Below are 53,387 nucleotides of genomic sequence, written 5' to 3'. Positions count from 1 at the left end.
CGCGCGATCGTACAGGCCAACCTCGTGATGCCGATCACCCCGCTGCCCGTCGCCGTCGAACCCGCGCGGGGCCAGGTCTTGCTGCCCAGCCAGGTGATCGCGTTGTCGGAACAGTGCGGCAACTGGCTGGTGATCTCCGAGGAGGCCGCGCGGCGTAAGCTCGGCCTGGTCTACGTCAAGGGCCGCGTGGCCCGCGACATCCGCCGCCCCGAGAACTTCTACCTGATGCAGGCGCAGGGCGACCGGATCGGCGAGCAGTTCATCCACCTGAAGTTCAACGCCGAATCCTGGCTGGGCAAGGACGTGGTGCTGCGCGGCGTCGTCACGTCGTTGAGTCGCCTGTCGATGGATCTCGCCGACGCCGCGCTCGTCAACGACGCGTCGGGGCTGACGCCGTCGCCCCTGGCGCAGACGCCGCTGGCGCGCAAGGAGGTGGCGCTGCGGCGCGTGTCGACCGCGCCCGGCAAGGGCTTGGGCGACAAGGACCTGGCGGCCGTCGTGATCCACGGTTACGCCAACAACCTCAACGGCACCCGCTGGGAGGAGGACGTGCGCTTCCTGCTGCGGGACGGCACGGTCTACCGTCGCACCGAGATGCCGCCGGACCAGCTCGACGTCGCCGCGTCGCGCCAGCTCGAGCCGCAACAGTGGGGCCGCTGGCGCAGCGCCGGCAAGAGCTACGCGATGCAGGCCCAGGACGACGACGGCCGTCCGTCCGGCGACTGGAAGCCCGAGGAGCATCAGGCCGTGCGGCCATGGCCGAAGGAGGCGCGGCTGGAAGGCAGCTTCAGCCGGCGCAGCTTCACCGGCAGCATGATCACCGGCGGCACTTCGGCCACGCACGGCATTCGGTTCACGAAGGACGGCCGCTTCGAGCGCAGCTTCAGCGCCCTGTCCAGCACCGGCAGCCTGCAGGCCATCACGGGCACGGTGATCGCGGGGTCGTCGCAGGGCGACGGCAAGGGCAGCAGCAGCACCGGCAGCAGCACCGTCGGCACGGGGCTCGGGACGGTCGGGGTCAGCAGCGGCACCCGCACGAAGGACGACGGCGCGAGTCGCCGCGGCAGATATCAACTGGATGGTTTCGTGATCACGCTCGAGTACGACGACGGCCACCAGGAGCGGCTGCTCAGCTTCCCCGTCGATGGCGACAACCGGTCCGTCTACATCGGTACCGGCAGCTACGATCGCGACAAATGAAGCAGCATCCATCCCGGCGACCGCAGCGAGGCCCCGCGCTGCCCCATGTGATCGTGGCCCTGACCGTCGCGCTGGGCGGCGTCGCGCACGCGCAGACGGCCTCCGGCTGCCAGGGCGTCTACGTCGATCCCCAGAAGCGCTTCCTCCACAACGAGGCACCGGCCGCCGCCGTCCCGCAAGCCTTGCCCGCGGGGACGCCGCTGGGCGCGGTGAGCTACAAGCCGCGGGGCTCGGCGACGGCCGTGCCGCTCGAGGACTACTTCGGCAGGTTCTGCACCACCGGCTTCCTCGTGATGCACGAGGGCCAGGTCGTGTTCGAGCGCTACCTGCAGCAGGCGCGGCCGTCGTCGGCGCTGCTGTCGGCGTCGATGTCCAAGACCGTCCTCGCGCTGCTGATCGGCGTCGCGATCGGCGAGGGCAGGCTGTCCCTCGACGAGCGCGTCGCGACGGTGCTGCCGGACTTCCGCGACAGTGCCTTCGCCGACGACAGCGTCGAGGACCTGTTGCGCATGAGCTCGGGCGTGGCGCTGAAGAACTCGTTCCGGCCCGGCGAGGCCTCGGACAACCAGAGCACGAATCCGATGATCGAGCCCTTCACCGATGTGCGCGCCTATCTGGCGGGCAAGAAGGAGAAGGATCCCGCCGGCAAGGTCTTCAACTACAACGGCGCGGTGACGGCCGTGCTCGGCCTGATGCTGAGCGCGCGCACCGGCGTGAGCAACACCGACTACCTGTCCACGCGCCTGTGGGGCCCGATGGGCGCCGAGGCGCCCGCCTACTGGATCAAGAACCGGGCAGGGCAGGAGGGCGTGCAGGGCCAGTTCGTCGCGAGCTTGCGGGACTACGCCCGGCTGGGGCAACTGATCATGAACCTCGGCCGCGTGGGCGAGCGCCAGGTCGTGCCTCAGACGTGGATCGAGCAGATGACCCAGCTGCGCAAGGACAAGCCCCAGCCCGCGGCCGTGCCGTATTACGGTCTGCACGTCTGGATTCCGCAGGCGGCGGGCGGGCGCTCCTTCGCCTGGGGCACCAACGGGCAGAACATCTTCGTGGACCCGATTGCGAAGGTCGTCATCGTGCATACCGGCAACAGTCCGGATGCGGAGTTCAACGGCAACGACCACCTGTTCCCAATCCGGGACGCGATCACGGCGGCGCTCCGGGCCGCCAAGCCCTGAACTGACGCCGACGGCTCACTGCATCCGCAGGCGCCGGGCGGCTTCCTCGTCGACCGCGTCGTCGATCTCGCGGATCACTTCGCCCAGATCGACCGGGCCGGTCGCGTGCTTGAAGCGGCCGGTCAGCGGCGTGTCCGGCGTCAGGTTGCCGCTTTCATACAAGGCCCAGATCTCGTGGCCGTAGTCGGTGCTCAGCAGGTCCGGGGCGAAACCGCCGAAGAAGTCGCGCAGGTTGTTGACGTCGCGCAGCAGCATGCGCTTGGCGTGGTTGTTGCCGGCGGCGTCCACCGCCTGCGGCAGGTCGATGATCACCGGGCCGTCGCTGGCCAGCAGGATGTTGAACTCGGACAGGTCGCCGTGCACCACGCCGGCGCCTAGCATGCGCACGACTTCGCCCAGCAGGCTCTGGTGGTGGGTGCGGGCCTCCTCGGCCGTGAACATCGAGTCGTTCAGGCGCGGCGCCGCGTCGCCGTTCTCGTCCACGACCAGCTCCATCAGCAGCACGCCGTCCATGAAGTTGTAGGGCCGCGGCACGCGCACGCCGGCGCCGGCCAGGCGATACAGCGCGTCGACCTCGGCGTTTTGCCAGGCGGCCTCCTGGGCCTGGCGGCCGAATTTCGTGCCCTTGGCCATCGCCCGGGCCTGCCGGCTGTTCTTGGTCTTGCGGTTCTCGGTGTAGTCGACGGCCTGACGGAAGCTGCGCTGCGTGGCCTCCTTGTAGACCTTGGCGCAACGGGTCTCGTCGCCGCAGCGCACCACGTAGACCAGCGCTTCCTTGCCGCTCATCAGCTGCCGCACGACGGTGTCGATCAGGCCTTCCTCGATCAGGGATTGGAGACGCGGGGGTGCTTTCATCGGGACCTTGAGGGCGCGTATCGGACGCCGGGGCAGATGGCGCGCGCGTTCGTGGGGATGCCATCTGGCGGATTGGCATCTTCTCATGACAGGACCGCGGGTTCACCGGCGCCGAGTCCGTCCGGCGCGCCGATTGCCCTTGCGGACGGCGGCTTGTGCTGCGCCGGACCCCAGGGAGCGCCGGGGTGAATCGTTCGACGAATGGTCTGTGAATCGTTCGATGAATAGTTCGATGAATAGTTCAGGAGTGCCTTGGACAGACGGACTTTCGCTGGGCGAGAAGCTTGCGGTTTGGCGCCGCTCCCTCTGAAAGCTTGCTCCGAAGCGGATGAAACAGGGGCGTTCCCAGGGCACGCCAGAACGGACGAAATGAATGCCTCATGAATAGTTCGGCGAATACCTCACGCATCGAAAGATGGATGCCCGCATGTCCTGGATGCGCAGATTCCGCGACCGGCCGCGTCTGAGCGGACTGCTGCGTTGGGCCCGCCTAGCGGCCATACGCACGCCCGTCCTCGGCGTGCTGCTGCTCGCGATCCGCAACTACGTGCAGCACCAGAGCGCCAACCAGGCGGGCAGCATGGCGTTCTCGATGGTGCTGTCGATGTTCCCGCTCCTGTTGCTGGTGTCGGCGGGCGCCGCCTACATCGGCTCGCCGGGCGACGCGGCCGCGCTGGCGGGCCGGGTCGTGGAGTACGCGCCGCCGCTCGTGCGCAGCGCGCTGCAGCCGGTGGTCAACCAGGTGCTGGCCCAGCGCAGCCAGGCGCTGCTGGCCATCGGCCTCTTCGTCACCTTGTGGACGGCATCGTCCGGCATGCAGGCCGTGCGCACGGCGCTGAACCGCGCCTACGCCATCGAGCGCGGCCTGCCGTTCTGGCGCGCGCGCCTCAAGGTCACGCTGTTCACGCTGATCGTCGGTGGCGCCATCCTCGCCATCTTCAGCTCCGTGATCGTCATGCCCTACGTCTGGGAGGCGCTGGAGAACAGCGTGGGCAAGGGCCGCGAGACGCTGTGGGTGCGCAACAGCGTGCGCTATGGCGTCGCGTTCCCGGTCCTGGTCGTGCTGTATGCGCTGCTCTACGGCTGGTTGCCGGACGTCCGCCTGCGACTGCGCACGGTGCTGCCCGGCGCGCTCGTCGGCGCAGCGCTCTGGGTGGCGGCGGCAGCGACGCTCTCGTACACGCTGCGCAGCGCGGGCAAGCTGGCGCTGCTCTACGGCAGCTTCGCCGGCGTGGTCGCCACGCTGGTGTTCCTCTACATCAGCGCGACGACGCTGATCTATGGGGCGGAGGTGAATGCCGTCATCCGTGGACGGTTGAAGGCCGCTTCAGACGCGGAGTCGGAGTCCACGGGCGAGGTCAGGTTCGACGCACGATAGAGTCGCGCGAACAACAACGGGAGGGAACAGTGGGCTCACAGCATCTGAGTGAAGACGAGCAGATGGATGCCATCCACTCGCTTCGGGAATTCATGACCGCCGTCGGCGCGACGGAGCGGCCACCGGTCGTGACGCCGTGGATTCCGGTGAAGGTTCGCGTGTCGACACGCAAGAAGTGGGGCGTCTCCACGCACGCAGGTTTTGAGTCGCGTGGAGGCGGGCGCGCGCCGTTGCTCATCCTGGCGGACACCGCCAGGGGCTTCGGGATCACCGAGACGCGGTTCGCTCCTGAATTTGTGAAGATGGCGTGGGAGGAATCCGAGCGCCAATTGACGGTCCACGGCGGGGTGACGTTCACGCTGACGTTCTGACATGCCGTCCCGCATGCGGGTCATGCCCCCCAGATCGCTACCACCTGCACCAGCACGATCTTCACGATCGTCATCGACGGGAAGATCATCGCGTAGCCGATGTCAGGCTGGTCGGTGGGCGCGATGCGGTTGGAGAACGCCAGGATCGCCGGGTTGCCGGTGGCTCCCGCGACGATGCCGGCCGCGGCGTCGAACGGCAGTCTGAACACCACCGTCGCCATCAGCAGGGTCACCACGACCAGCACCGAGACGATCGCGCTGCCGAGCGCCAGGTAGAGCCAGCCGCTCTCCGCGATCGTGGCGGCGAAGGTGGATCCGGACGAGATCCCCACCACCGCCAGGAACACCGTCAGCCCGAAGTTGCGCAGCACCAGGTTGGCCGAGATCGGCATCACCCACGTGAGCGGCCCGGTGCGGCGGCGCCAGCCCAGCAGCAGCGCGACCAGCAGCAGTCCCGCGAAACCCAGCGAGAGGTGGCCCAGCAGCGGCAGCGGCAGGCTGATCGCGCCGACGGCCAGTCCCAGCGTTACGCCGACGCCCAGGCCGATGTAACTCACCTCGCCGGTGGCGCGGACCGAGTCGCCGAAGTAGCGGCTCAGCGTCGGGAAGCTCTCGCGCGGCGCGAGCACGCCGACGCGGTCGCCGAACTCGAGGACCCGGTCCGCGTGCGGTGCGAGGTCCACGTCGCTGCGCCGCAGATGCAGGATGCGCGCGCGGCACTCGGGCGGGAGTTGCAGTTCCGACAGCCGCTTGCCGGCCAGCAGCGGGCTGGAGACGAAGAAGCGCTCGTAGTCGAACTCGCTGCGGTCGCGCAGGATGCGCCCCGGTTCCGCAGGGCCGAAGCGCAGCGCGGCGTTCTTCAGCGCGGCGGGATCGGTACCGCTGAGCAGCAGCACGTCGCCGCGCTGCAGTTCGGCGTCAAGCGCCGCGCCCATGTTGTGATGACCGCGCCGGATCGCGGAGATCGCCACCCCGTGCGGCAGCGTCTGCGACACCGCGGCGACCGTGCGGCCGAGGACGGCGACATCGTCGACGTGGACTTCCTCGACGTGGAGCGAGGGCGGGGCGGGGTGCTCCAGCCGGGGCTTCCGCCAAGCGTTGTAGAGGCCGAGCAGCAGGATCGGGATCGCCACGCCCACCGGATACGCGACCGAGTAGCCCGTCGCCGGCGACGGCCCGAACACCGCCAGCGCCGCCTGCAGCGCCGCGGTGCTGGTGCCCGCGCCGGAGAAGGCGCCCAACGCCCTGGGCAGCTCCACGCCGGGCCAGAACCGCGTCGCCGCGATCATCAGGCCGAGCGAGGCCAGAACCCCCAGCAGCGCCGCCGCATTGGCCCTGGCCCCGCGCGCGCTGGTCAGGCCGCGCAGGAACTGCGCGCCGTAGGCGATGCCGACGCCGTAGAGGAAGAGCATCAGCCCCAGGTTGCCGATGAGCGCGGGCAGCTTCAGCTGCGGCGCGGCCGCGCCGATCGCCAGCCCGACGAAGAGCACCGCGCCCGATCCGAGCGCGAAACCCTGGATGCTGCGGGCGCCCAGCCAGTAACCCACCGCGATCGTGAGGAACAGCGCCAGCAGCGGCTGAGCCGCCAGGAAGAGTCCGAACCGGTCGATGACATCCATGGATGGCCACCCCAGGAATTGATCGTGTCGAGTGTAGGGGCCAGTCCTTGCCACGTGCACGAAGCTTGACGCAACACCAGTGTTGATCGACGCTGCGGCCGTTCCTTCGTGATTCAATCGACTGGAGACCCCAGGGAGGACGCTGCGCATGACAGCCCGGTTGATCGCGCTCTATCGCTATTTCAAGCAGGCGGTGCCATTCCGCCTGATCCCCGCGTTCATCACGACCGGGGTGCTCATCGGCCTGCTCCTGGTGCCGGTGCCGGACGGCCTCAGGCCCGAGGCCTGGCACCTGGTCGCCATCTTCCTCACCACCATCGTGGCCATCATCCTGAAGGTGATGCCGATCGGCGTGATGGCGATGATGGCCATCGTCATCCTGTCGCTGGCCCAGGTGACGTCGCCGACGTCCAAGGGCGCGATCACCGATGCGCTCAGCAGCTTCTCCAACCCGCTGATCTGGCTGATCGTCGTGGCGGTGCTGATCTCCCGCGGACTCAAGAAGACCGGGCTGGGCAACCGCATCGGGCTGATGTTCATCGCCTTGATGGGCAGACGCACCGTGGGCATCGGCTACGGCCTGGCGATCTGCGAGCTGGTGCTCGCGCCGTTCACGCCCAGCAACACGGCCCGCGGCGGCGGCATCGTGCATCCGATCATGAAGTCGATCGCCAGCGCCTTCGACTCCGATCCGGCCAAGAACACGCAGGGCAAGGTCGGGACCTATCTCGCGCTGGTCAACTACCACGCCAATCCGATCACCTCGGCGATGTTCCTCACCGCGACGGCGCCCAACCCGCTGGTGGTCGACTACGTCGCCAAGGCCACCGGGCAGTCGCTGCACCTCACCTGGACCACCTGGGCGCTGTGCATGCTGCTGCCGGGGCTGGTGGCGCTGCTGACGATGCCGCTGGTGGTGTTCCTGCTCGCGCCGCCCGAGCTCAAGGCCACGCCGAACGCCGTCGAGTACGCGCGCGGCGAGCTGACCCGCATGGGGCCGCTGTCGGGCAAGGAGCGCGTGATGCTGGGCGTCTTCGGCCTGATGCTGCTGCTGTGGGCGAACGTGCCGGCGATGATCTTCGGCCCGGGCTGGACGCTGGATCCGACGGTGGTCGCCTTCCTGGGCCTGTTCGCGCTCATCATCACCGGCACCATCGATTGGGACGATGTGCTGTCGGAGAAGAGCGCCTGGGACACGCTGATCTGGTTCGGCGCGCTGGTCATGCTCGCCGAGCAGTTGAACAAGCTCGGTGTGATCAGCTGGTTCTCCATCGGCATGCGCGACGCGATCGTCGCGAGCGGGATGGGCTGGTTCTGGGTCGCCGCGGTCCTGGTGGCGGCGTTCGTGTTCTCGCACTACCTGTTCGCGAGTACGACGGCCCACATCAGCGCGATGATGCTGGCATTCCTGACGGTCGGCGCGCAGCTGGTGCCGGGCGACTACCTGGTGCCGTTCATGCTGATGATGACGGCGGGCTCGGCGATCATGATGACGCTGACCCACTATGCGACCGGCACGTCGCCGATCATCTTCGGCAGCGGCTACGTGACGATGGGGCAGTGGTGGCGCGTCGGCGCGGTGATGTGCGTGCTGGAGCTGCTGATCTTCGCGACCGTGGGCATCGCGTGGTGGCGCGTGCTGGGGATGTGGTGAGGTCGCCAGGGGCCACCGTACTTCAACCGCCGCTGGCCCTCACCCCCGCCCTCTCCCGCAAGCCGGAGAGGGAGTAAGAGGAATGGAGCAGGAATCATGAAAACCGCCGTCTTCAGTACGCGTCGATATGACCAGACCCTGTTGCAGCAGGCCAACCAGGGGATCGGTCACGAGCTGGTGTTCGTCCAGGACCGGCTCACCGTCGACACGGTCGCGCTGGCCGCCGGATGCAAGGCAGTGTGCGTCTTCGTCAACGATGCCGTGGACGCCGAGGTGCTCACGCGCCTGGCGGCGCAGGGCACGCAGCTGGTGGCGACGCGTTCGACCGGCTTCAACCACATCGACGCGGCCGCCGCCCGCCGGCTGGGCATCGAGGTCGTGCGGGTCACCGACTACTCGCCGTACTCGGTCGCCGAGTTCGCGGTGGGGCTGCTGCTCGCGGTCAACCGCAAGATCGTCCGCGCCAGCGTGCGCACGCGGGACGGCAACTTCGAGCTCGACGGCCTGATGGGCGTTGACCTCCATGGCAAGACGGTGGGCGTGATCGGCACCGGCAAGATCGGGACGATCTTCGCGCGCATCATGGCGGGTTTCGGCTGCACGGTGCTCGGCTACGACGCGTATCCAAGGGCCGAGTTCGAGGAACTCGGCGGCCGCTACGTGCCGCTGCCCGAGCTGATGTCGCAGTCGGACGTGATCTCGCTGCACTGCCCGCTGACGGAGCAGACGCAGCACATCGTCGACGCGGATTCGCTGGCGCAACTCAAGCGCGGCGCGATCCTGGTGAACACCAGCCGCGGCGGCCTCGTCGACACCGAGGCGGCGACGCAGGCGCTGAAGACGGGGCAGCTCGGCGGCCTGGCGATCGACGTCTACGAGCAGGAGGCCAGCCTGTTCTTCCAGGACCTGTCCTCCACGGTGATCCACGACGACGTGATCCAGCGGCTGGTGTCCTTCCCGAACGTGATCGTCACGGGGCACCAGGCCTTCTTCACCGTCGAGGCCATCGGCCAGATCATGGCCACGACGCTGGAGAGCCTCAGCGCGTTCGAGCGCGGGGAGCCGCTGGTGAACCGGATCCCGGATTGCTGAAACGCCCGGGGTTCTAGCCGGCGACCGTGAACTCGAACACCACGTTCGGCGCCTCGTACCGGTAGCCCAGCGTGCCGCCGTGTTCCTCGACGATGCGCCGCGTGATGTAGAGCCCCAGGCCCAGGCCGCTGCGGTTGGGCGCGCCGCGCTCCAGGCCGCGCTTGAACGGCTCGAAGAGCTCGGCCGCCACGGCGGACGGAATCTCCTCGGCGTCGTTGGCCACGCTGAAACGCTGACCGCCATCGCCGGTCGGCGCCAGCGCCACCGTCACCGGGCGACCTGGCGCACCGTAGTGCCGCGCGTTCGAGATGAGGTTGGACATCGCCTGTGCCAGCCGCACCGGATCGCCGGTGACCATGGCCGGACCCGCCGTGCGGGCGACGATCTCGAAGCCGGGATGGCCCATCCGCACTTCCTCGACCAGGTCCAGCAGCAGGGCCTCCAGATCCAGCGCGCGCAGTTCCGCATGCAGCTGCATGCCGACCTCCGCCCGGCTGAAGTCCAGCACCTGCGTGATCAGCCGGTGCATCCGTCCGCTCGACGCGTCCAGCCGCGCGCCCAGTCGCCCGGTCTGTGCCGGATCCGGTTCGCGCTTGAGCACGCCCGCCACCATCTGGATGGCCTGCAGCGGATCGCGCAGGTCGTGGCCGAGCATCGCCAGCAGGTTGCGCCGCGCCGCCTCGACTTCCGCATGCCGGGCGGCTGCCGTGCGCTGCAGTTCCAGCATCAGCTGCTTGCCGAAGCGCACGTCCGTCTCGGTCCACGGTTCGGCGCAGTCCTTGACCTGCTCGCGCCACTCCGCGAAGGAGCCGCGCGGCGTCAGCCGCGGACCGTTGGGGCCGCGCGCCACGACCTTGTCGGGCTGGCCGGCCCAGCGGACCGTCTCGCGCTGCTCCTTGCGCAGCGCGATCAGCCGGCCACCGTTGCTGGCGTCGAAGGGCAGGCACATGGAGCCGACCCATTGACCGATCAGCGGCCGCAGCGCCTCCGGCCAGTCGTCGCTGCAGGTCCGCAGCGCGGGCATGTCGCCCGTCCAGGGCACCGTCGCGATGGCCACGGCCAGCTCCTGCGGCAGGTCGCCGTCCGAGACCACCTTGCTCTGCTGCGCCAGCACCAGCGCGTCGGCGCGCAAGACGTCGCGCAGGCGCGCCGCTTGGCCGAGCAGGGCCGTGATCGCGTCATCCGCGATGCCCATGTCGGCCGCCAGTTCGGCCACCAGCGAGGCTGTGTCGGCCTGGCGGCGCGCGAACTCGCGCGCCTCGATCGTCGCGATCGCCGAGGACAGGATGTTGGCCAGCACGTCGCAGTCGGAGCGCACCGGGTAGGGCACCTGCAGCGAACTCATGTGGTGGCAGGCGATCAGGCCCCAGAGCTTGTCGTTGACGACGATGGAGACGCTCATCGACGCGCCCACGCCCATGTTGTGCAGGTACTCGACGTGGATCGGCGAGACGCTGCGCAGCACCGAGTGCGTCAGGTCCAGCGGCGGCGCCTCGGGGTGTCCGACCAGCGCGACCGCGCGGTAGCTGACGTGCGGGATCAGCCGCAGCGTGTTGAGCAGGTAGAGCCGGCGCGCCTGCGCCGGGATGTCGCTGGCCGGATAACGCAGGCCGCGGTAGGAGGAGAGGGCGTCCGACTTGGCTTCCGCCTCGACCTCGCCGCTGTCGTCGTGGCGGAAGCGGTAGGCCATCACCCGGTCGAAGCCGGTCCAGGCGCGGATGGCATCGACGGCCACCTGCAGCACCGCCTCCATCGAGCCGGCACGGCGGATCCGGTCGTAGACCCGCGCCTGGGAGCTCAGCGGCGCCAGCGGCTGGGTGCGGGGCTCGATCTCGATCAGCGTGTGGTGGTCGTGGACGTGGACGACGGCATCGTGCGGCCGGCCGCCGATCTCGACCTCGCAGAAGGCCGGCATGCCGGGCGTCAGCGCGGCTTCGTCGGCCAGGAGGCTCAGCTCGCCGTGGACCGTGCCGGGCAGGGCCAGGTCCTGCCACGGCAGTCCCAGCGTGGGCTGCAGGCCGAGCAGGGCGGGCACGTTGTCGCTCCAGGCGGCGACGCGGCCCTCGCGCAGCGCGATCAGCAGGCCGTGCGGCTGGATCGAGCCCGGGATGTGGATGGGCTCGTCGGCGCAGGATTGCAGCGTCGGAAACGAAGGCTCGAGACGTTCCATGGTGGCAATGGGGAGGGGGCCCTGGACTGTACCTGCCGGCCCGGTGCGCCAGCCCTCTCGCGGACCCTGGGACGGGGGAGTGACCGGTGGCGCGGCCAGCGGTCCTGGCGCCCGGCTGCCCGGCTGCCCGGCTGCCCGGCTGCCCGCAAGGCCGGGTGCGGGGTGCCGGGCGCGCTTCCCGCGTCCGGGAGTGCGGATTGCCCCGAAGCCTATCCGGCGCCGATATTCCGCGCCGCCTCGGAACTTCGTTCCCTTGGAGGACCGGCGATGAAGCAATTCAGCATCTTCCTGACCGCGTTCTGCGTGACCCTGGTCGCGGCCGCCGCCATCGCGCAGACGACCGAACCGCCGGTCAGTACCAATGCCAGCCGGCGCCAGTCCGGCACCGTGGGGCCACCGCTGGACGCGGCGTCGATGAACCAGCCCGCCGCATCGACGGCGCGGTCGGCGCCGCCGACGGGGGTTGCGGTGACGCCAGCGCCGGCTGCTGCGCCCACCCAGTCGCCGAGTCCTGGCGCGGTCCCGGCTCCGGAGGCCGAGCCCGCGGACGTCACGCCGCCCGCCACGACCGCGCCCGCCGAAGCCGCCAAGCCCGCCACTGGAAGCCGGGCGAGCCGCCGTGCGAGCGGCCGGGTGACCGAGGCGGACGGATCCTCCGGCGGGCTGCCGGTCCGGCCTGACCGGAATTGAGGGTTCGGCCGGACCGGAGCTGAAACGACGGAGGCTGCGGGTTTCCCGGCCCGGCGACGCCCGGAATCAATATCCGGGCCCCCTCCGTGGCGTGAACCGCGCCCGGCTCACGCAAGACCCGGCCCCGGCGTGACGCGCCGATGACGGCAATCCCCCCAGAGGGTGTGGCGGATCCCGTTCAGGTCGGTGATGCCCCCATCGACCACCCCCTGAAGCGCTGACACAATGCCCTCCAAAATTCTGAGAGGGAGTGAAAGCATGTCAGTTTCCAGCGAAGACCGTTTCGCGCCGCCCCAGGCGATGGTGGCCGATGTGCCGGCCGCCGAATCCGGCGACGTCCTGGCCAGCCGCGGCGTCCGCTTCGTCGCGGCGATCATCGATGCCGCCATCCTCTGGCTCATCCTGATGGTCGTGTCCTTCGTGGTGCCCGCCATCAAGGAGGTGCTGGCCCAGCGCGGGGCGAACTTCTCGATGACGTCCCTGAACCTGTCCTCGCTGTTCCTCGGCTTCACCGTTTTCCTGCTCGTCCAGGCCTGGCCCCTGCTGAAGCGCGGGCAGACCGTGGCCAAGATGCTCTTCAAGATCCGCATCGTCCGCACCGACGGCAGCAAGCCGGATGCGTGGCGGCTGCTCGGTCTGCGCTACGGGATCGGTTTCCTGCTGAACGTCAACGTCATCACCTCGATGATCTACGCGCTGCTCGACTGCCTGCTGATCTTCCGCGAGTCGCGCCAGTGCCTGCATGACACGATCGCCGACACCAAGGTGATCAAGCTCTGAGCGCCCATCCCGCCGCGCCCGCGCCCCGCATCGACACGCTGGCGCTGGCCGAGACCCCCGAAGGCATCGTCCTGTCCCTGCGGCCCGCGGGCCTCGTGTCGCGGACCATGGCCTTCCTGCTCGACCTGTTCATCCGGCTGATCCTCGACGTCGTCCTCGTGATGGCGCTCGGGGCCACGGGCCTGGGCGGGCTGGGCTACGGCCTGATGCTGATCGGGATGTTCCTTGTGGAATGGCTGTACCCGATCGCCTTCGAGCTGGGCCGCTCCGGCGCCACCCCCGGCAAGCAGGCGGCGGGCCTGCGCGTGGTCATGGACACCGGCCTGCCGGTCACCCCGGCGGCCTCCGTCACCCGCAACCTGCTGCGCGTCGCCGACTTCCTGCCGCTGGCCTATGCCTTCGGCATCGTGACGATGCTGCTGCACCGCGATTGCAAGCGCCTGGGCGACCTGGCCGCCGGCACGCTGGTGGTGTATGCGCAGCCGGTGGTCCTGCACGACGCCCCGCCCGCCGCGACCCCGCTGGCGCCGGCACGGCCGCTGAACCAGGGCGAGCAGGCCGCCATCCGGTCCTGGGCCGGCCGCGCGAAGCGGCTGACGCCGGAGCGCCTCGAGGAACTCGCGAAGCTGGCGGTCCCCGTGCTGCCGGCGGAGGAGCCGGGGGCCCGGCCACGCATCGCGACCGAGCGCCTGCTCGGCGTCGCGCAATGGTTGATGGGGAAGCGGTGATGGCTGAGCCACGAAGCCCGGGTGAGGACGTCCGCATGAGGAAGCGCGCATGAGGAAGTCCACATGAGGAAGTCCCGATGAGGAAGTCCCGATGAGGAAGTCCCGATGAGCCCGATGCATTTCGAGGCGACCTACGGCCCGCTGTGGGACGCCTTCGCCTCCGAACTCGCGCTCGCCAGACAAGGCAAGAGCGCGGATGGCGCGCTGCTCGCGTCGCAGTACCGCCGCGTCTGCGAGCACCTGGCGCTGGCGCAGTCGCGCGCTTATCCGATCCACCTGGTGGCGCGGCTCGAGACGCTGACGCAGGACGCGCACCAGCTGATCTACCGCCGCCAGGACTACGGGCTGCGCCAGCTGTCGCAGCTGCTGCGCGTGGACCTGCCGCGCGCCGTCCGTGCGCAGGGACGCTTCGTGCTGGCGGCGCTGGCGCTGTTCGTCGTGCCGCTGGTCGCGGCCTTCCTGCTGGCGTGGTCGGGTCCCGACTTCGCGCTCCGGATGCTGGACGCCGCCCAGTTGCGCAACTACGAGGCGATGTACGGCGACGGCAAGCAGGTGCTGGGCCGTCTGCGCGAGGCCGGCGACGACTGGCAGATGTTCGGCATCTACATCTTCCACAACGTGGGCATCGGCTTCCGCTGCTTCGGCGCCGGCATCCTGGCGGGCGTCGGCAGCGCCTTCGTGCTGCTCTACAACGGGCTGGTGATCGGCGCGGTCGCGGGCCACCTGCAACGCGTCGGCCTGGGGCACAACTTCTGGCCTTTCGTCGCCACGCATTCGGCCTTCGAGCTGACCGGCATCGTGCTGTCCGGCGCGGCCGGACTGCGCATGGGCCTGGGCTGGCTGGCGCCCGGACGGCAGGGCCGGCTCGAGGCGCTGGGCGCCTCCGCGCGCGCGTCCGTGCCGGTCGTGTACGCGGCCTTCTTCCTGCTGCTGGTGGCCGCGGCCTTCGAGGCCTTCTGGTCCTCCGCGGCCTGGATCGCGCCGGGCGTCAAGTACGGCGTGGCGGCCGTGTGCTGGATCCTGGTGGTCCTGTGGCTGGGCCTGATGGGCCGGGAGCGTCGCCATGCGGGTTGACGGCCTGGCCCTCGTCCTGCGTCCGCGCAGCCAGGCCGAGGCCTGCGACCTCGGGCTGGCGCTGGTGCGGTCGCAGGCGGCGTCGATCTGGCGCTGCTTCACGCCGCTGCTGCTGGCCGTCGCGGTGCTGGCGATGTGCACCGTGGAGCTGGGCGGCGGCGTGCCCGTCCTGATCCTCTTCTGCCTCAAGCCGTGGCTGGACCGCAGCCTGCTGTTCGTGATGTCGCGCGCCGTCTTCGGCGAGGCGACGCGCTGGAGCGACCTGTGGCGCGCGCGCCGCCAGGTCTTCGGCGGGCAGTTCCTGCGCACGGTGCTGTGGCGGCGGTTCTCGCCGTGGCGCGCCTACACGCAGCCGATCGAGCAGCTCGAAGGCCAGCGCGGCGCCGCACGCCGCCAGCGCGCCAAGCTGATGCTCAACGACAACCGCGGTGCCGCCACGGCGCTGCAGACCGCGTTCGCGCATGCGGAAGGGGTGCTCAGCTACGCGCTGATCGCGCTCGTCTGGTGGTTCGCGCCGGAGAACCGCAACGCCGACGTGCTGGACTGGTTCTTCCGCCCCGAGGCGCACGCGGCCGGCCAGCTGGGGCTGGACCTCGCGGTCGCGTCGGCCTATGCGCTGGTGGTGCTGTTCCTGGAGCCGTTCTACGTCGCGGCGGGATTCGCCATGTACCTGAACCGGCGCGTGGTCCTCGAGGCCTGGGACATCGAGCAGGAGTTCCGCCGTGCGTTCGCGTGAGGGGCTGTTCGTGGCCATGATCCTGGCGTGCGGCAACGCCGCCGCCGACGACGCCGCCGGGCGCCAGCCGGCGCCCGGGCCGGCGAAGGCCGCCGCCTCGGCGATCGATGCCGAGGCCGTGTGGCAGGCCGAGCGCGAGGTCCGCGCCGATCCGCTGTGGGCCGGCGACGAGAAGAAGAAGGTCCTGCGCCTCAAGAAGAAGACGGACGAGGAGAAGAAGCCGGACGAGGACAAGGCGGACAAGAATTCGCGCTGGTGGATCGACCTGTTCAAGAACCTGTCGTCCGGCCTGCGCGTGGCCCTGTGGCTGATCGGCGCCGCGGCGCTGATCTGGGTGCTGCTGCGCCTGCGGGACTGGCTCCAGGGCCAGGAGGGCGGGCGCGCGCTGAAGGCCGCGCTGCCGACCCATGTCGGGACGCTGGACATCCGCCCGGAGAGCCTGCCGGACGACATCGGCGCCGCCGCGCGCGCGCTCTGGCGGGGCGGCGAGCAGCGGGCCGCGCTGTCGCTGCTGTACCGCGGCGCGCTGTCGCGGCTCGTGCACGGGCACGGCGTGCCGATCCGCTCGGCCAGCACCGAGCGCGAATGCCTGGTCCTGGCGGCGGCGCGCGTGTCGCCGTCCGCGCTGGACTACCTGTCGCGCCTGGTCTCGGGCTGGCAGTCGGTGGCCTATGCGCAGCGTGAGTTGCCGGCGGACCGCTTCGAGGCCCTGTGCGCCGACTTCGAGTCGCGCATGGCGGCCGGCCCGGCCGCGGGCCCCGCGACAACGAACGCGCCAGGGAGCGCGACATGACGCGCGAACGCCTGTTCCTCGTGCTGGCCGCGCTGGTGCTGATCGCCGCCGGCTGGTGGCTCTCGAACAACACCGAGTGGGTGGAAGAGGACGTCCCCCGCCCGGCCACCGGCGAGGCCCGGGACAACCCGGTCTACGCGTTCGAACAGATCCTGCGCAAGCTCGGCATGCACGCCGAACACCACGAGCAGCTCGACCGGATGCCGCCGGAAGGCGCGCGGCTGGTGCTGCTGTCGCCGGACTGGGCCCTGGTGCCGGAACGCGCCGAGCAGATGCGCGCATGGGTCGAGCGCGGCGGTCATCTGGTGCTGCTGCAGGAGACGGGCTGGGACGACACGCGCCTGGAGGCCTGGGTGCCCGTGTTCGCCGCCGATGTCTCCGAGAAGGTCAAGCGTGCGCGGGCGGCGGCGGATGCCGCCGCGAAGGCGAAGCCGCCAGCCACACGCGGACGCGCCGCGTCGGCTGCCCACGAGGACGCCGGGAACGAGGGCGACCACATCGACCACGATCACGATGAGGACGAGGACGACGATGAGCAGGGCGACGCCGCCTTCTCCGAGCCGCCGGTCTTCGGAGAGGTCGAGTCGCTCGACCTCTGCAGCCAGTTCGGCTGGAGCAAGCGCCTGAAGGCCAAGCCCGGGCGCCAGGCGGACTGGACGCTCACGCAGGACTTCGGTCAGCAACTGATCCGCGTGGGTCAGGGGCGAGGCAGCGTGACGGTGCTCAACGCCGGCCCCGCGCTCTTCCAGGGCCGCATGCCTTTCGGCTGCGACCTCTCGCTGCTGCTGGCCGCCACGGTGCAGGCCGATCGCGGCGCCACGGTCTGGATCTACCTGAACGAGAAGCGCGAGCCGCTGACGCCGTGGTTGTGGCACACCGGCTGGATCGCCATCGTGCTGGGCGGGATGGCGCTGGCCGCCGCGTTGTGGCGGTCGGCGGTGCGCTTCGGCCCGCGCCTGGCCGCGCCGCCGCGGCTGCGCCGCTCGATCTCGGAGCAGGTGCGCGGCATGGGGGCCTACCTGCATCGCCACGGCCGCGACGCCTTGCTCGGCGCACAGCAGCGCGCGCTCGAGGACGCGGCGACCCGCCTCGTGCGCGGCTATGCCCGCCTGCCGCTGGCCGATCGCGTGCACGCGATCGCGGCGGCGACCGGTGTCGCGCAGGACGACCTGTACACGGCGATGGCCTCGAAGTTCTGCACCCGGGCGGAGCTGCCCGCGCGCCTGCAGCTGCTCGAGACCGCGCGCCGGCTGCTGCTCCGCCGCCCGTGATCCACGCCCGGACCGCCCCTGAATCGCATCCGCATCGCCTCCACGACGAAAGACCTTCGCAATGATCAAGCCCGAGGAACTCAAACTCGCCACGCACTGGCTGCAGGTGCTGCGCAACGAAGTCGGCAAGGCCGTGGTCGGCCAGCCGGAGGCGGTCGAGCAGATGCTCGTCGCCGTGGTGGCCTCCGGCCACGTGCTGGTCGAGGGCGTGCCGGGGCTGGGCAAGACGCTGCTGGCGCGCGCGCTGGCGCAGGCGCTGCAGCTGAAGTACGCGCGGGTGCAGTTCACGCCCGACCTGATGCCGGCGGACGTCATCGGCCACAGCGTGCTGGACGACACGGGCGCCGGCCTGGGCCAGCTGCGCGTGCGCAAGGGCCCGGTGTTCACGAACCTGCTGCTGGCCGACGAGATCAACCGCGCGCCCGCCAAGACGCAGAGCGCCCTGCTCGAGGTGATGCAGGAGTACCAGGCCACGCTGGAAGGCGAGAGCCTGGGCCTGCCGCGGCCCTTCATCGTGATGGCCACCCAGAACCCGGTGGACACCGAGGGCACCTACCCGCTGCCCGAGGCGCAGCTCGACCGCTTCCTGCTGCAGATCCGCATCGGCTACCCGACGCATGACGAGGAGACGGCCATCGTGCAGCTGGTGACGGCGCACCGCGCGGGGCACGAGCTGCCGCTGGAGGTCGTGCAGCCGGTGCTGGACGACGTGCAGGTGCTGGAGTTGCAGCGCCTGGCCAGCCTCGTGCATGTGGACGCCAAGGTCATCGACTACGCGGTGCGCGTGGTCCGGGTGACGCGCAACTGGCCGGGCCTGGAGTTCGGCGCGGGACCGCGCGCGAGCGTGGCGCTGATCCGCGCGGCACGGGCCGTCGCGCTGATCGAGGGCCGCGACTTCGTGACGCCGGACGACGTCGCCAAGCAGGCGCTGGCGGTGCTGCGCCACCGCGTGACGATGGCGCCGGACGCCCAGATCGAAGGGCGCGACCTCGACGAGATCCTGGCTGCCGCGCTGGAGAGCGTGGAGGCGCCGCGGCTCTGATGGACACCGTGCGTCGCGTCGTCCTGCCCACCCGGGCCAGCATCGCGGTGCTGGCCGGCCTGGCCGTGGCCGCGGCCATCGCGTTGATGGCCGGTGCGCCGCTCGCGGTCGTGGCGCCCACGGGCGGCGCGCTGCTCGGCCTGTTCCTGCTCGCGGCCGGCGTCGACCTGTGGCGCAGCCTGCGACTGTGGCGGCGCAGCGGCGTGCGCATCGAGCGCCGCCTGCCCGCGGCCTTCGCCATCGGCGCGTCGACCGAGCTGAAGCTCGACCTCGTCAACGCCGGCGAGCTGGTCTGGCGGACGAAGGTCTTCGACGAGCTCGATCCGATCTTCGATTTCGAGGGCCTGCCGCGCACGCTCACGCTCGCCGCGCAGAGCCGCAGCCGCGTGAGCTTCCGCGTCACGGCGCGACAGCGCGGCGTCGCGCGGCTGGGTCGCACCCAACTGCTGTGGCGCACCCGGGCGGGCTGCTTCGAGGTGCGTGAGCTTGTCGGCGAAGCGAGCGATCTGCGCGTCTATCCGAATTTCGCCGCGCTGGCGCGTTACGCCTGGCTGTCCGGCGACCGGCGCCTGGCGCAGATCGGCATCAAGACCTTCATCCAGCGCGGGCAGGGCACCGACTTCCGCCAGCTCGCGGAATACAAGCGCGGCGATCCGCTGCGGCATCTCGACGTGAAGGCCTCGCTGCGGCATCGCAAGCCAGTGGTGCGCGAGTTCCAGGACGAGCGCGACCAGTGCGTGATGTTCCTGCTCGACTGCGGCCGGCGCATGCGCGCGGACGAGCAGTCGGCCGGCATCGGCGAGACCAGCCACTTCGACGACGCGCTGGACGCGCTGATGCTGCTGGCCTACGTCGCGCTGTCGGAGGGCGACGAGGTCGGCGCGATGACCTTCGGCAACGAGGAAGGCCAGGGCCGGGACTGCGCGCCGCGCAAGGGCATGGGCACGCTCAACGTGCTGATGAACAAGATGCACGACCTACAGCCGGGCGGGCACCATTCCGACTACCTGGCCGCGGCGGAGGCCTTGTCGCACCGCCTGCGCCGGCGCTCGCTGGTGATCGTGCTGACCAACTTCCGCGACGAGGACTCGCCCGAGCTGCAGCCCGCGCTGCGCCTGCTGCGCCGCCGTCACCTGGTGCTGCTGGCGAGCCTGCGCGAGACCGCGCTGGGCCGCATCGCCGGGCAGCCGATCGCGGGGGCGGAGGACGCGGTCGCGGTCGCGAGCGCGCACCTGCTGTCGCAGGCCCGCCATGACGCCTTCGCCCGCGTGGTCGACCACGACCGCCTGTCCATCGACGTCGAGCCGCGCCAGCTGGCGTCGACCCTGGTCAACCGGTACCACCAGGTCAAGCGGGCCGGACTGCTGTGAGCGGCCGCGTCGACGTGGACAACGCATTCAATTCAACGAAGGAGGGAAACCATGACTGAACAGACCTTGAATCAATACGCCGCGCCGAGGGCGCATGTGGCCGACGTGGCCTCGTCCGAAGGCCCTGGGGAACTCAAGCTCTTCTCGTCCGAAGGCCGCATCGGACGTCTGCGCTACCTGGCCTACGCGATGGGCGCTTCGCTCGTGCACACGGCCGTGGCCCTGGGCCTGACGCTCGTGCTGGGCACATCGACGGCCGCCATGATCGTCAGCCTCGCGTTGATCGGCGTGGTGATGTGGTTCAGCGTCATCATCGGCATCAAGCGCTGCCACGACATGGACATCAGCGGCTGGTGGACGGTGACGGTCATCATCCCGCTGATCGCGCTGCTGTGGATCTTCATCCCGGGCACCAAGGGCGCGAACCGCTTCGGCGCGCCGCCCCCGCCCAACACCTGGGGCGTGCGCATCCTGGCCCTGCTGCTGCCGTTCTTCTTCGTGCTGGGCATCGTCGCGGCAGTCGCGCTGCCGGCCTACAAGGGCTACACCGACAAGGCCCGCGCCGCCAAGGCCGCGCAGCAGGCCCAGCAGGTGCAGCCCGTCCAGCAGCCCTGAGCGACGCCGGCTCCGGGCGGATCTCGCGCATCGGCCGTGACGCCGGTGCGCGCTCCGCGGAGCGGGATTGCCCGCGGCCGGTCAACGGGAGGGAGGGCGCGTCCGTTGCCCCTCCCAGGTTGACCTGTCCCGAGACCGGGACCGCTGCGGGAGCAAGACATGACAAGAGGCGATCAACGCCGCCGGGCCTCTCGCCGCCTGGCATGGGGCGCAGCATTGCTGGCGGCCGGGACGGCCGTCCAGGCGCAGTCGCTGCGTTGCAGCGAGGGCGGCGTGCGCGAGGGTGACTCCCGGGTCTTCCTGCTGCGCGCCTGCGGCCAGCCGGCCATCGCCGACTCCTACTGCGCGCGGGTGCTGGTGCCGCCCGCACCGGTCGTCCAGTACTACCCGGGTCAGGTCCAGCCGGTGCAACCGGTGCAGCCGGTCCCGCAGGTGGCCTGCGTGATGACGGACGAGTGGCTCTACGAGCGCGGCGACGGCTACCTGCCGGCGGTGATCCGGATCCGCGAGGGGCGGATCATCTCGATCCGCTTCGGCGAGCAGGGAAAGTCGGAGCCGCGCTGAAGGCGTGATCAGCCGGGCGCCCGGTCCCGACGCGTCCTTCGCCAGCGCGAGACGCCGGCGAGCAGCGCGACGCCGGCCAGCATCGACGCATAGGTGGCGGGTTCAGGCACGACGACGGACATCGCCCAGATGCCTGGGGAGTTCATCAGTCCGCCGGTCTCGGCATAGGCGGTTTCATAGCCGCCGTCGAGCAGGTCGCGACCCCGCGACGTCGACAGCGTGAGCCAGCCCATGCGTCCGGTCGGATAGAAGGTCTGGGTGCTGATCGACAGGTCCCAGTTGCTGGGCTGGTTCAGGAAGTTGAAGTCGGACATCGAGAGGCTGCCCGAAAAGCCCGGCTGGGGGCAGCCGCCGCAATCGAACGGCGGTGGGAAGGGATAGCTCAGCGTGGCGGTGGGGCCGAAGGGATCCGGGCTTGTCATCGAAATGCTGAAGCTGAGCACGTCCCCCAGCCCGATGCGGCTGCCGAGCGGCGCGTTCGTGGTGACCACGGCGTTGATGGACACCAGGCTGAACGAGCGCCCGCCGGTCGGATCGCCGACCGGCGCCCAGGGGTCCTCGTAGGTCCTCGTGAAGAGGTTGCCGGTGTAGGTGTACTGGTAGTACTCGGCGGCTGCCGGGGCCGAGGCCAGCGCGAGCAGCGCGGCGATTCCCAGGGCAGCGGCGAGCGGGACCTTCGCCATCGGGGGGAGCGCATGGGGGTTCTCCTTGAATGTCGTATCGGTCTCGAGGACCGATGCAACACTAATCCTGCGCGCGGTCGCGGATCGGCCGCGGCGACCCTGGATTCATGGACGCCGGAGCCGGCGGTAGGCCGGCGGCGTCATCCAAAAGCGGGGCAGGGCGGGCATGCCGCATGCCAGCGGCCGCGACCGGCGGCGGTCCGGCGGCGGTCCGGCGGCGGTGGTGCGGTTCCGGCGCCTCTGGCGCGAGGTGCCTGTCCCGGACGGGGCATGCGCGGCGTCTCGCATGCGGCTACCCTGGCGGCTCCACGGATTCCATTCACGCCATGACGACCGACGCCTGCCACCAACTCCGCCGAAGCCTCCTCGACCTCCACCGCGCGCTGGTCGAGCTGGAGCGCGGCGATTACCAGAAGACCCACGGTCCGCAGAGCGCGGGCGAGTTCCTCCAGGTCATGGCCTTCGGCGAGGAGATGAAGTGGCTGGAGCCGCTCAGCCGCCTGATCACGATGCTGGACGAGGCCATCGACGGCACGGCGGATGCGAAGGAGACGCCGCTGCCGGTGGCCCAGCGCCTGCGCGGACTGCTCAGCCTTGACCGCGACAGCGCGGATCCGTTCATGAAGCGGTACGCGGAACGCTTCGACCAATCGCCGGAACTCGTGAATGCGCATGCGGGCGCGATCGCGGCGTTGAAGGCGGTGGGGACGGTGTCGCCGGGGTGAGCGGCGGCATTGCACTCGGGAGCGCCGACCAATCGGGATCGTGCCGCTGTCGGAGAGTCTCAGTCCGCATTCAGAGTCGGGTGCTACGGCCGCAGCATCGCATCGCTCGCGCTCTATGATTCTGCGGATCTTTGCCTGGCACGATTTGATCGTCCCCCCAAGTCCATGCGCATCGTCCTTCGACTTCTCCTGGCAGTGCTCTGCACGGCGGTCCTGCTCGTCGTGTCGTCGCCCTTGTGGCTGTATGCCTTGGGACTGTCCTTGATCGAAGGACGCCCTGAGCGGCCGGCTGCGATGGCGAGCGCCGAAGATCAGGCGCGTGCCTGGCAGCTGGCTGGCGGGCATGGCGCCCCAGTCATCGAATCAACGAATCCCTATCAGCTCGTGCTGGATCTCTGGCGAGAGACGGACACCCGGCCCGAAGAGCGCGTCGCGATGTGGGTCTCCGGCGACTACGTCATTGATCATCGGAAAGGAAAAAATGGGATGTTGGGGTGGCACCTCTCGAGTGCGGCGCTCTCGATCTGGCTGGCCCGGAACTGGTCTACCGAGGAACTGCTGACCGCCGCGTCACGATCGCCCCGCGTCCAGCGGGGTTGGAATACAAGGCGCGTCGAGCCCGCGAGCGGGCGAGCAACGACTGACCCCTTGATGATCGAGCTCCAGTCCGGAGATGTGCTCTGGATCGATGCGGCCGGATGGTCGTCTGTCAAGGAACGCCGCCTGCCGTGACCCGGCATGACGGCTGCCCATCCCCTCTCATCAAGAAGCGCGACTTCCCCGTCGAGCACGTCCGCCGCTACTTGGAGCCCGGCCCGATCGTCCTCGTAAGTTCGCACTGGCGCGGCCGGGACAACGTGATGACGATGGGCTGGCACCTCGTCATGGAGTTCTCGCCGTCGCTCATCGGCTGCGTGATCTCGTCGGCGAACCACAGTCACGACATGATCCGGCGCAGCCGCGAATGCGTGATCAACCTGCCGACCACCGCGCTGACCGACACCGTCGTGCGCATCGGCAACTGCACCGGTGCCGAGGTCGACAAGTTCGAGACCTTCGGCTTGACGAGGCAGCCCGCCTCGCAGGTCCAGGCGCCGCTGATCGGCGAGTGCCACGCGAGCTTCGAATGCCGGCTGCATGACACCCGGATGATCAAGCGTTACGACCTCTTCGTCTTCGAAGTCGTGCAGGCCCACGTGGCCGCACGGCCGAAGCATCCCGAGACGCTGCACTACACCGGCGACGGGACCTTCGTCGTCGCGGGCGAGGTGATCAGCCGTCGCGCCCTGTTCAGGCCGGGCATGCTGTGAGGCGAGACGCCATCGGCGCCATCGCGGCCACTTCATGCTGACCTCACCGACGCCACGCAGACTCCGCGTCCTCCGTCGCATCGGTGAATTCAATGAGGGTTCTGCGTGTCATCGTTGGTTGTGTGTTCGTCGCCCTGTTGCTGCATCGTGGCTGCGCGTTCGTCGAGGCGTCCTGGTTCCGAAGCCTGATGCCCGAGTCCCTGGAAGCCGGCGAGGCCGTGGTGGTTCGTGACGTGGGTGCCATTCGCGAGGGATGCGGCGTGGCGATCTTCAAGCTGGGCGACGGGGCCTTGGCACGGATCGAATCGGAGGGCCTGGCGTACCTCGGCGACCAGTGGACGGAGACGCCGTATGTCGATGGCGGACCTGGATCGGGGAGCTGGATGACGGGCATGAACGAGGGCTGCGGTGATCTGCCGGACGAGATGCGCTCGCAGGTGTCGGACGCGCTGGCGTCGCCGGGTGCCTATTACCGGGTGGGCCACGAGAAGGGCTACATCGTCATCCCCCGCCTGGGCTGGGCGATCCTGTCCTTCTTCGGGTAAGTCTCCAGAAAGACCACCGCGCCGACCATGCTCGCGGCTCCATTTCCGGAGCGGGAGCATCTCATGTCGTCCATCCCTGGCCCCTTCGGCGCTTTCCGCAGCGCTTCCCTTGGCGTTTCCCTTCGCAATCCCCGCCGCCTGCCGGTGCTGCTCGTCGTGTCGGGCGTGCTGCTGGCGGGTTGCGCCACGCCGCAGAACCCCGATCCCATCGAGTCCGTGAACCGCAAGACCTTCGCCCTCAACGAGGGGCTCGACAAGGTCGTGCTCAAGCCGGTGGCCACCGCCTACAAGGCAGTCGTGCCCACGCCGGTGCGCAGCGGCGTCACCAACTTCTTCTCCAACCTGGGCGATCCCTGGTCCGGCGCCAACCTGCTGCTGCAGGGGCGCTTCAAGGACGGGATGTCCGACTTCGCCCGCTTCGGCACCAACACGACCGTCGGCCTGCTGGGCTTCATGGACGTGGCCACCGGCTGGGGCATGCCGCGCCACGGTGACGGCTTCAGCGACACGCTGGGCGTCTGGGGCGTCGGCGGCGGTGCCTACGTCGTGCTGCCGCTGTTCGGACCCTCCGACCTGCGAAGCACCGCATCCATTCCGGTCAACAGCTACGGCAGCCTGACCGGACAGCTGGAAGACGCGGGCGCGCGCAACGCGTTCACCATCGTCGGCATGGTCGACAAGCGCGCCAACCTGCTCGACGTGACGAAGATGGTCGACGAGGTGGCGCTCGACAAGTACCTGTTCGTGCGCGATGCCTATCTGCAGCGGCGCGCGCAGCGGGAGGCAGATCGTTCGGGCGCGCCGCGTGTCGAGGGCGACGAACCGAAATCCGAGACCGTGGAGCGTGAGAAGACCAAGCTCTGATTCCAGGCCGAGGTGCCGTCGCGACCCTCACTCCTCGCCTTCTCCCGCAAGCGGGAGAGGGAATAGGACGATCGGCGGCGCGCCGCCCCTTGCCGCTTGCTGGCGAGGGCAGTGGTGACGCTCGTCGAGCGGCTCAAGCCGTGATCGCCTCCAGCATCTGCAACACCGCGAAGATCATCCCCATCAGCGCGCTCAGCAGGCTGGAGTTCAGGACGAACTTCAGGGTCTTGTAGGTGCGGCGGCGCTCGGCCTTCATCTTCATCGAGCGCTCGCGCAGCGGCGACAGGCGCGCGAAGAGCGCGCTGTACAGCCCCCGGCGGTCCTCGGCCGTGTTGGGCACCACCGTGCCGCTCGCGATGACGCGATAGGCCGCATGGATGAGCCGGCCCAGCGCGTTCATCGGACGGTCCACGTCGCACATCAGGATCAGCCGCGGCCGGTCGGTCCCGTTGTGCGCGCTGTGGGGATAGGTCTCGTCGAAGATGAAGTCCCGGCCGTCGGTCCAGGCGCAGTCCACGACGTCCACCTGGATGCGGCACGCCGGATCGTTCGGCGTCTGCAGTCCCAAGTGGTACCGCAGCGAGCAGGCCATCGGGTCGGCGTGCAGCGACAGCTCGGCGCCCGCGGGCAGGATCGAGAACATCGCCCCGCGGATCTGCGGCACCTGCGCCAGCAGGGCCGTCGTGCGCGGGCACAGCCGCTGCGCCGAGCGATGCGTCGTGCCGTACCACTTCAGGTAGAACTTGCTCCAGCCGCGCTTGTAGAAGGTGCGGAATCCGACGTCGTAGTAACCCGCGGAGCCTTCCGCCTTCGCCGCCTCGAAGGCGCCGGCCGCCTCCAGCGCTAGCGCCTCGTCGCGCATCACCTGCCAGTGGTCGCGCAGCAGCTGGATGTTGCGGAGGTAGTCGGCGTCGAGGACCGGCTGGCGGGCGTGGGCCCGCGTCGTCATGTACATCAGGCAGTTGAGCGGCGCGAACACGGGCCAGCTCTTGCGCAGGTACTGGGTGAAGCTGTCGTAGCGGCGCTGGCCGCGCCAGCGGTAGACGTAGGCGATGCAGGCGGCGAAGTACGCCGTCACGGCCAGCAGGCCGAGGATGCTGAAGTTCATGGAGGTCTTTATCGGGGTCGCTGGACCCAGGTGAGCGCATCGTCGACGGCCTTGTACACCACCGGGATGACGAGCAGGCTGAGGACGGTGGAGGTGATCAGCCCGCCGATGACGACGATGGCCATCGGCACGCGGAAGCTGGGATCGCCGACGTAACCCATCGCCACCGGCAGCATGCCGGCGCCCATCGCGATCGTGGTCATGACGATGGGCCGGGCGCGCTTGCGGCACGCGTCGAGGATGGCCTCGTGGCGGTCCATGCCGTGATCGCGCCGCGCGATCACGATGTAGTCGACCAGCAGGATCGAGTTCTTGGTCGCCACGCCCATCAGCATGATCAGCCCGATCATCGAGGGCATCGACAGCGTCGAGCCGGCCAGGAACAGCGCCAGCATCGCTCCCGGCACCGACAGCACCAGCGCGACCAGGATGGTCAGCGGCTGGACGAAGTTGTTGAGCAGCAGCGCCAGCACCATGTAGATGCAGAGCACCCCCGTCAGCATCGCCATGCCGAAGCCGGAGGCCATCTCTTCCATGTCCTCGGCCTCGCCGAGCGCGCCCAGCGTGACGCCGCGCGGCAGCTGCTGGAGCGCCGGCAGCGCCAGCACCTCGCGCTCGATGTCGCCGAGCGGGCGTCCGTTGGCCTCGACGTCGAGGGTCACCGTGCGCTGGCGGTCCTGGCGCCGGATCTCCGACGGCCCGCTGCCGAAGTCCAGCGCGGCCACGTGCTCGAGCGGCACCGGTCCTCGCGCGCCGGGCACCGGCAGGCGCCGGATCGTGTCCAGGTCCTCGCGCGCGGCATCGCTCAATCGCACCATCACGGGCACCTGGCGCTCGCTCAGGTTGAGCTTGGCGAGCGACTGCGCGTAGTCGCCCATCGTCGCGACCCGCAAGGTCTCGGCGATGGCGGCTGAGGTCACGCCGAGGTCGCCCGCCCGCGCGAAGTCCGGCCGCACCCGCAGCTCCGGCCGCGCGACGCTGGCGGTGGAACTCACCGCGCCCAGGCCGGGCAGGGTGCGCAGCTCGCGCTCGACCTGCGCGGCATGGCGCTCGAGCGTCTCGGCGTCGTCGCCGGCCAGCGTCAGCTGGTAGCTCGCGCCGGACCCGCCTCGGCCGACCTTCACGCGCACGCCCGGCAGCACCGACAGGCGCTCGCGCAGCTGTGCCTCGATCTGCTGCTGGTCGAGGCCGTCCTCGCGGTCTGCGCGGGGCGTCAGCTGCAGCGTCAGCACCGCGGTGCGGACGTTGGCCGCGCCGCCTTCGTCGTCGCCCGGCCCGCTGCCGCCCGAGCCCGCGACGCCGATCACCGTGAACACCGAATGCACATGACGGTGCCTGGCGAGCAGCGTGCGGGCGCGTTCGGCCATCGCCACCGTGGCCGGCAGCTTGCCGCCGGGCGGCATCGTCAGCGTGACCTGCGTCTGGACGCCATCATCCGGCGGGATGAAGGTCGTCGGCAGCAGGAAGGCCAGCCCGATGCCGCCGGCGAAGAACGCCGTGGCCCCCAGCGCGGTGATCGCGCGATGGCGCAGGCACCAGCGCGCCGCCGCGAGGTAGACGCGGATCCAGCCGGGCTCCTTCGGGTGGGGGCGCTGGAAGGCGCGCAGCAGGTAGGCCGCCATCATCGGCGTCAGCAGCCGCGCGACCAGCAGCGAGAACAGCACCGCGCCCGCCGCCGTCCAGCCGAACTGGACGAAGAATTTGCCGACGGTACCGCTCATGAAGGCCGTCGGCAGGAACACCGCCACCAGCGTGAAGGTCGTGGCGATCACCGCCAGGCCGATCTCGTCGGCCGCCTCCATCGCCGCCTGGTACGGCGTCTTGCCCATCAGCAGGTGGCGCTCGATGTTCTCGATCTCGACGATGGCGTCGTCGACCAGCACGCCGACCACCAGCGACAGCGACAACAGCGTCACCGTGTTGAGCGTGAAGCCCATCCCCTGCATCAGCGCGAAGGTCGGGATCACCGACAGCGGCAGTGCCACCGCCGCGACGAAGGTCGCGCGCCAGTCGCGCAGGAACAGGAACACCACCAGCACCGCGAGTGCTGCGCCCTCGAGCAGCAGCCGCATCGATCCCTCGTAGTTCTCGATGATCTCGCCGGTGAAGTCGACCGCCTCGACGAAGCGCAGGTCGGGCCGGCGCGCCTGCAGGCCGGCGACAGCGCGTCGCACGCCCTCGGCCACCTGCAGTTCCCCGAAGCCGCGCGCGCGGACGATCTCGAAGCCGACGACGGGCGAGCCGTCCAGCAGCGCGGCGGCGCGGGCCTCGGAGGCCGTATCGGTCACCGTCGCGACCTGGCCGATGCGCAGGCGCCGGCCGTCGGTGAGCGACAGCTCGATCGCGGCGATGTCCTCGGCCGTCCGCACCGTGGCGATCGTGCGCACCGACTGCTCGACGCCGCCGAGGTCCACGCGCCCGCCCGACGCCTCCTGCTGCATCTCGCGCAGCTGGCGCGAGATCTCGGCCGCGGTCGTGTTCAGCGCGAGCAGGCGCTGGGGATCGAGCTCGACCCGCACCTCGCGCTCCAGGCCGCCGACGCGGTTCACCGCGCCGACGCCGGGCACGGCGAGCAGCGCGCGGCTGACCTCGTTGTCGACGATCCAGGACAGCGCCTCGGCATCGAGCTGCGGCGCCGCGACGGTGAAGGTCAGGATCGCCGAACCGACGATCTCGACCTTCCTGACGACCGGATCACGCAGGTCGGCGGGCAGGTCGGCGCGCACCCGCGCGACCGCGTCGCGGACGTCGTCGATGGCCTGGTCGGTGGGCTTCTCCAGCCGGAACTCGACGGCGATCTCGGCCGAGCCGTCGGTCAGCGTCGTCTGGAGGTGCTTGACGCCCTGGACCGTCGCCAGCGAGTTCTCGATCTTGCGCGCGACCTCCGTCTCCATCTGCGACGGCGACGCGCCGGGCAGCGAGGCGGAGACGGAGACGCGCGGCACGTCGATGTCGGGGAAGTTCTGGACGGACAGCGCCGAGAAGGCTATCAGCCCCAGCGCCGTCAGCAGCACGAAGAGCAGGATCGCGGGCGAGGGATGGCGGATGGACCACGAGGAGACGTTGAAGCTCATCGCGCGCCCTCGACGAGGCGGACCAGGTCGTTGTCGCCGAGGAAGGCGCCGCCGGAGGCGACGACGCGATCGGCAGGCGCCAGGCCCTCCAGGATCTCGACCAGGTCCGCGGTCTGCCGGCCGACGCGCACGCGCGCCTGAGCGACGCGGTCGCGGGCGTCGATCCGCATCACCTGATGCCGGCCGTCGCGCAGCTGCACGGCGCTGCGCGGGAGCACCATGGCGGCGCTGCTGCCGAGCTCGAAATCGCCGTGCGCGTAGGTGCCGGCGCGGGCCGCGTGGTGGCGCGGCAGGTCGACGTACACCAGGCCGTTGCGCGTCAGCGTGTCGACCGAGGGCGCGATCATGCGCACGCGGCCCTCGACCGCGTCGCCGTTGACCAGCGTGACGCGGACCCGTTGCCCCGGCTTGACCTGGACGAGGTCGGGGGCGGCGATCTCCGCGCGCCATTCGACGCGGCCGCCGCGGATCATCCGGAACAGCTCCTGTCCCGCCGGCACGACCGATCCCACCGTCGCGGCGCGCGCGGAGATGATGCCGTCGTCGGGGGCGAGCACCCGGGTGTGCGTCAGGCGCAGCGACTGGCTCTGCTCGACGGCGCGGGCCGCGTCGAGGCGCGCCTGCGCCGACCGCGCGGCGGCCTCGTACTGCTGGATCTGCTGCGTCGACATCGCGCCGCTCTCCCGCAGCGCCTGCCCGCGCTGCGCGTTGGCGGCCGCTTCCGCGAGCGCCACCTCCGCCTGCGCGACTTCGGCGCGGCGCTGTGCGAGCTCGGCGTTCACCGTGTCGGCGGAGAAGGTCGCCAGCACCTGACCGCGCCGGACCTCGTCGCCGACGTTCACGGTCACCGCGGTGAGGCGCAGGCCGTTGGCCTCGGAGCCGATCAGCGCTTCCTGCCACGCGCTGACGTTGCCGTTGGCGGACAGCCGGATCGGCAGCGTGGCGGGGCGCAGGCGCGTCGCGGTGACCGCGAGCGCGGGGGTCTCGGCGTGAGCGGCCGCGGGCCGGTCCGCCGCCGAGGACGGGCCGACGAACTTGACGAGCAGGGCGGCGCAGAGCAGCGCCGCGCCCGCGACGCAGAGCGTGAGCTTGAGGGAAGGGGTCATCATCGCGGAGCAGGTCGGAAGTGAGGGGGAGCGGCAGGCCCGGGAGCGACAGCCTCCGAGGTGGCCGGCTCCTGAGGGGGAGGGGCGCGACGGCGCCTGGGCCGCGACTGTCCCGTCGTCCGTCTTTCCGGCTCCTTACCGCCGGCCGGGGGTGGGGCCAGTCCTTGCCTGCCCGCTCCAGAGGGAAACAGTGGGTGTACGGTAAGGAGTCAGTAAGACGGCGGCACCGAGGATGCGGGCTCCAATCACCGCCCCATCCGGGAACTTCTCATGGCACCGCAGACACGATTCCTTCCGCAGGCACCCCGGGCGCTCGCTCGCGCCGTTTTTCTTCCGCAGCCGTCCTGTGCGTGTCGGCGCCGCTGTCCGCGTTCGCGGCGGGCCCGGGCGGCCCGGGCAGCTCTGGCGACAAGGACGGCGACTCGTCCTGGGGACTGGGCGTCGGCGCCGTGATCACGCAGAAGGCCTACACCGGCTACGACCGCGAAACCAAGGCGCTGCCGATGATCAGCTACGAGAACCGCTGGGTGAAGATCGCCGGCCCCGGCCTGACGGTCAAGCTGCCGAGCTGGAACATCGATCCGTCGCAGCGCGTCGACTTCGGCCTGGTGGCCAAGCTGGACCTGGGCGGCTACGAGCAGGACGACGCCCCCATCCTCAACGGCATGGCCGAGCGCAAGGGCGGCGTGTGGGCCGGCGCCAAGGCGGAATGGAAGACCGACCTGTTCGAGCTGGGCGGCGAGTGGACCGCCGACGCCTCGGGCCACAGCAAGGGCCAGAAATTCGCGGTGACGCTGGAGAAGACCTGGCGCCTGGGCCGTCAGGTGATGCTGACGCCGCGGCTGGGCGCCACCTGGGTCGACAAGAAGTACGTCGACTACTACTACGGCGTCCGCGCGAGCGAAGTCCGCGCGGACCGCGCGTTCTACCAGGGCAAGTCGACGACCAACGCCGAGGTGGGCCTGCGCACGATGTACCTGTTCAACCCGCACCACGCGATGTTCCTGGACCTCAGCGTCACGGCCCTGGGCAGCGCCATCAAGGACAGCCCGCTGGTCGACCGTTCGACGGAGAATCGCGTCTTCGTGGGCTACCAGTACCGCTTCTGATGCTTGAACGACGTCGAGCACCGGCCGGGCCGCCGGGTTCCTCCGGCTCATCGACCTCGCCAGGCTCATCGGGCTGGATGAACAGCCTCACCGCGAAGATGCTGGTGGCCTATCTCGTCGGCGTCGTGCTGACGGTGGCCACGCTGGTGCTCGTCTTCGACGGCGTGGCGAGCTGGCGCGGCACGGTGTACTTCGACGAGGACATCTCCGAATTCGCCGAAGAGCTCTCGGAGAAGCTGGTGTTCGACGCGGCCGGCACGCCGATCGGTTTCAATGAGGAGGCGCGGCAGTACGACTGGATGTACGCCAAGCTGAAAGACGATCTGGCCTACCGGCTGCTGGACGCGTCGGGGCGGGTCGTGCTCGCGTCGCCGGCGTCGCAGGCGTTCTGGGCCGCGAGCGGTCCCGGCGCGCGGCGGCTGAAGCAGGGCAACTTTTCGTTCGAGTACGCCGGCCAGTCGATGCGTGGCGCCACCGAGGTCGTCCGCAACGGCGGCCGCGACTGGTACTTCCAGCAAGCCGGCAGCGCGCGGCTCTTCGAGCTCTTCCACCTCGAATACGCCATGCCCTTCATGAGCAAGGGCATGGGGCTCTTCGCCACGACGCTGCTGCTGGTCTTCGGCGTCTGCGCCTACCTGACGCTGCGCCGCGTGCTCAGGCCTCTGCACGAGGTCTCGGCCTCGGCGGCGGCGATCTCGCCGCGCTCGGTGCACGGCCGTCTGCAGGTCGACCGCGTGCCGACGGAGATCGTCCCGCTGGTCGAGAGCTTCAACCGGGCGCTGGACCGCCTGGAGCGCGGTTACCGCGTGCAGCAGGAATTCCTCGCCACGGCGGCGCACGAACTGAAGACCCCGCTGGCGCTGATCCGCGCGCAGGTGGAGCTGATGGCCGAAGGCAGGGGGCCCGACCTGCTGCTGCAGGACGTCGAGCACATGACGCGGCAGGTGCAGCAGCTGCTGTTGCTGGCCGAGGCGAGCGAGACGCAGAACTACGCCTTCACGCCGACGGATCTTGAAGCCGCGGCGGGGAGGCCGTCGACTACCTGACCCGGATGGCGACGGCGCGCGAAGTGATGCTCGATGTCGTGGTGGTCGGGGTGACTGGTCCGACCGGTCCGATCGGTCCGGATCGATCGGAAGCGCCGGATCGGTCGGTGACCTGGGACGCGGACCGCGGCGCGCTGTTCACGCTGCTCAAGAACCTGCTGGAGAACGCGATCCAGCACGCGCCGGCGGGGAGTCTGGTGAGCGTGGAGATCGAGGCCGACCGGCTGTCGGTCCGCGACCGCGGGCCGGGCGTGACGCCGCACCAGCTGTCGCGGATCTTCGGGCGCTTCTGGCGCGGCGCACATCGCCGCGACCATGGGGCCGGACTCGGCCTGGCGATCTGCCAGGAAATCGCCGAGGCGCATGGGTGGACCCTGTCCGCGCAGCCGGAGGATCCGGGACTGCGGATGGTGGTCGCAAAATCCCCTGCATGACCCAAGCTGCTCCCTCGTCGCCCCTGGCCGGCAAATTCCTCATCGGCGTGTCCGTCCTGGGCCTGCTCTACCTGGGCCGGGAAGTGCTGGTGCCGATGACGCTGGCGGGGACGCTGGCCTTCGTCCTGGCGCCTTTCGTGCGGCGGTTCCGGCGCCTCGGACTGGGGCAGACCGCCGCGGCCGTCTCGGCGCTGCTGCTGGCCGGCTGCTTCATGGCGGTGGTCGGCGCCGCGCTGCTGGGCCAGTTGAGCGCCATGTCCCGCGAGCTGCCGGCCTACGAGGCCAACCTGCAGGAGAAGCTGACCACCCTGCGCAAGCTCACGGTCGATCAGCTGGAAGAAGCGCATGGCCGGGCCGGCCGGATGATGGGGACCTTCAGGTCGTCGCCGTCGCAGGGCGCCGGGCCCGTGGCCGGCGTCGACCCGGAAGGCGCGTTCCCGCGCGATGCGACGACGTCCGCGGAGCCGCCCGACCGCGGCGCGGACGCGCTGCGGAGACTGGCCGCCGCCGTCTGGGGGCCGGCCGCCACGGTGGGCATCGTGATCCTCGTGCTGATCTTTTCCCTGCTGGAGCAGGACGTGCTCCGCGACCGCCTGATCCGTCTGCTCGGCGGATCGGACATCCGCGCGGCGACCAGCGCGGTGAACGACGCGGGCCAGCGGCTGTCGCGTTATTTCATCTCGCAGTTCACGGTCAACCTCGGCGTGGCCGTCGTGATCGGCGTCCTGCTCGCGGTGCTCGGCATGCCGCACGCCGTGATCTGGGCGGTGCTGGCGGGCGTGCTGCGGTTCATCCCCTACGTCGGATTCCCCGCCGCGGCGTTGGGGGCCTGCGCCGTGGCCGCGGGCGTGTCACCGGGGTGGGACCTCGCCTGGTCGACCGCGCTGGTGTTCCTGGCGGTCGAACTGGTCGTGGCCCATGTGCTGGAGCCGAGGCTGTACGGGCATGCGACGGGACTCTCGCCGCTGTCCGTCGTCGTCGCCGCCATCTTCTGGAGCGCGCTGTGGGGTCCCGTCGGACTGTTGCTGTCCACGCCGTTGACGCTCTGTCTCGTCGTGGCCGGCCGGCATGTGCCCGCCTTGGCTTTCCTCGACATCCTCCTGGGCGACACCCCCGCGCTGAGCCTCGCGCAGCGCTTCTATCAACGGAGCCTGAGCGGCGACGCGGTGGAGATCCTGGCCGACGCCCGGGCGTTCCTGAAGCGGAAATCGCTGGCGACCTATTGCGACAAGGTGGTGCTGCCCGCGCTCAATCTCGGCAGGGACGATCTGGCGCGGAACCTGATCACGCAGCAGCAACGGTCCGCCGCGCAGCGCGTCATCGTGCATGTGCTGGGCGAGCTGACGCGCCTGCCTCATGCGCCCAAGCGCCGATGGACACGGTCGATGCTGCTCGGCGGCGACCTGGGACTGCAGTTGCGCCAGGACCGGCTGAACATCGAGGCGGGCTCGCCCGGCAAGGCGGCGGCGGGCGCTGGCGCGGCGCTGATGTGCATCAGCATGGATGACCGGGAGGCGCACCTGTCGGCGGAGCTGCTCGTCAGGATCCTGCGCGGCGATCAGCTCGACGCCTGGCACGTCACCGTCCAGGAACTGGCGAGCGTTCCCGCCGAGCGGGACATGGCGGCGGTGCAGGCGGTGCTCGTCGTGGCCGCCGCCGCCGCGGACGGTGCGGTCGAAGGGCACGCCCAGGCGCTCAACGAGATGCTCGCCCGATTGCCGCAGGCCCGCGTGATCTCGATGTTCTCGGCGAACAGGACGTCCGTGGACCAGATCGCACCGGACCGGCCGCATGACACGGTGTTCTCGTTCGAGGAAGCGGTCGCGCTGCTGAAGCGGACCGACCTCCCGGCGCTGCCGACCGGGGCCGCCGGCGCCGACCACAGCGCCTGAAGCGCGGCGATTTGTGCGCGGCGATCCGAGCGTCGGCGGGCGCGGCGCGGCGGGCTCAGGCCGCGATGGCGCTGACGCTGTCCTCGTCGCGCAGCTCCCCGGCGGCGACTTCGTCGAACGACGGCCGGTATTCGGGGGCAGGTCTTGCGCGGTGTTCGTCCGCCTGCGCCCGGGCGAGCAGGGCGCGACGCGCGGGATCCGCCTTGATCAGCCGCCGTGCGCGGCTGATTTCCGCGGCATGCTCGGGCCGGCGGCGCTCCCAGTCGGCCAGCAGCGGACCATGGCGCTCAGGGAAGATGCACCACCATTCCACGATCGAGGCCGCGTTGTTGAGGTCGAGCAGCATGCCAATACTCCGGGAGTTGGATGGCTCAATGATACTGTATGTGTATACAGTAGTCACTCAAATAAGTGGGCCTGACCGTTTCCGCCCCTGAGAGAGGGGGAGGCGGCGGACTCAGACGGCGCTGGCCCGGATGCGGGACTGGCCGAAGGTGACCGGCGCCTGCGCCAGCACGGTCATCGCCTGCAGCAGGCGGTCCATGTCGTAGGTCTTGTCGTAGAAGCCGGTGATGCCTGCTTCCACGCAGCGCGGACCGTACTCGGCCTCGTCGGCCGAGGTGACCATGTAGGCGATGCCTTCGTACCCCGCGGCGCGCAGCCGCTCCATGAGCGACAGGCCGCAGCCGCGTCCGAGGTCCAGTTCCGTCAGCACCAGGTCGGGCGCGCAGAGCGCCGCCAGGAAGACCGCCTGGTCCTCGTCGGAGGCCTGCGCCACGACGGTCGCGGTCGGCACTTCCCGCAGGCGCTCATAGAGCATCTTGCGGAACGCGGGGGAGGGGTCGGCGAGGAGGATTTTCATGGCGGTGTCCTGTACGGATACTCGCACCGCCGCGCACGGATGTCACTGCCGGTGTGCCCACTCAAGGTGTCAGGCGTTGCCTTACACGGGACCGTCGCGTGACGGCGTTCACGGTTTCCCCGTCACGGGGTGGCGGGCGCGGAACGCACCGTCACGCCGGCGCGTTTCGGCCCCTCGGCGGCCCATCGCCACAGCGACTCCGCCATCGCCTGCGCGGCGGCCGACAGCGCCCGGTCGCGTCGCCGGATCAGGTAGATGTGGCGCTGCAGGCCCTCGTCCGCGACCGGGCGCGCGACAAGGTCCGGATGGTCGAAGTGGAACAGCGTCAGCGCCGGCACCAGCGTCACGCCCAGCCCCGCGATCACCATGCCCGCCACCGAGCTGAGCTGCTCGAGCTCCAGCACCGGCCGCAGGGGCTGCGAAGGCAGTGCCGCATCCAGCGCCTGCCGCACGCTGCTGTGGCGCGCCAAGCCGATCAACGGCTGACGCGCGAGTTCCGCCAGCGTCGGCTTGCGACGCTTGGCCAGCGGATGGTCCCGCCGGCAGACGAGGTAGAAATCGTCGGACAGGAACGGCTCGACCGACAGCTCCGGCGCGGTGGCACGCACGGCCGCGAGCGCCAGGTCGGCGCGGCCTGAGCGGACCCGCTCCACGCAGCTCTCCGACAGCACGTCCGCCAGGTCGAGCTCGATGCCCGGGTACGCCGCGCGGAAGCTCGCGAGGTGCGGCGGCAGCCAGCCCGCCGCCAGCGCCGGCAAGGCGGCCAGCGCCACGCGACCGCGGCGGCGCGCGACGTGATCGCGCAGGTCGTCGGTCGCGAGCCGCATGTCCTGCAGCAGACGCCGGGCGGGCTCCAGGAACAACGTGCCTTCGACGGTCGGCTCGACCGCCCGCGTCGTCCGGTCGAACAGGCGCACCCCCAGGCTCTCCTCCAGCGTCCGGATCAGCGCGCTGAAGGCCGGCTGCGACAGGTGGCACTGCGCCGCCGCGCGGGTGAAGCTCCGCAGCTCCGCCAGCGAGACGAAGGCCGCGAGCTGCCGCGCCGACAGGTTGGCCACCGAGGACTCCGTCGTGGATGCATTCATTTGATTCACCGATCAGCTGATCAAAACAATCGAATTCTCCGATAGGCGGCGCGCGCCTACAGTCGACGACATGCCACCCGTCCCAGTGCCTGCTCCAGCGTCCGCGGCAGAGCCCGCTCCGACACCCGTCACCGGTCCCTTGCTGGTCGGCTGCGCCGCCGGCTTCTCCGGCGACCGCACCGACGCGGCACGGCCGGTCGTCGACACTCTGATCCGCCTCGGCGGTCCGGCGGTGCTGATCTTCGAGACGCTGGCCGAGCGCACGCTCGCGCTGGCGCAGCTCGCGCGGCAGCGGGATCCCGAGGCCGGCTTCGAGCCCCTGCTCGACGACATGCTGGGGCCGGTGCTCGCGGACTGTCTCGCGCACCGCATCCCGATCGTCGGCAACTTCGGCGCTGCGAATCCGCCCGCCGCCGCACGCCGCGTCCAGGCGCTGGCGGCCGAGCTCGGCCTGCGGGTGCCCCTCGTGGCCGTCGTCGGTGGCGATGCGCTCGAATCTCCCGGGCAACGCGCGCTGCTCACGCAGACGCTGGCGCGCGAGGGCCATGCCATCGCTGACGACACCATCGCCTGCGCCAACGTCTACCTCGGCGCGGAGGGCATCGCGGACGCATTGCGACAGGGCGCGGACGTCGTCGTCACCGGTCGTGTCGCCGATCCGTCCCTGACGGTCGGACCGGCCCTCGCGCATTTCGGCTGGGCGCTCGACGACTGGGACCGCCTGGCCGGCGCGACGATGGCCGGGCACCTGCTGGAATGCGGTGCGCAGGTCTGCGGCGGCTACTACGCGGATCCGGGATTCAAGGACGTGCCGGATCTGGCGACGGTGGGATTTCCCATCGTCCGGATCGAGGCCGACGGCAGCTGCGCCGTCTTCAAGGCCGACGGCACCGGCGGCTGCGTCGACGAGCACACCGTCAAGGAGCAGCTGCTGTACGAGCTGCACGACCCTGCGGCCTACCTGACCCCGGACGTCGTTGCGGATATCGGCGAGGCCGAGGTGCTGTGCGTGGGTGTGAACGAAGTACGGCTGTCCGGCGTACGGGGCCACGCACGACCGGAGGCCTTGAAGGCGAACGTGTTCTTCGCCAACGGCTGGTTGGCGGAGGGCGAGATCTCCTATGCCGGGCCGGGCGCCGAAGCGCGCGCACGGCTCGCGGCGGACGTGCTCCGGGCCCGGCTGCACGAGCGCGACCGGCAAGGCCCGCTGCGTGTCGACCTGATCGGCGTGACGAGCGTGCTGGGTGATGACGGCGGCGACGCCTTGGCGAGAACGCTGCCGGGTGAGGCACGCGATGTGCGGCTGCGCGTCGCGGCGAATCACGCCGACCGCGCGGGCGCAGAGCGCCTGACACGCGAGGTCACGGCGCTCTACACCTGCGGCCCGGCGGGCGGTGGTGGCGTGAGGACGCACGTGCGCCCGCGCCTGGGCCTTCGTTCCTGCCTGTTCCCGAGAGAGCTTGCCAAGCCCACGATCACGCGCTTGCCGGAAGTCAGCGAGGGCGGCTGGGGCCGGAATGGTGCTTGGGGGTCCAGGAGGGATCCCCCATGCACCGTGGAGAGCCCGCGCTTGGCGACGCGCATGACAGCGGCCTCCGCAAGCTTTGCGCCATCAGCCGCACCGGCCTCTTCGACCGCTTCGACCGGGTCGAACGCATCGTCGACGCATTCCGTCGAACTGCGCCTCGCCGCCCACGGCCGCACGGGCGACAAGGGCGACCGGTCCAACATCAGCGTGATCGCCTGGCATCCGGCGCTGTATCCGCTGCTGGTGGAGCAGCTCACCGAAGAAGCGGTGGCCCGCCAATTCTCATCCCGCCGACCGACCCACGTGACGCGCCATCTGCTGCCGCAGCTGCACGCGATGAACTTCGTGCTGGACAGCGTCCTCGACGGCGGCGTCAACGATGCCTTGAACCTCGACAGTCACGGCAAGGCCTTGTCCTTCGTCGTGCTGGCGATGCCCCTGGAAGTCCCGGAGCCTCTGCTGCCGCTGCTCCGGCGCCCGATCCCGAACCACAACGACACGATGGAGACGACCCGATGACCTTCCCGAAGCCGATCAGCCGCCGGCGTACCTTGCTATCTGCCGCGAGCGCCGTGGGCGCCGCTGCCTTCGCCCTGGCCGCGCCGGGGCAAGTCCTGGCACAGGCGCAAGGTGCGGGCGGCTATCCCAACAAGCCGATCACCTTCCTGGTCCCGTTCGCCGCGGCCAGCGCGACGGACCAGCTGGCGCGGGCGCTGGGCCAGGCGATCACGGAGCAGACCAAACTGGCCGTCGTCGTGGACAACAAGGCCGGCGCCAGCGGCATGCTCGCGGCGCAACAAGGCGCGCGCGCCGCGCCGGACGGCTACACGGTGCTGATCACGACCAACACGACGCAGGCCGCCAATCCGCATCTCTATCGCAAGCTGCCCTACGACCCGGTGAAGGACTTCGCGCCGGTGACCGGCCTGGGCAAGGGCGGCCAGGTGATGGTGGTCAAGGCTGACGGCCCGTACAAGTCGGTGGCCGACGTGATCGCACGCGCGAAGCGCGAGCCGGGCAAGGTGAGTTTCGGCAGCGGCAGCGCGTCCAGCCGCGTTGCGGGCGAACAGTTCCAGCAGCTCTCGCACACGCAGCTGCTGCATGTGCCGTACAAGAGCAACCCGCCGGCGTTGACCGACCTCATCGGCGGGCAGGTCGACTTCATGATCACCGACACGGCGACGGGACTGCCGCAGATCAAGGCGGGGAAGGTGAGGGCGCTCGGGTTCTCGATGACCAAGCGTTCGCCGCTGCTGCCGGACGTGCCGACGATCGCCGAGGCGGGCGTCAACGGCTACGACATGAGCTACTGGTTCGCGGCCTATGTGCCGGCGGCGACGCCGGCGCCGGTGGTGCAGCGGCTGCGCGAGCTGCTGACCGCCGCGCTGCGCAGCGTGCCGGCGAAGACCTTCTTCGACGGTGCCGGCGTGGACGCGTGGGCGAGCACGCCGGACGAGCTGCGCGCCTTCCAGGAAGCGGAGACGCGCAAGTGGGGGCAGATCATCAAGGCGGCGGGCATCGAGCCGGAGTGATCGGTGCTCGTGCTCCCTCTCCCGCTTGCGGGAGAGGGTGGGGGTGAGGGCCAGCGGCCGTGGCAGTGCTGAAGCCCTCTCGGATCACTTGCTTTTTTCGCTCCACAGCACGCCGCCGGTCGCCCAGTCCTGACGCTTGATGTCGAAGAAGACGACGTCGACGCCGTCGGCGCTGCCGCCGAGCACGCGGACGCAGGCCTCGGTGAGTTCCTTGGCCAGATCAGCCTTCTGCTGCTGCGTGCGGCCTTCGAAGAGTTCGACGCGGAGGGTGGGCATGGGTGTGCTCCTGGGAGTGGTGGGAATTCAGTCTCGGAATCCGGGCGACAGCCGGTCCACGCGGCGCAGCAGCGCAGGCCATTCGGCGTCGCCGTCGCGCTCGGTGCCGTCGCCGATCCATTGGCGATGGGTGAGTTCGGCGAGCGCGTCGTCGACCCGCAGCACGCGGCCGCTGCTGGCGGCCATCGCGCGAAGCTGGGCTTGCGCGGCGCGTTCGAGGATGTGCATCAGCAGATAGGCCTCGGCCACCGAGCGGCCGATGGTCAGCGTGCCGTGGTTCTCGAGGATCAGTCCGTCGAGCGCGCCCAGGTTGGCGACCAGGCGGACCTGTTCCTCGGCGCCCAGCGCCAGGCCTTCGTAGGCATGGCGGCCGAGCCGGCCGTGCAGGCGCATCGCCCATTGCGAGGTCGGTTGCAGCCCGCCGTGAAGCATGGCCAGGGCGACGCCCCACGGCGCGTGGAGGTGGATCACGCATTCGACGTCGGGACGGGCGGCGTGCACGGCGCCGTGAATGGCGAAGCCGCTCGGATTGACGCGGCGGCCGGTGCCGTCCACCACGCGACCGCGCACGTCGACCTTCACGAGGTTGGAGGCGCAGACCTCGTCGAAGCCCAGGCCGAATTCATTCAGCAGGTAGACGCCGGGCTCGCCCGGCACGGCGGCCGACAGGTGCGTGTAGATCGTGTCGTCCCAGCCCGCCAGCGCGGCCAGGCGGTAGGCGGCGGCGAGGTCGACGCGCACATCGGCTTCGGTGCGCGACGAGGAAGGGACAGGCTCGTTCATTGTTTCGCGGCGCAGAGATGCTTGCTCTTGGACGACCAGCAAGTCACCTTCTCGGCATTCACCACGGTGTAGAGGCCCAGGGCGATCAGGGGAAGACAGACAAATGCCTTCTTCCACCCGAGGAGGACGCCCACCACTGATTCGCCGAAGCGGATCGGAATCCCACCCCCGAAGGCAAAGACGATCGCGACGATCACCGCCGTGACACCAAGGAAGCGCGTGAATGCGAAGGCACCGAACAACATGCCGACGGCGACACCGATCACCATGAAAACGATCCCGGCCACACGAAGAAGAGGATGGCTTTCCGTCTCCTCAGAGGAGGTGGACTTGCGGGTCATTGTCAGGCGCGTTGATGGTGGAGAACTGGCGTCGAGTCTATTCGATGCGCAATGTCGCGATTCGGATCGAGCAGGCCTGGATGCAGTGCCGTCGGATGCTGTCGAAGAAGCAGACGGGTCTCCACTTGTTTGGCAACCGTTGAAGCCCGCTGACCTGCTGGTGATGTAGCGCATGGATGTCTAAGCGGACACACGCCTGCCGTCGGCGCGGAAAGCGTCCAGTCGGTCACGCGATGGGGTGGCATCGCCCTTGCCATCACGTTGTCATGACCGGGTGTGAACGATGTCGAAATTCATCATGTTGATCCGGCACGCCGAGAAGCCGACGAGCGATGCCGCGGGCGTGAACGTCACCGGCGTCCTCGATGCCCAGTCGCTCAGCGTGCCGGGATGGCGCAGGGCGGGGGCGTTGGTGCGGTACTTCGGATCAGCGGGCAGCAAGGGCGACGGCGGCCCCATCCGTTGTCCACGGCACATCGTCGCGGCGCGGCCGACAGGCCGGCATCCATCGACGCGACCGGCCGACACCGTGCGGCCGCTGGCGGAGTTCCTCGGCCTGCCCGTGGACGAGCGCTGGTCCGATCAGGACGCGCCCGAGGACGTCGCCGCGGCGCTGCGGGCGCTGGACGGTCCCGTGCTGGTGTGCTGGCGGCATCACGGTCTGCCCCGGCTGGCGGACGCGATCCTGCAGGACGACGGCATTCCCTCCGTCTGGCCCGCGGAGCGCTTCGACGTCACCTGGTCGTTCTTCTGCAGGAGGCACACCTGGACCTTCGCGGAGACGCCGCAGCTGTTGCTGCCCGGCGATCTCGGCTGCGGCATCGACCCTGTCGACCCTATCGACGCGTGAGTCGCCGGCCCGGCGAGACCTGCATCCGCAAAGCCTGCAGGCGCAAGGCGTCGTCCGCCGCCGCGCCGGAGGCCGTGTTGTCGAAGACGCACCAGACCTCCGTGCCCGTCGGCCATCGCGCGATCTCCGCCGCCCGCGCGGCGAGCCAGTCGTCCTCGTAGCGCGACCAGTACATCCGCGGCGACCCATGCCAGCGGTAGTAGACGATGGCACCGCGCCCATCGCCGTGCTCGCCCAGCCAACCGCCGGGTGCGCCGGCACCCGCCGGCAGGGCCGGATCCGCCGCGACGCGTCCGACGCGTTCCTCGACGAGCAGCCGCTCCGCGGATTCGCTGAACCACGTCGGATGTCTTGGCTCGCACAGCACGGCGCCGTCGAAGCCGGCGTGGACCGATCGGAAGAAGGCGCGAGCCGACCGGGTGTCCAGCTCGAGCGAAGGCGGCAGTTGCACCAGCAATGCGGCGAGCCGGCTGCCCAGTCCGGCGAGTGACGCCGTGAACGCTTTCACCTCGGCGCGCGGCGCCTTCAGCCGCGCCTCATGGGTCATTGCCTGAGGCAGCTTCACCGAGAAGCGGAAGTCCGGCGGCGTCTCCAGCGCCCAGCGTTCGAAGGTGGCGGCGCGGTGCGTGCGGCTGAACGTGGTGTTGATCTCGGCGCAGTCCAGCACGCGCGCATAACGGGCCAACTGGCTGCCCTCGCCGGGGAAGGACGCCACGACGGCCTTGGGAATGCTCCAGCCGGCCGTGCCGATGCGCACGGTCATTTCCTCCGTACCGCAGCCCAGACCTCGCGCAGCGTCGCGGCGATGACGCCGCGCGCATCGGGGTCGCCCTGCAGCAGCGCCTTGGCGTACTGCAGCATCTGCTTGGGTTCGACGTGCGGCGGCAGCGGCGGCACATCCGGATCGACGACCATTTCCAGCAGCACCGGCCGCGTGGCGCGCAGCGCGTGGTCCCAGGCCGGCGCCACGTCCTCCGGCCGGTCGACCCGCACGGCCTCCAGCCCGAGCATCCGTGCGTAGTCGGCGTACGGGAACGCCGGCAGATCCTGGGAGGCCGCGTACTTCGGATCCCCGGCGGTGACGCGCTGCTCCCAGGTCACCATGTTGAGATCGCCGTTGTTGAGCACCATCACGACCAGGCGCGGGTCCGCCCAGTCCTTCCAGCGGTGCGCGATGGTGATGAGCGCGTTGATGCCGATCATCTGCATCGCCCCGTCGCCGACCAGCGCGATCACCGGGCGTCCCGGATGGGCGAGCTTGGCGGCGAGTGCGTACGGCACGGCGCATCCCATCGTGGCCAGGCCGCCCGACACCGACCCCATCATCCCGGGCCGGGCCTTCAGGTCCCGCGCATACCAGCCGGCCGCCGTGCCGGAATCGCAGGTCAGGATCACGTCTCCCGGCAGCCGGGGCGACAGGTCCCAGAACACGCGTTGCGGATTGACGGGCTTCGCGTCGTTCATCGCGCGAGCTTCCAGCACCTGCCACCAGTCGCGCACCTCGCCTTCGATCCGGTCGCGCCAGGCGCGGTCCGGCTTGGGCGTCAGCAGCGGCAGCAAGGCCTCCAGCGTGAGGCGGCTGTCGCCGATCAGGTTCGCTTCCATCGGATAACGCGTGGACACGTGGCGCCCGTCGATGTCGATCTGCACGCCGCGCGCCTGGCCTTCCTTGGGCAGGAACTCCGAATACGGGAAGTGCGAACCCACCATCAGCAGGGTGTCGCATTCCTCCATCAAGGTCCAGCTGGGCTGGGTGCCCAGCAGGCCGATGCTGCCGGTCACGAAGGGCAGGTCGTCGGGGACGGCCATCTTGCCGAGCAGCGCCTTCGCGATGCCCGCGCCCAGGCGCTCGGCGACCTGGATCAGCGCGTCCGTCGCGTGCAGCGCGCCAGCGCCGGCCAGGATCGCCACGCGCTGGCCGGCATTCAGGATGTCCGCCGCGGCGCGCAGTTGCGCATCGGCGGGGACGCCCGCCGGCGCCGTCCAGCCGATCCCGGTGTGGACGGTGTCGTGCGCCCGCGGCGGCGTCGGCACCGCCTTTTCCTCCTGCAAGTCGTGCGGCACGATCACGCAGGTCACCGTGCGCCGGTCCCGCGCGATGCGCACCGCGCGATCGATCAGGTGGCGCACCTGGGCGGGCGTCATCGCGGTGTGGACGAACTCGTGCGCGACGTCCTTGAACAGGCTGTGCAGGTCGACCTCCTGCTGGTAGTCGCCGCCGATCGCGCTGCGGGCGCTCTGGCCCACGATCGCGACGACCGGCATGTGGTCGGCCTTCGCGTCATACAGGCCGTTCAGCAGATGGATCGCGCCGGGACCGGAGGTGGCCATGCACACGCCTACCTCGCCGGTGAACTTGGCATGGGCCGTCGCCATGAAGGCCGCAAGTTCTTCATGCCGGACCTGCACGAATTCAAGTCCGAGTTGCTGACGGCCGAACGCCCCCATCAGGCCGTTGATCCCGTCGCCGGGATAACCGAAGACGCGGCGTACACCCCACGCATGGAGTCGTTCGAGGATCTGGTCGCTGACGGTGGCGGACATGCGGGCGGACTCCTGGAGGATGGCGGTGAGAAGGCATGGCAAGCGGCGCACCGCCTCGATGGCCACGCGTCGATGACCCCGCTGCCCGCAAGGCGGCATGCGCATTGCCGGTTCACCCTGTCGGCGTCTTTGCCGACGCGCACAACGTGGAGACCACCATGGCTCAGCAACCCAATTCGCAGAACCAGAAGCAACCGCAGAGCGGACAAGGCCAGCAGACGCAGCAACAGCATCAGCAGGGCCAGCAAGGACAGAACCAGCCCGGCGGCCAGCAGCAGGGCTCCGGATCCCAGGGCCAGCGGCAATCGCCGCAGCAGAGCCAGCCCGGCAGCGGCCAGCAGGGCCAGATGAGCCCAGGCTCGCGCCAGCAGAACCCGCAGACCTCGCGGGATCAATCCAATCGCGCGTCCCGCGACGATCAGGATCAGGACAGCGATTCGTCGCGCGACGATCGTTGAGGACTGACGCTCTTGCAGGGCCGCGCGGGAGCTTCCCGTCGTCGGCCCGCTCCCAAGCCCCGGCATGCCGGGGCTTTCTTCATTCCGGCGCAGGTCCGTCGGAGAGCCGCTTGCCTCGCTACGGCATGGATACCCTGTTCAACGCGCTTCAATGGCCGGCGATGGCCGTCACGCTGGCCGCCGCCTGGCTGGTCGGCGGACGCAGCGCGCGTCGGCGCACCTGGGGCTTCTGGGTCTTCGTGCTCAGCAACGTGCTGTGGTGCGTGTGGGGCGCCTTCACCCAGTCGTACGCGTTGATCGTGCTGCAGGTCGGGCTGTTCGTCCTGAACCTGCGCGGCATACGGAAGAACGAGGACGACGCGGACTCGACACCGGCATCGGACGAAGCCCGTTGACATCGGCATTCGCGGCGGGCACCGCGCTTGCTATCGAGCTTGTTGCGGCGCGCCCGATCGCGCCTGGTCCCAGCCATCACCGCCAGGAGAACTTCCATGCCTTCCACGACCACCAGTTCGACCACCAGCCGCCGATCGGCCACCCGCCGCACGACGCCCGCCCGCGCGAAGTCGCCGGACGCCGTGAGCCTGCTGCGCGCCGATCACAAGCTGGTCAGCGAGCTGTTCGAGCAGTTCGAGAAGTCGCGCTCCACCGCGAAGAAGCAGCAGCTGGTCGCGCAGATCTGCCTGGAGCTCACGGTCCACGCGCAGGTTGAAGAAGAGATCTTCTATCCCGAGGTCCAGGCGGCCTTGAAGGACAAGACGTTGGTGCCCGAGGCGCGTGTCGAGCACCAGAGCATCAAGAACCTGATCGCCGCCGTCGACGGTGTCGAGCCCGGCGGCGAGGACTACGACGCCAAGGTCAAGGTCATGAGCGAATGGGTCAAGCATCACGTCAAGGAAGAGCAGAACGAGATGTTCCCCAAGGCGAAGAAGGCCGGGCTGGACATGGCCGAACTGGGCGGGCGGATCCTGCAGCGCAAGCAGGAGTTGATGGCTCAGGAGCAGGCGAAACATTGAGCACCGACGTGACGTTCCCTGGGTCCGCCACCGGCGTCGTCGACGTAGGCCTGCAATTGCGGGCGTTGATCGACGCCGGACAGGCGGATCTGCCGCTTCCGGGTCAGGGGCGGACCCTGGCGCGCTGGGCCGCGTTGGCGGCAATCGCCGCCCAGGACCTGTCGCTCGTGAAGCTCTTCGAGGGGCACACCGACGCGATGGCCATCCTTGCGGAGGCCGGCCAGTCGCCTGCGACCGGTCCGCGCCAGATCCACGCCGCCTACGGCATGTGGGCAGCGGAACCGCCCGGTGCGCGCGTGCACTTCCGGCCAACGTCAGGCGGCGCGGCTGAAGGGACGATCGTCCTGTCCGGCACCAAGGCGTGGTGCTCCGGCGCCGCCGCGCTGGATCGCGCGCTGCTGACGGTCTGGCCGGAAAACACCGGGTCGGACGGGCAGGACGGATCGGGCGGGGGCCCTGGCTCGCGGATGTCGATCTGAGGCAGCCCGGCGTGGCCGTGGATGCCTCGCGATGGAAGGCCGTCGGCATGGCGGATTCCGCCAGCGCCTCGGTGCGCTTTGAAGCGACGCCTGCGCGGTTGATCGGCCACGCCGGGTTCTATCTGTCCCGTCCCGGATTCTGGCAAGGTGGCATCGGCATCGCGGCCTGCTGGCACGGCGCGGCGTGCGCTGTCGGCGGCGCGTTGAAGGCGCAGGCCCAGACCGTTGCGGCCGCAAAGGCCGCGCGTGACGCCGGTGCCGAGGGCGGCGATCCAGGGTGGCATCGAACGCTCGCACTGGGTGATGTGGACCGGACGCTGAGCGCCAACGCCGCGCTGCTGCGCGAGGCGGCCGACTGGATCGATCGTCATCCCCACGCCGATGCTCGTACCTGGGCACTGCGCACCCGCGCCGCCAGCGATGACTGCGCCCAACAGGTCTTGCGTGCCGCGACTCGCGCAATGGGCGCGGGTCCGCTGTGTCATGACGAGGCCTTCGCCCGTCTGGCCGCGGATCTGCCGGTGTTCATCCGCCAGAGCCATGGCGACCGGGATCTGGCCGCCCTGGGCACTGAACTCATGAAACAAGCGGAGACGACATGGATGCTCTGACGATCGATCACGCCATCCAGGACCTCCGGCAGAAACAGCCTGCGAGCGACCCCGCTGCGCGTCGCAGGATCGAGGGCCTCGGTACGCCCGAGTCGATGTGGCGGCAATGGATGCCGCTGTGGCAATCGCCGCTGACCTCGCTGGACGAGTTGGTGCCTCCCGGAGCGCGGGTCGTCGTCGTGGCGCCGCATCCGGACGACGAAGTCGTGGGCTGCGGCGGGCTGCTGTCCCTGCTCGCGGCCCGTCGTCGTGCGACCCGGCCTGTCTCGTCAGTCTCGCGGGGCACCGCCCCTTTCGTCGAGGTGATCGGCGTGACCGATGGCGATGCCAGCCATCCCGGTTCGACGAACTGGACGCCGGAACGCCTCGCCGCGCGCCGGCGGCTGGAGCGTCTGCGGGGACTGCGGCATCTGGGCATCCGCGCTCCGGTGCATGCGCTCGGCCTGCCCGATGGCCGCGTGGGCAGTCACGAGCGGCGACTGGTCGACATCTTGTCTGGACGGCTGCGGTCCGACGACATCGTCATCACCACGTGGCGACACGATGGCCATCCTGATCACGAGGCCGTCGGCCGCGCCTGCGCGGAGGCGGTCCGCGCCGTGGGCGCCACGCTGATCGAGATGCCTGTCTGGACCTGGCATTGGGCGCGACCCGGTGATGCCGCAATCCCCTGGCATCGATTGCGGCAACTGTCGCTGTCCGGTCGCGCGCTGGAAGACAAATGGCTCGCGCTGTCCGAGCATCGCAGCCAGCTGACGTCGGACGGGGAACGCCCGCCCGTGTTGTTCCCGGAAGCGGTGGATCGACTGCTGCGATCCGCCGAGTTCTATCTCGTGCCCGAGCCCTCGGCATGACGGCGCGAAAACCATCGCAGCCGCTCGCGCAGTCCGGCGCGCCGGAGCGTGCGCCGTCGACGGCGTCCTCGGCCACGCTGGCCGATCATTTCGAGACCCTGTTCAGCCAGGACCCCGATCCCTGGGGATATCGCACGCGCTGGTACGAGCGCCGCAAGCGGGCCCAGCTCCTGGCCAGCCTGCCGTCCGAGCGCTACGCCAACGCCTTCGAGCCGGCATGCGCCAACGGCGAGCTGAGCGCCGAACTCGCGGCGCGTTGCGATCGGCTGCTCTGTACCGATGTCAGCGCGGCGGCCGTGGCGCACGCCCGAGACCGACTCGCCGCGCTGACGCATGTGGCCGTTCAAAACACCTCGATTCCCGCAGCGTGGCCCGACGGACGCTTCGATCTGATCGTGCTGAGCGAGATCGGCTACTACCTCGACGACCGCGCGCTGCGCGACACGATCGAGCGCGCGGCGGCAAGCCTGACCGATGGCGGCACGCTGATCGCCAGCCACTGGCGTCATCCCGAGGGCGACTATCTGCGCAGCGGCGACGAGGTGCACCGCCTGATGGCCACCGCGTTCCAGGAGCATTTCGCCTGGTCGCGCCTGTTGCGCCACGAAGAGGAGGACTTCCTCGTTGAGGTGTGGAGTCCCGACTGCCGCTCCGTGGCCCGGCGAGAAGGCCTGCGGCCATGATCGGCGCGGTCGTGCCGGCCCACAACGAGGAAGCGCTGATCGGCCGCGCGCTGACGGCTCTCGGGCGGGCGGCGCGGCATCCCGATCTGCGGGGCGAAGAGGTGCGCATCGTCGTCGTGCTCGACGCCTGCACCGATCGCACCGCCAAGATCGCTCTGGCGTCCGGCGTGCAATGCCTCGCGATCGAGGCGCGCAACGTCGGCATCGCGCGCGGGGCTGGCGCGCAGGCGTTGATCGAGCAAGGCGCGCGCTGGCTGGCGTTCACGGACGCGGACTCCGTTGTCGCCCCGGGCTGGTTCTCCCGGCAGCTGGCGATGCGCAGCGAGGCTGTGTGCGGCGTGGTCGAAGTGGGCGACTGGATGGGTTTCACGGCCGCGGAGCGGGCCGCGTACGAAGGCGGCTACACCGATGCCGACGGGCACCGTCACATCCACGGTGCCAACCTCGGCGTGAGCGTGAGCGCCTATCGGCAGGCCGGCGGCTTCCCGCAGCTGCGCACGCGCGAGGATGTCGCGCTGGTGGAGCGGCTCCAGGCGCTCGGCGTGCGCATCGCATGGACGAACACGGTGCGCGTGGTCACGAGTGCCCGTCAGGACGGTCGTGCGCCAGAGGGTTTCGCGACCCACCTGCAGCGGCTGCGCTGCGCGTAGCTCTCGCTTGCCGTTGGCGTCGGCCACGGGCACGCCGCTGTCGCGGGCATGCGTGTTGCCGATTCGCCGTCAACGCGGGACACCGCATCGTCCCAAGGAGTAAGCCCGTGACATCCTCCGACAAGATCGCCTTCCCGAAGCAGTCGCAGCCGTGGCCGGGTCTCGCCCGCGAGATGACGCCGCCGCCCGATCACGGCGAGAAGACCTACGTGGGGCACGGCCGGCTCACCGGCCGCCGTGCGCTGATCACCGGCGGCGACAGCGGCATCGGCCGCGCGGCCGCGATCGCCTTCGCGCGTGAGGGCGCGGACGTCGCGATCAACTACCTGCCGGACGAAGAGCCCGACGCGCGCGAAGTGATCGAGCTGATCCGCGACGCCGGGCGCAAGGCGGTCGCGCTGCCGGGCGACCTGCGTGACGAGGCCTTCTGCGAGAAGCTGGTGGCGGACGCCGTGCGCGAGCTCGGCGGCCTGGACATCCTGGTGAACAACGCCGCGCGGCAGCAGAGCCACGAATCGATCCTGGACATCTCCACCGAGCAGTTCGACTGGACCTTCAAGACCAACATCTACGCGCCGTTCTGGCTGAGCAAGGCGGCAATCCCGCATCTGTCGGCGGGCAGCTCGATCATCAACACGGCCTCCGTCAACTCGTACGACCCCGGCGAGAACCTGCTGGACTACGCCTCCACCAAGGGCGCGATCCTGATCTTCACCAAGGGGCTCGCGAAGCAACTGGCCAAACAGGGCATCCGCGTCAACGCCGTCGCGCCGGGACCGTTCTGGACGCCGCTGCAGGTGTGCGGCGGACAGACGCAGGAGAAGTTGCAGAAGTTCGGCACCGACACGCCGATGGGGCGCGCCGGCCAGCCCGCGGAACTGGCGTCGGTGTACGTGCTGCTGGCCTCGACGGAGTCGAGCTATGCCACCGGCCAGGTCTACGGGGCGTCGGGCGGCCGAGGGGATCCTTGAGCGCTTCGGACGCCGGGATCGGTCGCGCGGAACCCTCGGGATCGTGGCTTGCCGTCTTGGCGGTTTCCTTTTCCTCTGCTGGAGTTCCGCATGGCCACGAAGAAGAAGTCCCCGTCCAAGCCCAGTCGCGTCGATGCCGCGCACGCCGCGACGACCCCCTCCTCAGCAAGGCCGGTGAGAACCGGTCGCAGGAGACGCAGCGCTTCGGCGAAGTGATCAAGATGCCGCACGGGATGTCCGAGGCCGTCGTCAAGAAGAGCGTGGCCTCGCTGAACCAGGTGCTGGCGGACACCATCACGCTGCGCGACATGTACAAGAAGCATCACTGGCAGGTGGTCGGGCCGACCTTCAACCAGCTGCATCTGCTGTTCGACAAGCACTACGAGGCGCAGGTCGAGCTGGTCGACCTGCTGGCGGAACGCATCCAGATCCTGGGTGGCGTGTCGCTGGCGATGGCCGCGGACATCGCGGAGGAAACGCGCATTCCCCGGCCGCCCCGCGGCCGTGAACCGGCGACGGTGCAGCTCAACCGCCTCATCGAGGCGCACACGATGATCCTGACCTATGCGCGCGAGCAGGCCGAGAAGGCCAGCGACGCCGGCGACTCGGGGACGGACGACCTGCTGGTCAGCGACGTCGTGCGGACCAACGAGCTGCAGGTGTGGTTCCTGTCCGAGCACCTGGTGGCGGCTTCGCCGATCTGATCTGCAGCTTGTGGGATCGACCACCCAGCCGCTAGCGGCGCGACTTTTCGTGAACTCGTGATGTCTGCGGCGGGGTGGGTGTTCCTCTGACCGGAACGCGAGTCTTCGACCTCAGACTTGCAGGGACGCTTGCCGTGCCGCGGCAAGCGCTAAGCTCGCCCCATGCGAGACACCGCCCATGACAAGTTGCGCTTCGATGAACTGATCAGAATGGCTGAGGATGTGCTGATCGCCGACCACGTGACTTTCATCGAAACACACCATCGGCTTCACGGCATCCAATGCCCGCCTTCGCCGGCCATGAGAAGCATCCCACGCCGATGACGATCGGTTTCAACTGAGATAAGGTGCTGCCCTCAAGGTATGGGGAATCGACGATGGGGGTCTGCTACTACCTGTTCGACAAGAAGGGAGCCAAGGGTATCTGCCTTGGAAAGGCCGGCCATCGGACGGATGCCGAGTTTGATGGGCCGGTGGCGTGGCTGGATGGCTGTCGGTATCACCTGCCGTCAGCGCTGCTTCAGCAGATGATCGACCGGTTCACAGCGGAGGCAGGCCCGGAGAATGTCGTGGTGCTGCCGGAGTACGAGCTCTTCGATGGTGAAGAGCATCTCGCGTGGGATGCTGAATACGTCGACATCGGTGGCGATATCGGCCCTTCTCTTTCGGTCTATTTGCCGGAGCTTGAGACCACGTCTGGCCGAGAGGCGATCGTGCGATCGGGCCGTCGTATCGGTTGAGCTTTTTGGAACGACCCGAAGCGGTTCTTGTCTCGTCATCGCCCGCAGGTACGGACGTTCAAGTCCCCGGCACGCACACCATTGCGATGCTCGCCCACACCCCGAAGCTGAAGTAGGGCGTCAGCCAGAGCGCATCGGCCTTCCACGCCACCCAGCTGCCGTTCGGCACGCGCCGGTGCCAGGCGTCGCGCGCGCCTTCGTCGAGGCGCATGTAGACGAGTCCCCGCGCGCGTCCCTCGCGGTAGCGGCGGCAGTACATCGGCACGTCCACGCTCAGCACGTAGGCGACGAAACCGGTCGAGCCCACGATGCCGAGGAGTGCCACCGCGTGGACCCAGCCGCTGCTGTTCACCGCGATGACGCCCAGCAGGATCGCCATCCAGCTAAAGCCCGCCGCCCAGAGCGAGGACTCGACGGCCTGGGTGATGTGGTTCAGCGTCAGCACGCTGTGCCAGCAGAAGCACTGGGCGATCACCATGAACAGCGGGATCGCCCACGCGGCCTTCTGGACCGCCGGCATGCCGGCATGCGCCGCCAGCTGATGGACCAGCAGCCCCAGCTGCAGCGCGAAGCAGATCTCCGCGATCGTGGCCGCGGTGCGGCCCAGGAAGATGCTGGAGAGGGGGTGTCCACGACGACCAGCCGCTCGAGATCCACCCGGGGAAACAGCGAGCGGTAGGCGCAGACCAGCACGTAGACGCCGGACAAGGCCAGGTGCAGGTGCGCCTGCGCGCTGCCCGCCGGCACGAACTGCAGCACCGCCAGCCACAGGCAGACGTTCAGCGCGGCGATGCCGCGAAGGGCGCGCCACCAGGACAGCACGCCGGGATCCACGCCGACGACGCCTATCGAATGATTGTGTCGAATTGATGACATCGCGGCGAGCGTACCCGCGAGTCGGTCATCCGGGGAATGGCCCGGAAGGCTCATCCGGTGAGCGCGGGGCCGGCGAGGTGCCGTCGGAGAGTCGCGCGGGGTTGCCGGCGGATGGCGCGATGATGGGCCATCGCTTCAGGAGACCTCATGTTCGACCACGTCAAATTCGGCGTCCGCGACTATGCCGCGAGCAAGGCGTTCTATCTCCAGGCGCTCGGACCGCTGGGCGTCACGATCGGCGGGGAGGGCGTGCCGAGTTACGGCATCGAGATCTGCGGCAGCAACAACGCGTCGCTGTGCCTGTTCGAGACCGCGGAGCGGACGGCGCCGCTCCACATCGCGTTCGTCGCGCAGACCCGCGCGCAGGTCGATGCCTTCCATCGCGCCGCGCTGGCGGCCGGCGGAAAGGACAACGGCCCGCCCGGACTGCGTCCGAAGTACCACGCGAACTACTACGCAGCCTTCGTC

At 69.8% G+C, this 53,387-nt stretch carries 59 protein-coding genes and 1 pseudogene (2 of these 60 only partly in view); 43 read left to right on the top strand and 17 right to left on the bottom strand.

Annotated elements, in window-relative coordinates; genetic code table 11:
* Both ACQ859_RS19980 and ACQ859_RS19975 read left to right on the top strand, forming a co-directional pair.
* On the top strand, window positions 1–1,200 hold the 3' portion of the coding sequence (locus ACQ859_RS19980; RefSeq protein WP_431262412.1) for a hypothetical protein. 525 nt of this gene lie to the left of the window's left edge; only the last 1,200 of its 1,725 coding nucleotides appear in the window; its start codon lies off the left edge, out of view; its stop codon occupies window positions 1,198–1,200.
* Window positions 1,197–2,378, top strand: coding sequence for a serine hydrolase domain-containing protein (locus ACQ859_RS19975; RefSeq protein WP_431262411.1), 1,182 nt, complete (start codon window positions 1,197–1,199; stop codon window positions 2,376–2,378). Before ACQ859_RS19980 ends, ACQ859_RS19975 begins: the two co-directional genes overlap by 4 nt.
* Before the next feature lie 15 nt (window positions 2,379–2,393).
* Here ACQ859_RS19975 and ACQ859_RS19970 read toward each other — a convergent pair whose 3' ends face one another.
* Window positions 2,394–3,233, bottom strand: coding sequence for a PA4780 family RIO1-like protein kinase (locus tag ACQ859_RS19970; RefSeq protein ID WP_431262410.1), 840 nt, complete (start codon window positions 3,231–3,233; stop codon window positions 2,394–2,396).
* 427 nt (window positions 3,234–3,660) lie between these two features.
* Between ACQ859_RS19970 and ACQ859_RS19965 the strand changes: the two genes are divergently transcribed.
* A complete protein-coding gene (locus tag ACQ859_RS19965) occupies window positions 3,661–4,611 on the top strand; it encodes a YihY/virulence factor BrkB family protein (protein ID WP_431262409.1) in 951 nt (316 codons plus the stop codon).
* Window positions 4,612–4,673: 62 nt separating this feature from the next.
* Window positions 4,674–4,982 carry a hypothetical protein gene (locus ACQ859_RS19960; RefSeq protein WP_431262408.1) on the top strand — a complete coding sequence of 103 codons (309 nt, stop codon included), beginning with the start codon at window positions 4,674–4,676 and terminating at the stop codon, window positions 4,980–4,982.
* Between the two features lie 20 nt (window positions 4,983–5,002).
* Here the strand turns inward: ACQ859_RS19960 and ACQ859_RS19955 are convergent, their stop codons facing one another.
* Window positions 5,003–6,592: an aspartate:alanine exchanger family transporter gene (locus ACQ859_RS19955; RefSeq protein ID WP_431266606.1), complete on the bottom strand. Its 1,590-nt coding sequence runs from the start codon at window positions 6,590–6,592 to the stop codon at window positions 5,003–5,005.
* A 157-nt stretch (window positions 6,593–6,749) separates the two neighbouring features.
* Here ACQ859_RS19955 and ACQ859_RS19950 point away from each other — a divergent pair, with 157 nt between their 5' ends.
* Together ACQ859_RS19950 and ACQ859_RS19945 are read left to right on the top strand one after the other, a co-directional pair.
* On the top strand, window positions 6,750–8,255 hold the full coding sequence (locus tag ACQ859_RS19950) for a DASS family sodium-coupled anion symporter (protein ID WP_431262407.1): 1,506 nt from the start codon (window positions 6,750–6,752) through the stop codon (window positions 8,253–8,255).
* Window positions 8,256–8,351: 96 nt separating this feature from the next.
* Complete coding sequence (locus ACQ859_RS19945) at window positions 8,352–9,347, top strand: 2-hydroxyacid dehydrogenase (protein ID WP_431262406.1); 996 nt, start codon at window positions 8,352–8,354, stop codon at window positions 9,345–9,347.
* Between the two features lie 13 nt (window positions 9,348–9,360).
* Here ACQ859_RS19945 and ACQ859_RS19940 read toward each other — a convergent pair whose 3' ends face one another.
* Complete coding sequence (locus ACQ859_RS19940; RefSeq protein WP_431262405.1) at window positions 9,361–11,517, bottom strand: ATP-binding protein; 2,157 nt, start codon at window positions 11,515–11,517, stop codon at window positions 9,361–9,363.
* Window positions 11,518–11,784: 267 nt separating this feature from the next.
* Between ACQ859_RS19940 and ACQ859_RS19935 the strand changes: the two genes are divergently transcribed.
* The 11 genes from ACQ859_RS19935 to ACQ859_RS19885 all read left to right on the top strand — a co-directional run bounded on the left by ACQ859_RS19935 (window position 11,785) and on the right by ACQ859_RS19885 (window position 21,180).
* Window positions 11,785–12,207 (top strand): hypothetical protein, encoded by a 423-nt coding sequence (locus ACQ859_RS19935; RefSeq protein WP_431262404.1) that lies wholly within the window; start codon window positions 11,785–11,787, stop codon window positions 12,205–12,207.
* A gap of 258 nt (window positions 12,208–12,465) precedes the next feature.
* Window positions 12,466–12,987 (top strand): RDD family protein, encoded by a 522-nt coding sequence (locus ACQ859_RS19930; protein ID WP_431262403.1) that lies wholly within the window; start codon window positions 12,466–12,468, stop codon window positions 12,985–12,987.
* Window positions 12,984–13,715, top strand: a complete 732-nt coding sequence (locus tag ACQ859_RS19925; RefSeq protein WP_431266605.1) for an RDD family protein — start codon at window positions 12,984–12,986, stop codon at window positions 13,713–13,715. Before ACQ859_RS19930 ends, ACQ859_RS19925 begins: the two co-directional genes overlap by 4 nt.
* Before the next feature lie 105 nt (window positions 13,716–13,820).
* Complete coding sequence (locus ACQ859_RS19920; RefSeq protein ID WP_431262402.1) at window positions 13,821–14,789, top strand: stage II sporulation protein M; 969 nt, start codon at window positions 13,821–13,823, stop codon at window positions 14,787–14,789.
* A complete protein-coding gene (locus ACQ859_RS19915; protein WP_431262401.1) occupies window positions 14,779–15,525 on the top strand; it encodes a hypothetical protein in 747 nt (248 codons plus the stop codon). Before ACQ859_RS19920 ends, ACQ859_RS19915 begins: the two co-directional genes overlap by 11 nt.
* Window positions 15,512–16,318 carry a DUF4129 domain-containing protein gene (locus ACQ859_RS19910; RefSeq protein ID WP_431262400.1) on the top strand — a complete coding sequence of 269 codons (807 nt, stop codon included), beginning with the start codon at window positions 15,512–15,514 and terminating at the stop codon, window positions 16,316–16,318. The genes ACQ859_RS19915 and ACQ859_RS19910 overlap by 14 nt, the downstream gene beginning before the upstream one ends.
* Window positions 16,315–17,589 (top strand): DUF4350 domain-containing protein, encoded by a 1,275-nt coding sequence (locus ACQ859_RS19905; RefSeq protein WP_431262399.1) that lies wholly within the window; start codon window positions 16,315–16,317, stop codon window positions 17,587–17,589. The genes ACQ859_RS19910 and ACQ859_RS19905 overlap by 4 nt, the downstream gene beginning before the upstream one ends.
* Window positions 17,590–17,650: 61 nt before the next feature.
* Window positions 17,651–18,631: an AAA family ATPase gene (locus ACQ859_RS19900; RefSeq protein ID WP_431256905.1), complete on the top strand. Its 981-nt coding sequence runs from the start codon at window positions 17,651–17,653 to the stop codon at window positions 18,629–18,631.
* The gene (locus tag ACQ859_RS19895) at window positions 18,631–20,001 is read left to right on the top strand and encodes a DUF58 domain-containing protein (RefSeq protein WP_431262398.1); all 1,371 of its coding nucleotides are present in this window, start codon (window positions 18,631–18,633) and stop codon (window positions 19,999–20,001) included. Before ACQ859_RS19900 ends, ACQ859_RS19895 begins: the two co-directional genes overlap by 1 nt.
* 51 nt (window positions 20,002–20,052) lie before the next feature.
* Window positions 20,053–20,616: a DUF805 domain-containing protein gene (locus tag ACQ859_RS19890; protein ID WP_431262397.1), complete on the top strand. Its 564-nt coding sequence runs from the start codon at window positions 20,053–20,055 to the stop codon at window positions 20,614–20,616.
* Window positions 20,617–20,775: 159 nt separating this feature from the next.
* Window positions 20,776–21,180, top strand: a complete 405-nt coding sequence (locus ACQ859_RS19885; protein WP_431262396.1) for a DUF2845 domain-containing protein — start codon at window positions 20,776–20,778, stop codon at window positions 21,178–21,180.
* Window positions 21,181–21,188: 8 nt separating this feature from the next.
* On the opposite strand, the gene ACQ859_RS19880 is transcribed toward ACQ859_RS19885, so the two are convergent.
* Complete coding sequence (locus ACQ859_RS19880; protein ID WP_431262395.1) at window positions 21,189–21,863, bottom strand: PEP-CTERM sorting domain-containing protein; 675 nt, start codon at window positions 21,861–21,863, stop codon at window positions 21,189–21,191.
* Between the two features lie 326 nt (window positions 21,864–22,189).
* Between ACQ859_RS19880 and ACQ859_RS19875 the strand changes: the two genes are divergently transcribed.
* The 5 genes from ACQ859_RS19875 to ACQ859_RS19855 all read left to right on the top strand — a co-directional run bounded on the left by ACQ859_RS19875 (window position 22,190) and on the right by ACQ859_RS19855 (window position 25,307).
* On the top strand, window positions 22,190–22,588 hold the full coding sequence (locus ACQ859_RS19875) for a hypothetical protein (protein ID WP_431262394.1): 399 nt from the start codon (window positions 22,190–22,192) through the stop codon (window positions 22,586–22,588).
* Window positions 22,589–22,753: 165 nt separating this feature from the next.
* Window positions 22,754–23,320: a hypothetical protein gene (locus tag ACQ859_RS19870; protein WP_431262393.1), complete on the top strand. Its 567-nt coding sequence runs from the start codon at window positions 22,754–22,756 to the stop codon at window positions 23,318–23,320.
* The gene (locus ACQ859_RS19865) at window positions 23,317–23,898 is read left to right on the top strand and encodes a flavin reductase family protein (protein ID WP_431262392.1); all 582 of its coding nucleotides are present in this window, start codon (window positions 23,317–23,319) and stop codon (window positions 23,896–23,898) included. Before ACQ859_RS19870 ends, ACQ859_RS19865 begins: the two co-directional genes overlap by 4 nt.
* A 188-nt stretch (window positions 23,899–24,086) precedes the next feature.
* Complete coding sequence (locus ACQ859_RS19860; protein ID WP_431262391.1) at window positions 24,087–24,443, top strand: hypothetical protein; 357 nt, start codon at window positions 24,087–24,089, stop codon at window positions 24,441–24,443.
* Window positions 24,444–24,506: 63 nt separating this feature from the next.
* A complete protein-coding gene (locus tag ACQ859_RS19855) occupies window positions 24,507–25,307 on the top strand; it encodes an MlaA family lipoprotein (protein ID WP_431262390.1) in 801 nt (266 codons plus the stop codon).
* A gap of 133 nt (window positions 25,308–25,440) precedes the next feature.
* Here ACQ859_RS19855 and ACQ859_RS19850 read toward each other — a convergent pair whose 3' ends face one another.
* Genes ACQ859_RS19850 through ACQ859_RS19840 form a run of 3 tightly spaced genes read right to left on the bottom strand, consistent with a single transcriptional unit; the run spans window position 25,441 to window position 30,598 of the window.
* On the bottom strand, window positions 25,441–26,415 hold the full coding sequence (locus tag ACQ859_RS19850; protein ID WP_431262389.1) for an aspartyl/asparaginyl beta-hydroxylase domain-containing protein: 975 nt from the start codon (window positions 26,413–26,415) through the stop codon (window positions 25,441–25,443).
* Window positions 26,416–26,423: 8 nt separating this feature from the next.
* Entirely contained in the window at window positions 26,424–29,489 is a 3,066-nt protein-coding gene (locus ACQ859_RS19845) for an efflux RND transporter permease subunit (RefSeq protein ID WP_431262388.1), read from the bottom strand.
* Window positions 29,486–30,598, bottom strand: a complete 1,113-nt coding sequence (locus ACQ859_RS19840; protein WP_431262387.1) for an efflux RND transporter periplasmic adaptor subunit — start codon at window positions 30,596–30,598, stop codon at window positions 29,486–29,488. The genes ACQ859_RS19845 and ACQ859_RS19840 overlap by 4 nt, the downstream gene beginning before the upstream one ends.
* 347 nt (window positions 30,599–30,945) lie before the next feature.
* On the opposite strand from ACQ859_RS19840, the gene ACQ859_RS19835 reads away from it, so the two are divergent.
* The 4 genes from ACQ859_RS19835 to ACQ859_RS19820 all read left to right on the top strand — a co-directional run bounded on the left by ACQ859_RS19835 (window position 30,946) and on the right by ACQ859_RS19820 (window position 35,076).
* Window positions 30,946–31,704, top strand: coding sequence for a MipA/OmpV family protein (locus tag ACQ859_RS19835; RefSeq protein WP_431262386.1), 759 nt, complete (start codon window positions 30,946–30,948; stop codon window positions 31,702–31,704).
* Window positions 31,705–31,781: 77 nt separating this feature from the next.
* On the top strand, window positions 31,782–32,750 hold the full coding sequence (locus ACQ859_RS19830) for a histidine kinase dimerization/phospho-acceptor domain-containing protein (RefSeq protein ID WP_431262385.1): 969 nt from the start codon (window positions 31,782–31,784) through the stop codon (window positions 32,748–32,750).
* Window positions 32,751–32,755: 5 nt separating this feature from the next.
* Complete coding sequence (locus tag ACQ859_RS19825; protein WP_431262384.1) at window positions 32,756–33,184, top strand: sensor histidine kinase; 429 nt, start codon at window positions 32,756–32,758, stop codon at window positions 33,182–33,184.
* Entirely contained in the window at window positions 33,181–35,076 is a 1,896-nt protein-coding gene (locus ACQ859_RS19820) for an AI-2E family transporter (protein WP_431262383.1), read from the top strand. Before ACQ859_RS19825 ends, ACQ859_RS19820 begins: the two co-directional genes overlap by 4 nt.
* A 55-nt stretch (window positions 35,077–35,131) precedes the next feature.
* Here the strand turns inward: ACQ859_RS19820 and ACQ859_RS19815 are convergent, their stop codons facing one another.
* The 3 genes from ACQ859_RS19815 to ACQ859_RS19805 form a co-directional block, all read right to left on the bottom strand.
* A complete protein-coding gene (locus ACQ859_RS19815; protein WP_431256924.1) occupies window positions 35,132–35,422 on the bottom strand; it encodes a hypothetical protein in 291 nt (96 codons plus the stop codon).
* Between the two features lie 111 nt (window positions 35,423–35,533).
* Complete coding sequence (locus ACQ859_RS19810) at window positions 35,534–35,938, bottom strand: response regulator (protein ID WP_431262382.1); 405 nt, start codon at window positions 35,936–35,938, stop codon at window positions 35,534–35,536.
* A gap of 122 nt (window positions 35,939–36,060) precedes the next feature.
* The gene (locus tag ACQ859_RS19805) at window positions 36,061–37,023 is read right to left on the bottom strand and encodes a LysR family transcriptional regulator (RefSeq protein WP_431262381.1); all 963 of its coding nucleotides are present in this window, start codon (window positions 37,021–37,023) and stop codon (window positions 36,061–36,063) included.
* Window positions 37,024–37,093: 70 nt separating this feature from the next.
* On the opposite strand from ACQ859_RS19805, the pseudogene ACQ859_RS19800 reads away from it, so the two are divergent.
* From ACQ859_RS19800 to ACQ859_RS19790, 3 genes and pseudogenes are all read left to right on the top strand, one after another.
* Window positions 37,094–38,503: pseudogene (locus ACQ859_RS19800) on the top strand (acyclic terpene utilization AtuA family protein); the annotation flags it as partial.
* A gap of 102 nt (window positions 38,504–38,605) precedes the next feature.
* Window positions 38,606–39,070, top strand: a complete 465-nt coding sequence (locus ACQ859_RS19795; RefSeq protein WP_431266604.1) for an AtuA-related protein — start codon at window positions 38,606–38,608, stop codon at window positions 39,068–39,070.
* A complete protein-coding gene (locus tag ACQ859_RS19790) occupies window positions 39,067–40,083 on the top strand; it encodes a Bug family tripartite tricarboxylate transporter substrate binding protein (protein ID WP_431262380.1) in 1,017 nt (338 codons plus the stop codon). The genes ACQ859_RS19795 and ACQ859_RS19790 overlap by 4 nt, the downstream gene beginning before the upstream one ends.
* Before the next feature lie 84 nt (window positions 40,084–40,167).
* Here the strand turns inward: ACQ859_RS19790 and ACQ859_RS19785 are convergent, their stop codons facing one another.
* From ACQ859_RS19785 to ACQ859_RS19775, 3 genes are read right to left on the bottom strand one after another with little or no spacing between them, the layout of a single operon-like run.
* Window positions 40,168–40,359 (bottom strand): 4-oxalocrotonate tautomerase, encoded by a 192-nt coding sequence (locus tag ACQ859_RS19785; protein ID WP_431262379.1) that lies wholly within the window; start codon window positions 40,357–40,359, stop codon window positions 40,168–40,170.
* Window positions 40,360–40,386: 27 nt separating this feature from the next.
* Entirely contained in the window at window positions 40,387–41,142 is a 756-nt protein-coding gene (locus ACQ859_RS19780) for a class II aldolase/adducin family protein (RefSeq protein ID WP_431262378.1), read from the bottom strand.
* The gene (locus ACQ859_RS19775; RefSeq protein ID WP_431262377.1) at window positions 41,139–41,483 is read right to left on the bottom strand and encodes a hypothetical protein; all 345 of its coding nucleotides are present in this window, start codon (window positions 41,481–41,483) and stop codon (window positions 41,139–41,141) included. Before ACQ859_RS19775 ends, ACQ859_RS19780 begins: the two co-directional genes overlap by 4 nt.
* Before the next feature lie 283 nt (window positions 41,484–41,766).
* On the opposite strand from ACQ859_RS19775, the gene ACQ859_RS19770 reads away from it, so the two are divergent.
* The gene (locus ACQ859_RS19770; protein WP_431262376.1) at window positions 41,767–42,333 is read left to right on the top strand and encodes a hypothetical protein; all 567 of its coding nucleotides are present in this window, start codon (window positions 41,767–41,769) and stop codon (window positions 42,331–42,333) included.
* Here the strand turns inward: ACQ859_RS19770 and ACQ859_RS19765 are convergent.
* Both ACQ859_RS19765 and ACQ859_RS19760 read right to left on the bottom strand, forming a co-directional pair.
* Entirely contained in the window at window positions 42,320–43,096 is a 777-nt protein-coding gene (locus tag ACQ859_RS19765) for a DUF72 domain-containing protein (RefSeq protein ID WP_431262375.1), read from the bottom strand. The two genes, ACQ859_RS19770 and ACQ859_RS19765, sit on opposite strands and share 14 nt — an antisense overlap.
* On the bottom strand, window positions 43,093–44,877 hold the full coding sequence (locus ACQ859_RS19760; protein WP_431262374.1) for a thiamine pyrophosphate-requiring protein: 1,785 nt from the start codon (window positions 44,875–44,877) through the stop codon (window positions 43,093–43,095). Before ACQ859_RS19760 ends, ACQ859_RS19765 begins: the two co-directional genes overlap by 4 nt.
* A gap of 158 nt (window positions 44,878–45,035) precedes the next feature.
* Between ACQ859_RS19760 and ACQ859_RS19755 the strand changes: the two genes are divergently transcribed.
* From ACQ859_RS19755 to ACQ859_RS19700, 12 genes are all read left to right on the top strand, one after another.
* Window positions 45,036–45,335 (top strand): hypothetical protein, encoded by a 300-nt coding sequence (locus tag ACQ859_RS19755; RefSeq protein WP_431262373.1) that lies wholly within the window; start codon window positions 45,036–45,038, stop codon window positions 45,333–45,335.
* A 110-nt stretch (window positions 45,336–45,445) separates the two neighbouring features.
* Window positions 45,446–45,730 carry a hypothetical protein gene (locus ACQ859_RS19750; protein ID WP_431262372.1) on the top strand — a complete coding sequence of 95 codons (285 nt, stop codon included), beginning with the start codon at window positions 45,446–45,448 and terminating at the stop codon, window positions 45,728–45,730.
* A gap of 96 nt (window positions 45,731–45,826) precedes the next feature.
* Window positions 45,827–46,351, top strand: a complete 525-nt coding sequence (locus ACQ859_RS19745; RefSeq protein WP_431262371.1) for a hemerythrin domain-containing protein — start codon at window positions 45,827–45,829, stop codon at window positions 46,349–46,351.
* Window positions 46,348–46,830: a hypothetical protein gene (locus tag ACQ859_RS19740; RefSeq protein WP_431262370.1), complete on the top strand. Its 483-nt coding sequence runs from the start codon at window positions 46,348–46,350 to the stop codon at window positions 46,828–46,830. Before ACQ859_RS19745 ends, ACQ859_RS19740 begins: the two co-directional genes overlap by 4 nt.
* Before the next feature lie 11 nt (window positions 46,831–46,841).
* Complete coding sequence (locus tag ACQ859_RS19735) at window positions 46,842–47,441, top strand: hypothetical protein (protein WP_431262369.1); 600 nt, start codon at window positions 46,842–46,844, stop codon at window positions 47,439–47,441.
* Window positions 47,429–48,295 (top strand): PIG-L deacetylase family protein, encoded by an 867-nt coding sequence (locus ACQ859_RS19730; protein WP_431262368.1) that lies wholly within the window; start codon window positions 47,429–47,431, stop codon window positions 48,293–48,295. Before ACQ859_RS19735 ends, ACQ859_RS19730 begins: the two co-directional genes overlap by 13 nt.
* Window positions 48,292–48,978: a class I SAM-dependent DNA methyltransferase gene (locus ACQ859_RS19725; RefSeq protein WP_431262367.1), complete on the top strand. Its 687-nt coding sequence runs from the start codon at window positions 48,292–48,294 to the stop codon at window positions 48,976–48,978. The genes ACQ859_RS19730 and ACQ859_RS19725 overlap by 4 nt, the downstream gene beginning before the upstream one ends.
* The gene (locus tag ACQ859_RS19720; protein ID WP_431262366.1) at window positions 48,975–49,628 is read left to right on the top strand and encodes a glycosyltransferase; all 654 of its coding nucleotides are present in this window, start codon (window positions 48,975–48,977) and stop codon (window positions 49,626–49,628) included. Before ACQ859_RS19725 ends, ACQ859_RS19720 begins: the two co-directional genes overlap by 4 nt.
* Window positions 49,629–49,714: 86 nt before the next feature.
* Window positions 49,715–50,599: an SDR family oxidoreductase gene (locus ACQ859_RS19715; protein ID WP_431266603.1), complete on the top strand. Its 885-nt coding sequence runs from the start codon at window positions 49,715–49,717 to the stop codon at window positions 50,597–50,599.
* A 233-nt stretch (window positions 50,600–50,832) separates the two neighbouring features.
* A complete protein-coding gene (locus ACQ859_RS19710; RefSeq protein ID WP_431262365.1) occupies window positions 50,833–51,303 on the top strand; it encodes a Dps family protein in 471 nt (156 codons plus the stop codon).
* A 162-nt stretch (window positions 51,304–51,465) separates the two neighbouring features.
* Window positions 51,466–51,627 carry a hypothetical protein gene (locus ACQ859_RS19705; protein WP_431262364.1) on the top strand — a complete coding sequence of 54 codons (162 nt, stop codon included), beginning with the start codon at window positions 51,466–51,468 and terminating at the stop codon, window positions 51,625–51,627.
* A 53-nt stretch (window positions 51,628–51,680) separates the two neighbouring features.
* Window positions 51,681–52,043 (top strand): hypothetical protein, encoded by a 363-nt coding sequence (locus ACQ859_RS19700; protein ID WP_431262363.1) that lies wholly within the window; start codon window positions 51,681–51,683, stop codon window positions 52,041–52,043.
* 58 nt (window positions 52,044–52,101) lie between these two features.
* Here ACQ859_RS19700 and ACQ859_RS19695 read toward each other — a convergent pair whose 3' ends face one another.
* A complete protein-coding gene (locus tag ACQ859_RS19695; RefSeq protein ID WP_431262362.1) occupies window positions 52,102–52,563 on the bottom strand; it encodes a hypothetical protein in 462 nt (153 codons plus the stop codon).
* Entirely contained in the window at window positions 52,515–52,919 is a 405-nt protein-coding gene (locus ACQ859_RS19690) for a hypothetical protein (protein ID WP_431262361.1), read from the bottom strand. The genes ACQ859_RS19695 and ACQ859_RS19690 overlap by 49 nt, the downstream gene beginning before the upstream one ends.
* A gap of 147 nt (window positions 52,920–53,066) precedes the next feature.
* Between ACQ859_RS19690 and ACQ859_RS19685 the strand changes: the two genes are divergently transcribed.
* Window positions 53,067–53,387: the 5' portion of a VOC family protein gene (locus ACQ859_RS19685; protein ID WP_431262360.1), read on the top strand. It continues 51 nt past the right edge of the window; the window shows 321 of its 372 coding nt (coding positions 1–321); its start codon is at window positions 53,067–53,069; its stop codon lies beyond the right edge, outside the window.

The sequence above is a fragment of the Roseateles chitinivorans genome (assembly GCF_050632235.1).
Classification (GTDB): Bacteria; Pseudomonadota; Gammaproteobacteria; order Burkholderiales; family Burkholderiaceae_C; genus Roseateles; species Roseateles chitinivorans_A.
This window is presented reverse-complemented; position numbering and strand designations above follow the sequence as displayed.

What these genes read in the sequence shown, in the direction of transcription:
- ACQ859_RS19770 (WP_431262376.1), top strand. Translation starts at nt 41,767, where the DNA reads ATGTCGAAATTCATCATGTTGATCCGGCACGCCGAGAAGCCGACGAGC.
- ACQ859_RS19965 (WP_431262409.1), top strand. Translation starts at nt 3,661, where the DNA reads ATGTCCTGGATGCGCAGATTCCGCGACCGGCCGCGTCTGAGCGGACTG.
- ACQ859_RS19845 (WP_431262388.1), bottom strand. Translation starts at nt 29,489, where the DNA reads ATGAGCTTCAACGTCTCCTCGTGGTCCATCCGCCATCCCTCGCCCGCG.
- ACQ859_RS19945 (WP_431262406.1), top strand. Translation starts at nt 8,352, where the DNA reads ATGAAAACCGCCGTCTTCAGTACGCGTCGATATGACCAGACCCTGTTG.
- ACQ859_RS19820 (WP_431262383.1), top strand. Translation starts at nt 33,181, where the DNA reads ATGACCCAAGCTGCTCCCTCGTCGCCCCTGGCCGGCAAATTCCTCATC.
- ACQ859_RS19850 (WP_431262389.1), bottom strand. Translation starts at nt 26,415, where the DNA reads ATGAACTTCAGCATCCTCGGCCTGCTGGCCGTGACGGCGTACTTCGCC.
- ACQ859_RS19775 (WP_431262377.1), bottom strand. Translation starts at nt 41,483, where the DNA reads ATGACCCGCAAGTCCACCTCCTCTGAGGAGACGGAAAGCCATCCTCTT.
- ACQ859_RS19940 (WP_431262405.1), bottom strand. Translation starts at nt 11,517, where the DNA reads ATGGAACGTCTCGAGCCTTCGTTTCCGACGCTGCAATCCTGCGCCGAC.
- ACQ859_RS19930 (WP_431262403.1), top strand. Translation starts at nt 12,466, where the DNA reads ATGTCAGTTTCCAGCGAAGACCGTTTCGCGCCGCCCCAGGCGATGGTG.
- ACQ859_RS19690 (WP_431262361.1), bottom strand. Translation starts at nt 52,919, where the DNA reads ATGTCATCAATTCGACACAATCATTCGATAGGCGTCGTCGGCGTGGAT.
- ACQ859_RS19720 (WP_431262366.1), top strand. Translation starts at nt 48,975, where the DNA reads ATGATCGGCGCGGTCGTGCCGGCCCACAACGAGGAAGCGCTGATCGGC.
- ACQ859_RS19970 (WP_431262410.1), bottom strand. Translation starts at nt 3,233, where the DNA reads ATGAAAGCACCCCCGCGTCTCCAATCCCTGATCGAGGAAGGCCTGATC.
- ACQ859_RS19745 (WP_431262371.1), top strand. Translation starts at nt 45,827, where the DNA reads ATGCCTTCCACGACCACCAGTTCGACCACCAGCCGCCGATCGGCCACC.
- ACQ859_RS19790 (WP_431262380.1), top strand. Translation starts at nt 39,067, where the DNA reads ATGACCTTCCCGAAGCCGATCAGCCGCCGGCGTACCTTGCTATCTGCC.
- ACQ859_RS19830 (WP_431262385.1), top strand. Translation starts at nt 31,782, where the DNA reads ATGAACAGCCTCACCGCGAAGATGCTGGTGGCCTATCTCGTCGGCGTC.
- ACQ859_RS19785 (WP_431262379.1), bottom strand. Translation starts at nt 40,359, where the DNA reads ATGCCCACCCTCCGCGTCGAACTCTTCGAAGGCCGCACGCAGCAGCAG.
- ACQ859_RS19975 (WP_431262411.1), top strand. Translation starts at nt 1,197, where the DNA reads ATGAAGCAGCATCCATCCCGGCGACCGCAGCGAGGCCCCGCGCTGCCC.
- ACQ859_RS19840 (WP_431262387.1), bottom strand. Translation starts at nt 30,598, where the DNA reads ATGATGACCCCTTCCCTCAAGCTCACGCTCTGCGTCGCGGGCGCGGCG.
- ACQ859_RS19765 (WP_431262375.1), bottom strand. Translation starts at nt 43,096, where the DNA reads ATGACCGTGCGCATCGGCACGGCCGGCTGGAGCATTCCCAAGGCCGTC.
- ACQ859_RS19880 (WP_431262395.1), bottom strand. Translation starts at nt 21,863, where the DNA reads ATGGCGAAGGTCCCGCTCGCCGCTGCCCTGGGAATCGCCGCGCTGCTC.
- ACQ859_RS19705 (WP_431262364.1), top strand. Translation starts at nt 51,466, where the DNA reads ATGCGAGACACCGCCCATGACAAGTTGCGCTTCGATGAACTGATCAGA.
- ACQ859_RS19825 (WP_431262384.1), top strand. Translation starts at nt 32,756, where the DNA reads ATGGCGACGGCGCGCGAAGTGATGCTCGATGTCGTGGTGGTCGGGGTG.
- ACQ859_RS19710 (WP_431262365.1), top strand. Translation starts at nt 50,833, where the DNA reads ATGTCCGAGGCCGTCGTCAAGAAGAGCGTGGCCTCGCTGAACCAGGTG.
- ACQ859_RS19960 (WP_431262408.1), top strand. Translation starts at nt 4,674, where the DNA reads ATGGATGCCATCCACTCGCTTCGGGAATTCATGACCGCCGTCGGCGCG.
- ACQ859_RS19905 (WP_431262399.1), top strand. Translation starts at nt 16,315, where the DNA reads ATGACGCGCGAACGCCTGTTCCTCGTGCTGGCCGCGCTGGTGCTGATC.
- ACQ859_RS19855 (WP_431262390.1), top strand. Translation starts at nt 24,507, where the DNA reads ATGTCGTCCATCCCTGGCCCCTTCGGCGCTTTCCGCAGCGCTTCCCTT.
- ACQ859_RS19900 (WP_431256905.1), top strand. Translation starts at nt 17,651, where the DNA reads ATGATCAAGCCCGAGGAACTCAAACTCGCCACGCACTGGCTGCAGGTG.
- ACQ859_RS19700 (WP_431262363.1), top strand. Translation starts at nt 51,681, where the DNA reads ATGGGGGTCTGCTACTACCTGTTCGACAAGAAGGGAGCCAAGGGTATC.
- ACQ859_RS19875 (WP_431262394.1), top strand. Translation starts at nt 22,190, where the DNA reads ATGACGACCGACGCCTGCCACCAACTCCGCCGAAGCCTCCTCGACCTC.
- ACQ859_RS19870 (WP_431262393.1), top strand. Translation starts at nt 22,754, where the DNA reads ATGCGCATCGTCCTTCGACTTCTCCTGGCAGTGCTCTGCACGGCGGTC.
- ACQ859_RS19895 (WP_431262398.1), top strand. Translation starts at nt 18,631, where the DNA reads ATGGACACCGTGCGTCGCGTCGTCCTGCCCACCCGGGCCAGCATCGCG.
- ACQ859_RS19795 (WP_431266604.1), top strand. Translation starts at nt 38,606, where the DNA reads ATGACAGCGGCCTCCGCAAGCTTTGCGCCATCAGCCGCACCGGCCTCT.
- ACQ859_RS19730 (WP_431262368.1), top strand. Translation starts at nt 47,429, where the DNA reads ATGGATGCTCTGACGATCGATCACGCCATCCAGGACCTCCGGCAGAAA.
- ACQ859_RS19695 (WP_431262362.1), bottom strand. Translation starts at nt 52,563, where the DNA reads ATGCCGGCGGTCCAGAAGGCCGCGTGGGCGATCCCGCTGTTCATGGTG.
- ACQ859_RS19860 (WP_431262391.1), top strand. Translation starts at nt 24,087, where the DNA reads ATGCCCGAGTCCCTGGAAGCCGGCGAGGCCGTGGTGGTTCGTGACGTG.
- ACQ859_RS19780 (WP_431262378.1), bottom strand. Translation starts at nt 41,142, where the DNA reads ATGAACGAGCCTGTCCCTTCCTCGTCGCGCACCGAAGCCGATGTGCGC.
- ACQ859_RS19915 (WP_431262401.1), top strand. Translation starts at nt 14,779, where the DNA reads ATGCGGGTTGACGGCCTGGCCCTCGTCCTGCGTCCGCGCAGCCAGGCC.
- ACQ859_RS19890 (WP_431262397.1), top strand. Translation starts at nt 20,053, where the DNA reads ATGACTGAACAGACCTTGAATCAATACGCCGCGCCGAGGGCGCATGTG.
- ACQ859_RS19725 (WP_431262367.1), top strand. Translation starts at nt 48,292, where the DNA reads ATGACGGCGCGAAAACCATCGCAGCCGCTCGCGCAGTCCGGCGCGCCG.
- ACQ859_RS19760 (WP_431262374.1), bottom strand. Translation starts at nt 44,877, where the DNA reads ATGTCCGCCACCGTCAGCGACCAGATCCTCGAACGACTCCATGCGTGG.
- ACQ859_RS19815 (WP_431256924.1), bottom strand. Translation starts at nt 35,422, where the DNA reads ATGCTGCTCGACCTCAACAACGCGGCCTCGATCGTGGAATGGTGGTGC.
- ACQ859_RS19755 (WP_431262373.1), top strand. Translation starts at nt 45,036, where the DNA reads ATGGCTCAGCAACCCAATTCGCAGAACCAGAAGCAACCGCAGAGCGGA.
- ACQ859_RS19805 (WP_431262381.1), bottom strand. Translation starts at nt 37,023, where the DNA reads ATGAATGCATCCACGACGGAGTCCTCGGTGGCCAACCTGTCGGCGCGG.
- ACQ859_RS19950 (WP_431262407.1), top strand. Translation starts at nt 6,750, where the DNA reads ATGACAGCCCGGTTGATCGCGCTCTATCGCTATTTCAAGCAGGCGGTG.
- ACQ859_RS19885 (WP_431262396.1), top strand. Translation starts at nt 20,776, where the DNA reads ATGACAAGAGGCGATCAACGCCGCCGGGCCTCTCGCCGCCTGGCATGG.
- ACQ859_RS19935 (WP_431262404.1), top strand. Translation starts at nt 11,785, where the DNA reads ATGAAGCAATTCAGCATCTTCCTGACCGCGTTCTGCGTGACCCTGGTC.
- ACQ859_RS19920 (WP_431262402.1), top strand. Translation starts at nt 13,821, where the DNA reads ATGAGCCCGATGCATTTCGAGGCGACCTACGGCCCGCTGTGGGACGCC.
- ACQ859_RS19810 (WP_431262382.1), bottom strand. Translation starts at nt 35,938, where the DNA reads ATGAAAATCCTCCTCGCCGACCCCTCCCCCGCGTTCCGCAAGATGCTC.